This is a genomic window from Paenibacillus sp. A3M_27_13, from assembly GCF_024213315.1.
In the GTDB taxonomy this organism is placed as follows: domain Bacteria; phylum Bacillota; class Bacilli; order Paenibacillales; family Paenibacillaceae; genus Paenibacillus; species Paenibacillus polymyxa_B.
In genome coordinates this window covers 57672-115342 of record NZ_JANAVE010000001.1, presented here as the reverse complement: position 1 = coordinate 115342, position 57671 = coordinate 57672, and the positions used below count along the sequence as shown (strand labels likewise).

Genomic DNA, 57671 nt, shown 5'->3' with positions numbered 1-57671 from the left:
GTATTCACTTTGGCTAGTTACCCAGTTATGTACGTAATCGCGATAGGCCACTACGTTGTTTGGATGGACCAGAAAGGATTGCAGATTTTCTTGGTCAATCAGCGTGACAGCCTTCAGCGCCAGCTTGTTGCGTTCTTCCTCATTCACGGTGGTGTTCAGTTGTGAAATCATACCCGTGAGTTCCGGTACATGCACACGCCCATAATTCAGTGCTCCTTCAGGCATGTAAGCCGCATTCAGAAAATAGCTTGCATCGCCGCGCGGGGCTGTAATGCTACTATAAGTCGCTAAATCCCAATCCTGATGAGCGGCAAGATATTCGTCAATATTATCAACCTGACGGATATCAATCGTAATGCCAAGTTCTTTAGCGTTAGCCTGAATAAGCTGAGAGATGAGTGGAAGCTCCGCTCTCGACTGGTAAGTTAGCAATGTAAGATGAAGCGGCTTGCCGTCGGGGTTCGCAACTTTACCGTTCTGTACTGTATATCCAGCTTGCTTGAAGCCTTCTCGGGCAGCATTCAAATCAAACTGTTTCGTAATATATTCCGGTGAAAAAGGAAAGTCGGACAAGAACGGGCCTTGAGCAGGGGTTCCCTGACCAGACATGATACCACTGGCGATCTCATCCCGGTTGATCAGGTTATCAAATGCTTTACGAACAGCCGTCTTTTTCAGATCGTTATTGTTCATATTGTAAATAAGCTGATGCGTTCGCAAACTAGGAAGTGAGTCAACCTTAACGGTAGAATCAGCTTTCAATAGCTCCAGGCTTTCAATTGGCGGGCGATACACAATATCAGCAGTTTTGGCTTGAAAAGCAAGCTGACGTGCATTGGCGTCTTCGTTAAACATGAATTTAGCATGTTTCAACTTTACTTCACCGTTCCAATATTGTTCATTGCGATCTAAATTCAGTTCACTTCCAGCACGGAAACTGGCAACCTTGAACGGTCCCGTTCCTGATGGGAGTTCACCTGTAGCTGTTGTGTCTATAATAGCCGTATTCGGATGAACCAGCTCGGACACAAATTCCGGGAAAGGCTTGTCTGTCGTAATGGTCAAAATCTGTCCATCCGCATGAATATCACGGATATGTAGCGCATTTTTGACCGATGGATTGAGCTTTAGCGCTCTTTCCAAGGAGGCTTTGACAGCAGGGGCATTGACGACTTTACCGCTGTGGAAGTTCACACCTGGTCGGATGTTGAAGGTCCAGTGCTGTCCGTCCTTGCTGTCCCATTTGTCTGCAAGCCAAGCTTCCAGCTTAAGATCCTTGTTCACTTTGATCAGTGTTTCACTTACTCCAGCACGAACAGCTGTGTAATTTACATCTGCATGAGGATCTATAGAAGGGCTTTGCACATTGAACAATAAGGTGACACTTTTATCTTGTGGTGCAGCAGATGGAGAGGGTGAAGCTGACGGAGATGAAGCGCAGGCTGCCATCATCACCGCAATTACCGCAGGTATAAATAGTTTAAAATACGAACGCTTAAACAACAGGGAGTCCTCCTTAATAGTAATCGTAATTTTTACGCTTTAATACATAAATCATATCGTAACCAAATGAAGGAGCTTTGTAAATATGTAATTGATGAATGTGTATTTAAATTCATATGAAAAAAGGCTGCATAACCAATAGTGAGATGGTTAGCAGCCTTTAAGTGTATTTAGAAATGTTTAATTTGGAATGGCTAAAAATTTATGAATTAATGCATGGGTGCTTTGGCAGTGCCATGTTCAACATGAACTCTACGGATGAAAAACGCAAGGATCAACCCGATCACACTGATGATCATCGCAAAGAAAAATGAATTTTGTGATCCGATTGCCATGGCATTAGCCATTTCATTTACGGATTCAGGCATACTGGATTGGCTCAAATAGCTGTCCATGCCTTTCGAGAGAATGCTTACCGCTACGGCTGTACCGATAGCACCAGCAACTTGTTGGAGCGTGCTCATAATGGCCGTTCCGTCTGGGTATAGATCCATAGGGAGCTGGTTTAGGCCGTTTGTCTGAGCTGGCATCATAATCATGGAAATGCCGATCATCAAGCAACTATGAAGCACAATAATGAGTACGAGAGTTGAAGTTGTTGTAATGCCGGACAGGAAAAACAAAACAGCGGCCACAATCACAAGGCCTGGAATAACAAGCCATTTGGGACCAAATTTATCGAATAGGGAGCCCATAATGGGAGACAAGAGACCGTTGATAATCCCACCAGGCAGAAGTACCAAACCTGCTGCTAGAGCAGACAGAGCCAGCCCTTTTTGCAAAAAGAGTGGAAGAATCAGCATCGTAGAAAGGATCGTCATCATACATAGGAACACCATAATAACGCCGATAACGAACATTGGATATTTAAACACACGCAAATTCAACATTGGCTGCTTCATTTTCAATTGACGTACAGAGAACAGTATCAACGATACCAGACCGACGATCACAGGAAGTAGAACCATCGGGCTAGCCCAACCTTCGCCACCTTCTCCAGATTTACTGAAACCAAACACGACACCGCCGAAGCCAATGGAAGACAGGAGGATAGATAAAAGATCAATTTTGGGCTTGGTCGTTTTTGAAACGTTTTGCATAAATAAAATACCGCAAATCAGCGAGAGAACCAAAAACGGAAGAGAAATCCAGAAGATCCAGTGCCAAGACAGATTTTGCAGTACCAGTCCTGCAATGGTAGGTCCCACCGCAGGTGCAAACATAATTACCAATCCGATGATCCCCATAGCCGCGCCTCTCTTTTCAGCCGGGAAAATGATCAAGATGGTGTTAAACATCAACGGCAATAACAGCGCTGTACCAATGGCCTGAAGAATACGAGCGATCAATAGCACTGAAAAAGTAGGTGAAAGTGCAGCAACGAGGCAACCAGCTATTGAGAACAGCAACGATGTAACAAACAGCTGTCTTGTCGTAAAGGTTTGAATCAGCAATCCCGATACAGGTACTAAAATACCGAGTGTCAGCAGGTAAGCGGTCGTCAGCCATTGGGCTGTTGCAGTTGTAATATGCAAAATCTGCATCAAATCATTCAGTGCAATGTTAAGTGCCGTTTCACTGAACATTCCAATAAAGCCACTAAGGAGCAGGGCAATCATAATAGGTAGCACCTTGAACGTTTTGGGTTCAGAGGGTGAACTCGTTTGACTCTTTGTACTCATGTTGTTTTTGTTCCTCCAATAAATTAATGGGTATTGAATTATAACGATCGGTCTATATATAATAAACATGTTGTTATTTTTTTGTCAAAGTAAATTATAAATAATATATAATGAAGGATGCTGTATATGGCTGCTAAACCTGAATCATACGAGAATATCGTACAAACCGCATCGAAGCTCTTTTTTCATCAGGGGTATCACGCAACTGGACTGAATCAGATTCTTGCGGAGAGTGGATCACCGAAGGGCTCACTTTATTATTATTTTCCGCGTGGTAAAGAAGAATTAGCTTTGGAATGCATAAGAAGAGGGAATGAATTTATTAAGCAAAAATTAAAACAGACACTGGACGAAAACGATAATCCTGTACTAGCCATTCAGAATTTTATTCGTAATACAGCTGAGGAGGCAGACCGTACCGGCTTTAACGACTTCATGCCGATTGGCTTCTGGGCTGCTGCGGAAACTTCCTGTATTAGCGAATCGCTACGTCATGCTTGTGTGAATACATTTGCAGATTGGCAGCGCATTTATATGGAACGTCTTCAGAAATCGGGCTGGACAGAGGAAAAGGCACACAGTCTGGCGGTACTTATCATTTCGATGCTCGAAGGTGCATTAATTTTGGCTGTTACGCAACAGAGCAGTGCTCCTATTTATAATATCGTGGATTACATTCCACAGTTGGTCAAATAATCCTGTCTCTTCGATTTTCAATCGCTCCTAATGAGCTCCAACAAGCAACTTTAAAAAGCCGATGTTCTCGTTTTTGAGAACTTGGCTTTTTAGTGGTTCTGAGACGTAATTTTACTCACATTACCAGCACCAAATGATGAAAAGTATGGTAAAATGGAATGAATTTGATTTTGATTTTGCACGAAAGGAAGGGTGATAGCAAATGGCAAAAGCGAAGGTAGCCAAACGGCCTACTCGGGATGAATTTGTACTGGAGGAAATCGGGAATCAGCTTGTAGAAGCACAACGTGAGCAATCCGAAATCGTATTGACCGTATGGGGACGCCAAGAAACAACCCGCGGACAGATCGTTAAAATGGACCCGAGAACGGGAAAGGTTCATGTGGAGAGTAATGGAGAAACAGAAAAAGTTCCTTTTATGGATATTATGAGTGTAAATTACCCGAGAGATTAGTTGTTGTGATTACATAAATATAGCAGAAAAGGACGAAAAGAATGACAAAGTTAGGGTCTCCCTTACTGCTGTGGGAAAGTAACAATTTACAATTCGCGTATACAAAAACAACCGAGTGGTTTAGAGCCATCGGTTGTTTTTGTATGCTGCTGCATGAGTGGGAAGAGAAAGCCGCGTTATTGTGTTGGCACTTTCCCTTGTACATGCTTATGTAGCTTTTATCGGGCTGGTATGACTGGCACGTGCTTCGGCCTTCTTAAGCACCTTACGATCAAAAATGAAGGGGCCAAACGGCAACAGCGATGCAATCAAGGCTGCAAGACTTTGCAGTAGCGTTATTTTCCGCAGAATCAGCATGACCACAGTAGCTATGACATAAGCCACGAACAGTACCCCATGGATCATACCCACCCAGCTTACCATTTGCGGCATTCCAGCTGCGTATTTAAGCGGCATAGCGATACACACAAGCAGTAGATATGAAATCGCTTCAATATTACCAATGACACCAAACATCTTAAAGGCATTTTTGAACATAATACACCTCCTTCTCCTATTGCTTAAAATTTAATATATCCTATAATGCAATGTTATTAAACGGTAGAAAGTTACGATATATCGAATATTTACAGCTGAATCCCAAGGTTATGTCAGAGCTTTCACATGACTGAAGTATCTCCCATCAAATGCTTCATTTCGCTGATTCCAACGTACCACAGCTTAGCGTGCCCGGAAACGATAATCGTAATTTCGTTTATCTTGTCAAAATATGTATCTATATTCACTGGTTGCATGATCTAATCTATTAAAAGCAAAAATATAAAATATAAAGTCACTCTGATATTAACACGCTATCGAGAGGCCGAGCAAAAAGTGATGAAATTGAAACAAACAATTGGGCTTAGAAAGATGGCTTGGAGTAAGAAAAAACACTAAGCTGGTCAAGTTCGAAGGCTTAGCATATGTTGTTTGCGCGACCCTATCAGTAAAAATGCTAGTGTGAAGTCTAAACATTTTGTATGCAAATTCCGATAACAGTTAAATGAACGTGTGTACATTATAGTGTGAATTTTAAAAGCTGGATGGCAGCAGAAGGGTTTATAAGCTTAACTTATTAGTTTTGACAAATAAAATTTCCATACTGGTATCAAGGAGAGCATAGATCATGAATAAAAAACGTTTGCGTCAATGGATGGCTCCGTTCGCAACGGCTACACTGATTTTAAATACGGGATATGGCATTTTGGCCCCCGATGCAGTGGCTAGCGCGTTGCCGACTGAGAGGCATAACTCAAATCTGACAGGACTGAATACAGCACAGTTACATACCAAATTAGCAACCGCTCAAGGTCGTAATGTGCCGGTTACTTCAGGCACGAAAGTGACTACGTTAACAAAAGGTTATGGTCAGAACACCTATCTCAACCAAATGCTAAAAGTAATGTCGAGCCAAATGGTTACTGCGAATATCGCGCCGGCAGAGGTAAGCAATCTGACAGCGGTTCCTACAGAAACAACAAAAGTAAATTTGTCCTGGACCAATCCGTCGGACCTTAATTTCGACCATGTAAAAGTGGTTGGTGTCACTAACGATGTGTATGTAGATAATATTAGAAGTAACTCTTATATGTTGAGCGGTTTACAGCCGAATACGACCTATACCTTTCGAGTGAAGACGGTGAATAAGAGCGGAGATGAATCACAAGGTACGATAGTACAGGCCAAAACGGCTTCCATTGATGTCCCTGTAGATAAGACACCTCCAGGAGAGGTAAGCGGGCTGACAGCGACGAATGTCGGATATAACGCTTTTACCGTAAATTACATATTGCCTAAGGATGCTGACCTGAGCCAAGCGATCATCTATTTAAATGGTAAGGAAGTGCAGCGAACTACAGGGACGTCCTATACGTTCAGTGGATTGATTGCCTCCACAAATTATACAGTTCTGGTCAAGACTATTGACAAATCCGGCAACATCTCTGGAGGAATCAGTATTCCGGTTACGACCTCAGCGCTCAGCGTTGATACCGTGCCCGAAGTGACAGGAGCTTCAGTGACATCAGTTAATAACTATAGCGTCACTGTTTCCTGGACGAGACCCAGCGGAATTAGTACAGTCAGTCTGTATAAGGACGGGCAACTGGTAACCGATTCATCAGGAACATCCTATACATTCAACAATCTTTCTTCAGGGCAGGCCTATTCGTTCACGATTAGGTCCAAGCGAAGCACAGGTGCATTGTCCTCCGGTGTGAGACTGACTGCCACAACGGACAGTACGTCCTCCAATTCGTCAGAAGTGTCCAATCTTGAAGTAGATAGCAAAAGTGACACCTGGATCAAAATCACCTACGATATGCCGAGTAAAGCCGACAAGGTGAAGATATATGTTGATGGAGATTATGAGGGAACTACAAGCTCTGAGTCCTATAAAATCACGGATTTGCGAGAAGGACGCTGGTATGAGATTAAGGTCGTAACTGTCAATAGTAATGGAAGAGAATCTAGCGGTGTAAAGATATCAGAACGCACGAATTCGGATGGTTACTATTCTTCTTCGTCATCTAGTTCATCGAATTATGAGAAAGCGAGAGATTTGATGCGAATTGCAGAAAACAGTCTGAATGCCTCGGACTGGCGTTCTGCCAGAGATGCAATCAGTGATCTGCCGAGCGGAACCCGTAAAAGCGATTTGCTGGATCGGTTAGAAGCTATTCGCAATAGAGCGATTGGTACCAGTAGTTCATCATCCGGGACGAGTTCTACAACAACAACTTCTGGTACAACGTCCTCATACCCTAACAATGCGGTTTCCTCATATTCAACTTCGTTCACCCTGACACCAGGAGCTAAATCAGCTTATGTCGATGGTCGTGCTACGACGATGGCTCAGGCTCCGCGAATCATAAATGGGGCGACGATGGTCCCGCTGCGCTTTATCAGTGAACGGATAGGTTACGAGGTAAATTATGAAAAGGCGACCAAAAAGATCATTCTGACTCGACCTACAGACGGCAAACAAGTAGTGCTTCAAGTCAAGAATTCGACCCTTGCCGTGTATGAGTTAAACAACTCCCGAAGTTATTCGACGAACATCACAGCTCCGGTTATTGTTAACGGCTACACACTGGTTCCATTACGAGTAATTAGCGAGCTTTCGGGGTATCAGGTGAACTATAATACTGCATCCAAACAAATTACGATTACAAAATAAATACTTCTGTAGAAAGGGTTCTAAAGTTTTCACTTTAGAACCCTTTCTGTGTATTAGGAAGTGTATGTAGAACAATGACAATCTGTTACTCTGTAAACAAGTTATTTTGATTGAAAAGAATATCGAGTTGCTTAAGCTCGCCACTTGTTAGTCGAACACCCAGAGTTTGAAGATTGGACTCGATTTGATCAGACTTGGTTGCACCTGGAATAATTAGATCAACGGCTGAACGCGTTAATAGCCAAGCTAGCGCAATCTGTGCAGGATCTGCACCCTTGTCTTTCGCGAATGCTTTGAAGCGATCCACGCGTTCCAAATTTGCGAGAAATGCTTCTTTTTGAAATAAAGGATTATTCATTCGTGAAGTGTCATTAAAAACATCATCCTTCTTATATTTACCGGCCAACAGACCTGATGCGAGCGGGAAAAAAAGGAATCAGTGAAATTTCGTGCTCTAGACAATAAGGAATAACGTCGGCTTCTGCATGACGAACCAGTAGTGAGTATTCAGCTTGAAGAACATCCAAGTGCTTATCAACATTAAAAGCCTGAAGCTGCTCAAAGCTTAAATTTGAAGCGCCAATGGCTTTGATTTTCCCTGACTTCTTCAGCTCTGCAAGTGTGTCAGCAGCTTCAGCTAGCGGGGTCCGGCTATCGGGAAAATGAAGAAAGAAAATGTCAACATAGTCTGTCTGTAATCTCATAAGGCTGTCATCCACAGCCTTATGTAATGCAGCTGGACTGTTGTCGACTTCCAGATGGCCTTGATTAAATTGGGGTTAGAAGAAGATTTAGTAGAGATTACAAGATGTTCACGGCCACCATAATCCCGGATGGCTTCACCGATTAACTCCTCAGAGTGGCCCATTCCATACAGAAATGCGGTATCAATGAAATTGATCCCTTTTTCAAGGGCAGTCCTAATTAATTGTCGGCTTAGAGTATCATCGACTTTTGGATACATCATTGAATTACCTACCACACCTGCTCCAAAACCAAGTTTAAATGCTTTTAATCCTGTTTTTCCTATTGCTATTGTATTGTTCATGTTTTTAAGCTCCTCTATTGTATGATGTGGAATCCTAGGAAGGACTCTAATGCACATCTTACAACCTGGTGTAAACACTAGGTCAAGCAGAGCGATCAGGAATCGAAAACAGATTAAGTTTGGGTTTCAAGTGGCAAAAAGTTATGGCCAAATTTTTGCCCGGTTTGCAATTTCAATTCAATCATATCCTTAATTTCCTGAAGTTCTTTCAGCTGCTGATCTGTCTTTTTTTGGTAATCGTAAAGCCTATCGTACCATTCAATATTTGATATGTTGCTCTCATCTAATTGAAGCTGGATCATAGGTTTTAACTCCTTCAGCGACATTGGTTGTGTCAGGAGTGTCTTCATTCCGATGCAAAATGATAAAACGCTACTGATATATAAATGTCAGTAGCGTTTTATATCGTTTAAGCATAGAACAAGGAAGAGGCGTATGCCTGATGAAATCGAACTAACCTAGATAGTAGATGATCTTTTTTTAAAAATTTGACGATCATATCGGTAATGACCTGAGTGGAATTTTAATACTTACCTGTCCGCCGCCTGTCTGGGTGGAGTTGGCAATAATCAGCTTTCCGCCATGTAGGTTGACAATGGATTTTGTTATATACAGGCCCATCCCGTAATGCCCGCTTAATCTTCTGGACGAGTCACCCATATAAAACTGCTCGGCGGCCTGTTTGAGACCTTCTGTAGAGAAGCCCGAGCCTTCGTCTAAGATGCTGAACTGAATGCCGTCTTCCACAGATTCTACGATCACCTGGATCTCGCTATACTCAGGTGCCTGATCTACCGCATTAGAAGCAACATTCATAATGGCGCGCTCAAGTAGAACTGGGTCTGCATACAGCGTCTTAGGGAGGTTATATGCAGCGAATGCTACAGATATTTTTTTGACAGCAGCCAAGGCTATTATTTGATCTTTCACTTTCGTTAAATAGAAGTCAGAATCCATCGTTTCCGCCCGCAGGGTGACAAGCGTTTCCGCTTTTGAAATTTCAATAAGAGTCTTAATATACTGCTCCATCTGCCTGGTGCTTTCCGATATATAATCCGTATAGTTCTTTTGCTCTTCGGACTGATCGGTCTCGGACAGCAGCTCTACGTTTCCACGAACGATAGTGAGTGGTGTTTTGACATCGTGTGCCAGGGCGGATATTTGCTCGCGACGTGATCTTTCCAGATTCCACTGTTTGTGAAGCGAAGTCTTTAAAGTTTCTTTCATTTTATCCATGGAATGCAGCACCTGATCGATCTCCATCACGCCACTGAATTCGATTGAGAAGTCCAGATCCTGTGCTTGAATTTGTTTGGTGGCCTGCTGCAACCCACTCATCTTACGTGCCAGCTTTCGTCCGAAGGAGGAAGCCAGCAAGGCACCTCCCCCCAGAAAGGCGATACAGAACACGGCAAAAAAGGACAATTCCGCGTTCGGCAGGTATTGACGCAGGATAGGAAGTTCAAACTGAGCCGAGACAGAATAGCGCATCACAGTAACTTTATCATGATGTGAGACTTTTACATAGTTATAGGGAAATTGATAAGCAGTATCGTTCTGCTGCGTAACACTCCAAGCAGTTTGAGCCTGCTTTTCAGAAAGGTTTCCCTCATTGAGGCGGCCTTCCGAAGTGAATGATGCGTATTTGTACAGTTTCTGCCGAGAATCCGGCTGTAGGGTCTTGCCAGCTTCAATGATTGTCTTGTCCGCCCGCACCTGATTCTCAGCATAGTTCGCGGGGAGAATGGTCCCACAAGACATCAGGACATAGAAGATGAGAACCAGGAACAGAGCGAGCGCAATCGTCCCGATACAGAACATAACTAAATAACCCAGAAAAATGGTTCGTAGTTTGGTTGTCTTGCATGCTTGCTGTACTTTGGTTACTTCCATCGGTACCCGATTCCCCAAACCGTCTCCACTGGCGAAACCTCTACTTTGCCAAGCTTGGCTCGGATATTTTTAATATGCTCCACGATGGTGGCGGAATCGCTGTCCCCATCAAAGCCGAAGACAGCTTCGTAAATCTGCTCTTTAGGGAACACCTGTCCCCAGTTCAGGGCTAGAAACTTACATATCTCATATTCGCTTTTGGTAAACGGGACTACAACATTCTGAACGGTGATTTCCTTGCCGGACAGATTGAAATGAACTTCCCCGATGCAGAATACATTACGCCGTTCACGATTCTCCCGTCTGAGATGGGCGTTGATTCTTGCGCGCAACTCTCCAGCACCAAACGGCTTGACAATATAATCGTCCGCCCCTTCCCCAAGCCCTAACATCACATCGTTCTCCATGGATTTTGCGGTGAGGAACAGGATCGGGCAGTCTATTTTGCTGCGAATTTCCCGACAGAGTGTGAACCCGTCCATGGTAGGCATCATCACGTCAAGCAGGATGAGGTCAAAGGCTCCAAGCTGCATAGTGAGAACCTGTGGGGAGTCGGAGACCACCGTGACAACATGGCCATCTTTCTGCAAAATATTTTGAAGGAGTGCCAAAACGGCGGGTTCATCATCAACGGCCAACAAGTTTGCCATGCTTAATTCACTTCCCTTGCTTTCTTTACTCTAGTCTTTATTCCGACGAATTGTGTCCTTCCCAACGACAAATCCATAATCCTAATAATACCATGATGACTACGGTCCCTACTACGCAATATCTGACTCCCGAATCAAGCCGTATAGCTTCAGGAATAGATACTGCTGAGTTTATACCGTATTGCACCCAGATCGTGATGAACCGGGCAGTCCAAGCAGAGGGGATGAATATCCAATTATGATCACCCAGCCCTGTAAGAAGCAAAGCGGACAATAGACTCTCCATAATGCCTAGACCGATGGAAGCTCCCTTGCCGAACCGCAAACTAATGAAAAAATGCAGAAAATAGAGGAATACACTGGACATAAACAGAATGCAGGCAGCCAACACATAAAACTTCAAGCCATACGGTGACTCTCTCATAAGATATATATAGCCAGCCCCAAAGCCACCGGAGGCAAGCAGCACACTGCCAAATCCCAAGATCAGGAGCAGGCTGAGCTTGCTCAGGAAAGGTAGCAGCTTCACTGGCGAGATCAATAGCTGCTGGAAATTGCCAGCGACTGCCTCCTGCTCAACAGCAATGGAGCAGACAATACCAATCATGGTAGGAAGAACCACGGCCAAGACCTGCAAATAGCCGTCCACCTTTGAAATCGGTGAATACGGAGTAAAGGAATAATAGGCTAGAAAGATTGCTATGCCTAAAAGCGGCACAAACAGCTGCACAAGCAGTAAGGGCTGCCTTCTAAGTTTAAGCACATCGGATTTCAGATAGCGGAAAAAAGAAATCATCTTATTTAGCCTCCCGCTTGCGGAAGGACATCGCCGTCAGTATCGACAGAATTATAAACAGGCAGATTGTGATCACTAGGCCGGGTACAATCACGCCTTTATCCAAAAGCGGATCTCCTGAAGGAACGGCAAGCCCATTAGGTAGCACTTTAATGACGGCGCACATTAATCGGGCTGGAATAGCATAAGGGACCGCCCACCACACAGAGGACGTAGCGAACAAAATGGTGCAGGATACGTTGCCCAGCATATTAATAATTAGAGTGGCAAACATGCCTATTCGGTCCGTCAGGAACAGGCAAAGTGGAACTTGCCACAAAAAGGTGATGAAGAGGATTAGAGTTGCAGCAACGCTTCCTGCTAGTGTCACAGAAGTTGAGAATACGAATCCGCCAAGAGTTATCCCTATAAATAGGACAATAAAGGAAACCATTAAGAGTCTTACGCAAACCCCGATTTTACCGTACCATACCTGAGCCAAATCTACAGCCATGCCGAGGACAGCACGGTATTTCAGCTTCTTGCAATCCTTTTGGATCACTCCTGAGCACATTAAGGTGAGGGCACCTGGCAGCAGCATGAAATACCACCAATTGTAGCTGGCGCTTTGGAGCATACGTCCCCCCATGAGTACGGTACACAGAAGAAGAGTAGCGATGGGGGCAAGCCAGACCAACTTTTTTGTGAAGGTACGCTTTAATTTTAGATGTTCGGCGGCTATATATTGCTGCATCCTACTCATCCCCTTTTCGGTATTCCTGTGCAATCTGCATGAACAACGATTCCAGGCTTTGTCCTGGAGTGACCGCCTCTTGATAAGCTAATACGCCGCCGGCAATGATACCGACATGGTCAACGATTTGTTCGACTTCGGATAAAATATGGCTGGAAAGAATTACGGTAATTCCTTGCTTCGGGAAGGAGCGAATCAACTCGCGTTGCTCCTGAATACCAATGGGGTCTAGTCCGTTGGTTGGCTCATCTAAGATCAATAGCTTGGGATGATTGAGGAGAGCAATGGCAATGCCCAGCCGCTGTTTCATACCCATCGAGAACTGGCCCGAGCGCTTTTTCCCGGTATGGGTCAAATCAACAATGTTCAGCACTTCATCAATCTGCGAATCAGGCAATCCCAGCAACGTTGTACGAACTTTGAGGTTCTCTCTAGCTGTCAAATTTTCATAGAGTGGAGGGGATTCGATCAGTGCGCCGATCTGAGCAAGATCTTTTCGGGACCAGGGTTTTCCTTGAAATAAAATCTCACCGGATGTCGGGCGTAGCATACCGGTTAACATTTTCAAGGTGGTTGATTTTCCAGCCCCATTTGGGCCAAGTAGTCCATAGACGGAATTCTCCTGAATAGACAGTGTGACGTTGTTCACCGCCTGTTGTCGTCCGAAGGTTTTGCAGAGATTTTTAGTCTGTAAAATAATGTTATCCATATCAGTTCATCCTTTTCATTTGTTCTGACAACTACTTTAAAGATCAATTCTAAGAACTTTATAAGGATTTAAAATATTAATTTCAAACTTTATGCATTCATGCACTATTCGCTATAATGGATACAGTGATTTAGGAAAGGGATGTAATCATGAAGAAGGTCATCGTAATCGGATCAGGAATTCTGGGGGCATCGACAGCATACCATCTAGCAAAAATGGGTGCTAATGTCATTATTGTAGATCGTAAAGATAAAGGACAGGCTACTGATGCCGCTGCTGGCATTATCTGTCCCTGGCTATCACAGCGACGCAATCAGGCTTGGTACCAACTAGCCAAAGCGGGAGCGCGTTTTTACCCTGGGTTGATTGAAGAACTCAAAAGCGAGGGAGAAACAGAAACTGGCTATGCTCAAGTGGGGGCTCTCAGTATTCATGATGATTTGGAGAAAATCAAAAAAATGGAGGAGCGGGCACACTTACGACAAGCGGATGCACCGGAAATCGGTGAAATTACCCGGCTAAATGAAAAAGAAACCCATGAACGGTTTCCTTTGTTAGTAGAAGGTTATCATTCTGTTCATATTAGCGGTGCCGCCCGAATAGATGGGCGTGCGCTGCGGGATGCGTTGGTCCGATCAGCACAAAAAAACGGGGCGGTCCTTATACAAGGAAATGCTACGCTTCAATATGAGTCCGACCATGTAACGGGAGTAGTGGTCGGTGCACAAAGCTTCTCGTCTGACAAGGTCATTGTTTGTGCAGGTGCATGGGCAAATCAACTACTGTTGCCTTTGGGCATTCATTTTAAGGTTAGTTATCAAAAAGCACAAATTATGCATTTGCAGGTTTCTAATAGGCAAGACACAGGCACTTGGCCTGTAGTCATACCGCCTTCTGATCAATATCTGCTGGCTTTTGATAAACAGAAGATCGTAATAGGGGCGACTCACGAAAATGAAATCGAAGGTTACGATACGAGAGTAACAGCAGGTGGGATGCAGGAAATTCTGGATAAAGGTTTAGAATTGGCCCCTGATTTAGCAAACAGCACTTTTCAGGAGGTAAGAGTTGGTTTCCGTCCTTTTACACCCGGGTTTCTACCAGTGATCGGAGCTGTTCCAGGCTGGGATGGTCTTATAGCGGCAAATGGGCTTGGAGCATCCGGGTTGACCATGGGCCCCTTTATTGGAAATCAGCTGGCAAAGTTGGCACTTGGAATGAATTTAGATATCGATATCAATGATTATGATATTCGAAAAGCAATAGATGAAAGTTGATTCTTGACCGGAGAAATGAAGTCGCCACAATGGCGGCTTTTTTAGCGATATAAGTTCTTTTTCTCAACTTTAAGTGAACTTATATCGCTAGCTGAAAAGGGCAATTACAGGTTTCCATTTTAAAGATTAGATAACTACCTAACCGTTGAGCAGTTTATAGAGATTGACTCATATTAATGTTCAAAACTCCGCTACGTAAGAACAAGATAAGTGACATACTAAAACAAATCACAGTAAACAGGCTAACGGAAATAAAACCACCAGAGTGTGCATATAGCATTCCCGCTGTGAAAGAGCCAACCGCCGTACCACAATACATAGAAGAATTGGCAAGTGATGAAATTGTTCCTCGTGCTGTAGCAGACAGGGTTTGAAGCAAACTCATCATAAGTGGAAAAATCATTCCAAGGATGAGGAAGATCAGAAAATATGTAATTTCGACATAAGTTACGCTAGGTAAATATGGAAGAAGTAAATAAAGCAGGCCGATGAAGATTATGCCATATTTCAAAGAGTGTCTAGCACCTACTTTATTAACTAGGCTACTACCAAATAAGCTGCTGATCGTATTTCCTAAACCAAGGAACAGAATTACCGTACCAATACTTGCAACATTGAGACTGAATTTATCGGAAAGCCATGTGCCAATAAAAGAGAAAGCAGCAAAATTTCCGAGTTGGAATAGGAGATAGGCAAGAAAAGCGATCTTAGGTGTTGATCCGCGTAGTAATGAACGATATCTACTCCCAATAGAGGAAGCCTTATGCTTCTGTAGAGAAGCAGGTAAGGAGGGCAAGAGAACAGCAGTCAAAATAACGATCAAGAAGGTGCAGCAACCAGTTATAATAAAAGGTGTTTGCCACCCTGTGGTAGCGAGATAGCTGCCGATGGGCACACCCAGCATTTGGGAAACGGCCAATCCTGCGGTAGCAACCCCCATGGCTTTTAATACTTTATGTGGTTGAACCAGCTGAGGAATGGCAGCCCAAACTTGAGGCGACGCGAAAGCGGCGCTAATCCCAGCCAATAAGCGAAAAGCAAACATGGTCCAAAAATCCGTGGCAAAGCCGCAAAGTAAAGTAAAGATACCAAAACCAAGCAAGCCGAACAGTAGTACTTTTTTTCGATTCCATTCATCTGACAATGGTCCTGCAATTAAGGCAAACACAGCATAACCTAAAGCATAGGCCGAAACGATCCAGCCTGATTGCTCGATAGAAATGCCGAAACTTTCACGAAGAATAGGTAAAAGAGGCGATACAATGAACGTATCTGTGCCGATGAAAAACATGATAAAGAAAAACAAGGTGATAATTTTATTCAAAACTAATTCCTCCATTTGTTCTATTGTTCGATAATTTTCGAACAATAGAAATATAACATTGCAATATGTTATAATGCAACTATAATTCTTTATTCAGGTAGGTGAACGGATCTTGAGAACACTGTATCATCCTAGCGTTAATGAAATTACTCTATCTACAGTTTTATATGCCCTGAGTGACCCGATTCGGCTTAATATCATCAAGATTTTGGACGAAAAGGGGGAGCAATCCTGTAGCTCGATAGATATTTCGGCCCCAAAGTCAACCTTGTCCCATCACTTTAAGGCTCTTCGGGAATCAGGAGTCATCCATACAAGAATAGAGGGTACCCAACGCTTTATTTCAATCCGGTACGACGATGTGAATTTACGATTTCCGGGATTGCTAGCGGCTGTACTGATGGGCTTGAAGCAATAAAATAAAGGTCTAGTTAGCATGATGCTGACTAGACCTTTATAGACGGAGGTAACGATAGAAAATCATAAGTTTCCGCTTATTTTGTAGTTAGAGGAAGAACAATTACTCTATACGTCATTCATCATGTCATTGAGATGCGAATTTTTTAACGATTGTGTTGTGGTTTGCATGTTTTTCAAGTAGTCGATTTTATAGATACAGGAATAGATCACATTTAATACATAGTCAAAGGCAATCTGCGATGAAAATGTACCAATCTTGGCATGTTTTACTTCGTCATTAGGCACCTGGATACAGATATTACTGAGTTTGGCCAATTCGCTTTGATTGGTTGCTGTAATTGTGATAAAAGGGATATTTTCATGTGCGAAATGCCGTGCTGCTTTTAAAAAAATCGGCGACTTTCCGTGGTAAGTTAAAAAAACAGCGCAATCCTGTGTCGTAAGATTAGCCGTATGGTAAGCCCACTCAGACAGCTCCGTGGCTATAAACACATACTTGTTTATTTTTACCAATTTATTTTGGAAACTTTTCGCACGGATTTGTGAATCACCTAACGCATATATAAAGATTCTTTTCGCTTGATCCAGCAGTAGGGCTGTTTGCGACAATAAATCATCATCCATGAATGTAAAGTTTTTTTCAATCGTTTCTTTCATTAATTCTGCAATTTCTTTCGCTACTTGAAGTGGGGATTCATCAAAACCGAAAGGATAGTTGGGGTCTACATTGGAAATGTTCTGGGTATTCTGCTGAAATTCCCGAGCAAGTTTGATTATGAACTCCTTGAAACCAGATAGCCCAAGTTTATGTGTTAATCGATTAATCGCGGAATGCGAAGTATATGTTGCCTTTGCAAGCTCCTGAATATTTAAGTGCAGGATACTTTCCTTATGAAGCAAAATATAGGATGCAATGCTTTTTTCGTTTGGTGTAAAGTTTTGCATTTCGGATAATTGCATCAGTATTTTCAACAGGTTCACTCCGGTTCAATTGAAATAACGTTTGATAAAGGATATAAAATAAACATTTTGTTTAAAAACAACCCGCCATGTTGACAAATAATCGGTTGAATGTACCATTTTGGCGGCAAATCCTTTACGATCAACATTCTTCTTCTATAATAAATGAAAAAGAGCCTAAGGGGGAAATAATATGCTTACCATCGGTTATATTGGAAATGGGAAAAGCACGAACCGTTATCATCTTCCTTTTTCATTGAACAGAGCTGATTTGAAAGTGAAGACGATATACGCACGTAATCCAGATAAAGGGGAGTGGAAAAAAATCCCTGACGTGCGGTATACAGATAATATTGAATCTCTAATGAACGATAAGGAGATTCAGTTGATTGTTATCTGTACACCTGTAGAATCCCACTACGACTATGCGAAAATGGCGCTTGACCACGGGAAAAATGTACTTGTTGAGAAACCTTTTACGTTAACCAAAGAAGAAGCCATGTCGATCTTCCAATATGCTAAAGAGAAAAATCTGGTTGTACAATGCTATCAGAATAGACGTTACGACTCGGATTTCCTCACTACCCAGAAGATTATTGAATCAGGAAAACTTGGAGATTTGCTGGAAGTGGAGATGCATTACGATTATTATCGCCCTGAGATCCCGAACTCCACTTCTCATTTTTCCAAGTATAACAGTTACCTATACGGACATGGCGTTCATACCATTGACCAGGTTCTTTCCTATTTTGGGAAGCCGGACACAATTCGTTACGATGTTCGTCAATTGCTGGGTTCTGGGAGAATGAATGATTACTTTGATCTGGATTTTTATTATCCCTCGCTCAAGGTATCCATCAAATCCAGCTTTTTTCGCTTAAAAGAGCGGCCGAGTTTTGTTGTATACGGCAAAAAAGGCGTTTTTATAAAGCAAACGAAGGATCGTCAGGAGGAGCATCTGAAATTATACTATCTGCCTAAGGGACACGCCGATTTCGGCATCGACCTGCCCGAGCATTACGGCATCTTAACATATTTGGATGATAAAGGCGAGTATCATGAAGAAAAAGTCGTTTCTGAAAAGGGAGACTATGCCCGAGTGTATGACGATATTTATCAGTCGATCGTATTTGGTAAAGAAAAAGTGATTAAAGACGAAGAAACGATAATTTGTATGGAAATACTTGAAAAAGGTATAGAGGAGTGCAACTAAAATGAAGTTGGGAATTGTCGGAGCAGGGATGATCGTAGGGGATCTATTGAGCTTTATTCAGGAAATCCCGACCATTTTATTAAAGGGCATTTGTTCTAGACCTAGCCACCAGGAGAAATTACTGGATTTGAAAAATAAATATGGAATATCTCAGATTTATTCGGATTACAGCGAGATGCTGATGAACCGTGATGTGGATACAGTTTATATCGGGTTGCCTAATCATCTTCATTATTCATATGCCAAAGAAGCATTATTGAGTGGTAAACATGTCATTTGTGAGAAGCCGTTTACTTCCAATTTGCAAGAATTTCTAGAGCTAAAAGAAATTGCTCAGCAAAGAAAACTGGTATTGGTGGAAGCCATAACGAATCAATATTTGAAAAATTATTTGTCAATGAAGGAGTATCTACCTAAACTTGGTGAGATCAAAATAGTTGAATGCAACTATTCTCAATACTCATCTCGATATGAAGCTTTCAAAGCGGGAATAATCCAGCCTGCGTTTAATCCGGAAATGTCTGGTGGAGCCTTGATGGATATTAATTTATATAATATTCATTTTGTTGTTGGATTCTTCGGTAGCCCAAAGAAAGTGGAGTATTGGGCGAACATGGAGCGTGGAATTGATACTTCAGGTATGCTGCTGCTTGATTACGGTGATTTCAAGTGTGTCTGCATAGGTTCAAAAGATAGTACGGCCCCCAATGCCGTGAACATTCAAGGCAATAAGGGCTATTTACACATGGCAAGTTCTGCTAATATATGCGACTGCTTTGATTACACTGCGAATAAGGAAACGCCAATTCGTGTGGATCTAAAAGATCATTCGCATCGAATGTATGACGAATTCGTTGAGTTTGATCGTATCATCGAAGAAAAAGATTTTGGAAAAGTCTCGAATATGCTTGAACATAGCGAGAAGGTCATGAATGTCATTGAGAAAGCCAAGCAGTCCGCCAATCTTGTATTTGGCCCTGATAAACCATTTTGAGAGTAGCAGACATATGTCTGCTACTCTTTTTTATCAGATTCACAATTTCCGGTCCAACAGCATGCCTATTTGCTCTGCCATCTCGACAGGAGGGAGAGGTTTATCATTCAAAAACCACCACTCCATAATCCCTACCACAGCGGACGCTGCATAACGGACAACCACTTCTTCGTTTAGTCCCCGATTTCTTGCTTCATTCATGTCGACCTCTTCCCGAAGTTCATCGATCATAAATTCAAGAAACTGAGTGCGGAAGTAAGGGGCGCCTTTGCTCACCAGCATCGTGGAGAAAAATAAATAGTTAGCCTCAAAATATTCAAACCAAACAATTTCGGCCTCTGTAAAGCTCAAATGAGCCGATTCAATACATAATCTTCGAAGTTCATTGATGTGTGCGGCGATCAGCTTATCCAGCAAATCATATTTGTCCACGTAATGAAGATAGATGGTTCCCCGGCTTACATTTGCTTTGTCGGATAGATCCTGAATCGTAATATGGTCGAAACTCTTTTCGGCCATCAACTCCGTTAATGCTTTTTTCAAGGCTTCCTGTGTTTTGAGTATTCTCCTGTCCACTTTCACTGTGTTCAACCCCTAAACTTCTAAATGATAATTGACTGTTTTAACTTATATGTCTATTAATGAACAAATCAAGCGTATTTAACAATTGCAAGCATTCTGTATCAGCTTATAATAATAGACACAAGTTCAATAATGTATCTTTTTCAATTATAGATGCATTTATATGAAGGATCAATGCAAAGAAAGAGGAGATATCACATGTCAGATACTCAAAAACTTACGGCTGCACAGCGAACGATTGGGGACTTCTCACCAAAGATCGTCGAGCTGACCGACAAGGTGCTTTTTGGGGACGTTTGGGAACGCAAAGAGCTGGCCCCACGCGACCGCAGCCTCATTACCGTAGCAAGCTTGATCACCGGAGGGAATTCCGAACAACTGGGCTTTCATTTGGGTAAAGCCAAAGACAACGGCCTGACGGAAGAGGAACTGATCGAAGTCATTACCCATCTTGCCTTTTATGCGGGCTGGCCGAAGGCGATGTCCGCTATTACAGTGGCCAAAGAACTATTCGCAAAAGAAAACTAAGTCTCGAAAGGATGTTCATTCTCTATGTCCAATATTCAAGATAAAGTCGTTATTATTACAGGTGCTTCCAGCGGAATCGGAGAGGCAACGGCCAAAGAACTGGCATCTAAAGGTGCGAAGCTTGTGCTGGCGGCTCGCCGTGAAGACCGTTTACAAAAGCTGCAAGAAGAAGTTGAACAAAGCGGGGGTACAGCCATCTACAAAGTAACCGATGTGACATCGCATGAACAAGTGGAGGAGTTGGCTTCGTATGCACTTCAAGAGTTTGGGAAAATCGACGTACTTATCAATAATGCCGGAGTCATGCCGCAATCGTTTCTCTTTAAGAAGAAAATTAATGAATGGGATATGATGATTGATATTAATATCAAGGGCCTTTTGTACGGGATTGCTGCTGTTCTGCCTGCGATGCGGGAACAGAAATCTGGCCATATCATTAATCTGTCTTCTATTGCCGGACATAATGTCTACCCCGGCGGCACTGTATATTGCGCGACCAAACATGCCGTAAGGGCGATTACGGAAGGTTTACGTCAAGAAGAGGCGCTCAGTGGTACCCAGATTCGTACAACGAATATCTCTCCAGGAGCTGTCAGCACTGAATTGACGGAGGGAATCACGGATGCAGAGTTAAAACAAGCCTACGATGAGTTATATCAAGGAGCGATTAAAGCGGAAAGTATCGCACGTGCGATTGCTTTTGCGATTGAAGAGCCCGGAGACGTTGCGATCAATGAAATGATTATTCGCCCAACCACACAACAGGCGTAAGTCAACAGCAGGAGGAATGACGATGAATTATCGTACAGTAGGAAAAACAGGAATCAAGGTTTCAAATTTATGTTTTGGCACGATGTCCTTCGGCGGAAATGCCGATGAAGAAACATCCAAAAAAATGTTCAACCGCTCCCGCGAAGCTGGCATTAACTTTTTCGATACAGCAAACGTGTACAGCCAGGGTCGCTCCGAAGAAATTCTAGGCGAGTGCATCGAGGACTGTCGGAATGAGATTGTACTGAGCACCAAAGTTTTCTATCCGATGGGACAGGACGTGAATGCTAGGGGGCTTTCCCGTCGTCATGTCATGCTTGAAGTGGAAAACAGTCTGCGACGCCTGAAGACGGACCGCATCGACTTCTACTTCGTGCATATGTTCGACGAAAATACGCCAATGGAGGAGACGCTTCGTGCACTCGACGATCTTCAAGCGCAGGGCAAAATCCTTTACCCAGCGGTGAGCAACTGGTCGGCCTGGCAGATTGCCAAAGCGGTCGGCATCTCTGCCAGGGAGGAGCTGGCACGCTTTGAATTGATCCAGCCGATGTACAACCTGGTCAAACGTCAGGCTGAGGTAGAAATCCTGCCTCTTGCCGCTTCCGAGCAGATTGGGGTCATTTCGTACAGCCCTCTGGGAGCCGGGATTCTTACGGGCAAATACGGAACGAACAAACGACCGGAGCAAGGACGGCTGGTCGAAGAGCAGCGGTATACGGACCGCTATGCGGATGAAATGAATTTTGCCGTCGCCGACCGCTTTACTGCACATGCAGCAGAACGAGGCGTGAAGCCCTCGACGCTTGCGGTAGCCTGGGCGATGTCCAATCCTATGATCACGGCGCCAATTATTGGCGCAAGAAACCTCGCGCAGCTGGGAGACTCACTGGGCGCTGTCGATGTAGAGATGACTCCAGAGTGGCGCGATGAGATTTCCAGACTTTCGGTGACTCCCGCGCCTTCTACAGACCGGGGCGAGACGCTACTGCCGAACTGGGCTTGAAGACCGAAGACCGCCTAAATGATGTTGGGGAAGTCGGTGGTGTCCTCGTTTTATAGGAAATGACGCTGGAAGTTAAACGTATCATACCGAAAAAGAGACGGCCTAAGGTCGTCCTTTTTGCTTCTTCGCCGATCAGTCTAGATACTTAGTCATTCATGACCTGGTCGTATTTTTCCTTCAATCGCTTGATGTCCGCTCTCGGAGGAGCACCGAACATGCGGGAGTATTCGCGGCTGAATTGGGAGGAACTCTCGTAACCGACCCTGAAAGCGACGTCTGCGGCGTCCGCCGATTCAGCCAATAAGATGCGGCGAGCTTCCTGAAGTCTCAGCTGTTTTTGGAACTGAATTGGGCTCATGGCGGTTACCTCTTTAAAATGCCGATGGAACGAAGAAACACTCATGCTGGCGGTGTCTGCAAGATCTTCGATCCGAAAAGACTGGTCCCAATTTCGGACAATATGGTCGATAGCTTCCCGGATCCGATAGGTGCTGCTTCCTTCGACTGCAATCTGAGCCAATTCGACTCCATAGGGCCCCTGCAGCAACCTGTACAGAATCTCCCTCGTGTAAAGCGGGGCGAGAAATGGGATTTCTCCCAGGGTGTCCAGCAGACGGGCAAGCCTGAGCACGGCGTCCTGAATGGACGATTCCATTCGGCCGACGAACAGGGCACGCTTGGCATTATCTTTTGACGTGACCTTAATATCACAATCGTTCAGCACTTCAAGGATCTGGTTCTGTGTAAATTCGAGCTTAAGACTCAGGTAAGGAGAGTCAGTAGACGCTTTTATAATTTGACCGATCACAGGCAGATTCATGGAAGCGATCAGATAATTGGACGGTCCATATTCAAATCTCTCCTGTGCCAGCAAAATTTCTTTCAGACCTTGAACGACAACACAAAAAGAAGGCTTGTAAACCCGATAAGCGGGCTCAGTTATGCTGGAATGCTGATAGAAAAATAGGGAAGGGATCGCCGTTTCCTTGGCGCTATTCTGAAGCGAGTGACGCTCGATTAATTCGGTAAGCTCCTGTTGCTGTCGAATAAGGTTCTCGGACATTCAAATCCTCCTTGCAGGTTTGTCTGGTCCCATTATAAGACTTATCCGCCTGTAGCAACAGTAGCCGTAATAGGATTGGGCAATCATTTAAGACGAATGAGATATCGCTTCGCTTTTTCTGTTCGGCATAATAAGACTAAGCTCACAGAATCAAGCAAGGGGGGGAACAACGGAATAGCTGAAGCGGCTGAAGTGACAGAAGCCTCTAAACTACCGCAAGCATAACGACATTATCAAAGAACAAGTTTAAAAAAGGGAGGAGATGAATTATTTGAATCGTTGGTTTAGGAACTTATTGGTTCAAAGGCTTATCACATTAATAGAGTTTGAAGAGCATGAATGTTTCAAAAAATTATATAATAGTTCTCTTGATAGGATCGTAAGCCAATTAACTAAAGAAAAATAATGAACATTTATCATTACCCACCCTCCTACTGGATAAAGAAAAAATGATATTAAGAAAGGAAGAGGTATGTTGGAAAAGCGTAAATTGGGAAATAGCGGTCTGGAAGTTTCCGCAATCGGACTTGGATGCATGGGAATGAGTTACGGTTATGGGCCGGCTTCGGACCAAAAGGAAATGATCTCGGTCATTCGGAAAGCAGTCGAGCGCGGCGTGACTTTCTTTGATACCGCCGAAGTATACGGACCCTACACGAATGAAGAACTCTTGGGCGAAGCTCTTCTTCCTGTTCGAGATCAAGTCGTGATTGCCACGAAGTTCGGCTTCAATATCCAGGATGGCAAGCAGTCCGGAATGAACAGTCGCCCTGAGCATATCAAGAAAGTTGCCGAAGAATCGCTTAGACGGCTCAAGATTGAAGCCATCGACCTGTACTATCAGCACCGAGTCGATCCAGATGTGCCGATCGAAGAGGTAGCGGGAGCTGTGCAAGATCTGATCCGGGAAGGAAAGGTGAAGCACTGGGGATTGTCTGAAGCAGGAGTGAAGACCATTCGTCGTGCACACGCGGTTCAGCCACTCACTGCAATTCAGAGCGAATATTCCCTGTGGTGGAGACGCCCCGAAGAGGAACTCCTCCCTGCCCTAGAAGAGCTCGGTATTGGCTTCGTTCCGTTCAGTCCTTTGGGCAAGGGCTACCTGACGGGAAGTTTTAACGCAAACACGACATTCAACCATGACGATTTGCGCAGTATTCTTCCACGTTTTACTCCAGAAGCGCTGGAGGCCAATCAGGTGTTGGTCGACCTGCTTAAAGAGATGGCTGAGCAGTTAAAAGCAACGCCAGCCCAAATCGCACTCGCCTGGCTGCTAGCCCAGAAGTCGTGGATCGTTCCGATCCCGGGCACACGGAAATTAAGCCGTCTGGAAGAAAATCTAGGCGCAGTGGACATTAAGCTCACATCCGAAGATGTGCGCAATATTAACAGCGCAGCCTCGCAGATCACTTTGATGGGCGCCAGATATACGGAGGAACTGGAGAGAAGAACGGGTCTTTAATCTAATTCTTCAAGTCATATCCCAATCATGAGGAAATCTCTTTTGTTAAAGTAAATAATTAGATGAGAAATCGTATTTCTCCGCAATATTAAAATTCTGTCCCGCCTTGTGAGGCGGGGTGAGTATAAGTCCAATGTTCATTAACTCGCTGCTGGTAAAATAGCATTAAAATCATCCCAAAAATCGAAATAGCGGCAGTCATGGACGAGGAAATAAAGTCCTAGAACTGCCGCTATTTTATTGAACTTTCGTATCCGTTAGCGCAATAGTTAATAAACATTTATTTGTTCGCGGCACCGACTGCTGGGGCTGGGATATTCCGTTCAATCTGCTGGCAAGCAGGGATCGCGAGACAATGTCCTTTTAGTAGAGAAATGAGCTTATTCATCTTTGAAGCACACTTTTTGGGATTGACAGAGGTATGGCTGCATGAGAAAATGTACGCGCGTACATAAAATGATTTGGAGGTGGGTAATATCGTTTCGCGCAAGGAAGTAGCAGAACTTTCCGGCGTGTCTGAAGCGACGGTATCCCGGGTCTTAAATGCAGTAGGTCCTATCAAAGAGGATACGCGGAGAAGGGTTCTGGACGCAGCTAATCAGCTTGGATATGTTCCTAGTGCGCTGGCCCGTAACTTTGCCCGAAGCAAGAGTGGCCATCTTGGTGTGGTTATGCCTTATGTCCCGAAGGCGCACCTGTTCTCAGCCTATTTTTTCTCTGAGATGCTGAGCGGTATCGGAAACAAGGCCAGAGACAGCGGACTCGATCTGCTTCTATTGTTCCGGAAGCCGGGGGAACGGATTGATTACAGTAGTCTTTTCCGCCAGCAAAGGATCGATACCTGTATCATCCTTGGAGCCAGGGATGACCACGATGAGGTGGAAGCTCTAAAGAGACTTCAGGAAGAAGGGCGTCCATTCTGCGTCATGAATCACCATTTTGAAGGGCAATCGTTCTGTGAAGTGGATGCAGACCATGTAGAAGGCAGCCGAGCGGCTGTAAGTCACCTCATCGAGCAGGGATACAAACGGATTGCCTTTCTCAACGGCCCGGATATCTATTCCAATAGTACTGAGCGAATGAAGGGTTACCGTACCGCGCTTCAGGAGGCCGGTATTGAATATGACCACGATCTGCTTCTGGAAGGTAACTACAGCCGTCGAAGCGGGCTCGAAGCCTCAGCCACAATAGCAGACAAATTGAATGATATTGATGCCGTATTTGCGGCGAACGACCGGATGGCCCTCGGGGTAATGCAGGGTCTCCGTGAGCGCGGACTGCCAGTTGACCGGTTCCCAGCGTTTGTAGGCTATGACGATTCGGATGCGGCTGAGATGGCTGTTCCGCCGCTAAGCAGTGTCCGCGTTCCTTTTTATGAGATGGGAGAGCTTGCAGCCTCGAAGCTTATACCCGATTCTCTGGACCTTATTCCAGCCCTGGAACTGACCGGGTCCGACTCGATAAGAGAACTCCTGTCCACAGAGCTGATTATCAGGGCGTCATCCATTCGTCCATAACACCAATCGTCAAAAACTCGTTGAAACTCAGACCCATAAGGAGGATCACGACATGTCTAATCGTCTTCGTATCGGAATGGTTGGCTACAAATTTATGGGCAAGGCTCACAGCAACGCTTACCGTAGTCTACCCATGTTCTTCCCAGATGCCCCGCTGCAGCCAGAGATGTCCGTTATCTGTGGACGCAACGCGCAGGGGGTTCAGGCGGCTGCCCGCCAGTTCGGCTGGACCGAAAGTGTTACGGATTGGCGTGACCTAGTGAAACGTAACGATATTGATCTCATTGATATTAACGCCCCGAGTAATGCCCATAAGGAAATTGTCGTTGAGGCTGCCCTCCAGGGCAAGCATCTGTTCTGTGAGAAGCCGCTTGCGCTCTCGCTGGCGGATTCCCGTGACATGCTGCAGGTAGCAGAGGAAGCAGGGGTCAGACATATGGTAGGCTTCAACTACCGCTTTTCTCCGGCTGTCCAGCTGGCAAAGCAGCTAGTCGAGAGCGGTCGCCTAGGCAAAATTTATCATTTCCGTGCTTTCTTCCTTCAAGACTGGATCATGGACCCGTCCTTCCCGCTGGTATGGCGGCTGCAAAAAGAAGTGGCCGGTTCTGGCTCTCATGGTGATCTTGGCGCCCATCTGATTGATCTCGCTCGCTTCTTGGTCGGCGAGTTCCATGAAGTGATCGGCATGAGCGAGACATTCATCAAACAGCGCCCGTTGGCTTTGGAGATGAGCGGGTTGAGCTCCAAAAGGAGCGCTGAAGCAAATGCTCCGATGGGAGAAGTGACAGTCGATGATGCCACGCTGTTCCTGGCACGCTTCGCCGGAGGTGCGCTGGGCAGCTTCGAGGCCACACGTTTTGCTGCCGGACATCGGAGCACAAATTCATTCGAGATCAACGGTAGCCTAGGCAGCGTGCGGTTTGACTTTGAACGAATGAACGAACTGGAAGTGTATTTCACACAGGATAAGGAGGACGTTCAGGGCTTTCGCCGCGTACTCGCCACCGATCCGGCACATAAGTACTCTGAAGCCTGGTGGCCTGCAGGACATACAATTGGATTCGAGCATACCTTCACCCACGAGATGCTTGAGATGTTGAGGGCCATCTCCGAAGGACGACAACCTTCGCCGAACTTCCACGACGGTGTCGCTTGTCAGGCTGTGCTTGAAGCGGTAGAACGCTCCATAGAGGAACGCCGCTGGGTATCCATTGAAGAAATGTAGTATAACAATACATTCCGAAAGGTGAGTGGTTACAGATGCGCAAGGCACTGATTGTATGGGGTGGATGGAACGGACATGAGCCGGAGCAGGTGGCTGCCATTTTTGAACGCATTTTGAAGGAAGAGCAGTTCGAGGTGGAGGTGTCTAATACCCTTGAAGCCTACCAGGATGCAGAGAAACTGCTTGACCTGGACTTAATCGTTCCAATGTGGACCATGGGACAGATTGAGCAGGAACTAGTCAATAATGTCTCAGCAGCCGTTCAAAGCGGCGTAGGTCTCACAGGCTGCCATGGCGGCATGTGTGATGCCTTCCGGAACAACGTGGATTGGCAGTTCATGACAGGCGGGCAATGGGTTGCGCATCCCGGCAATGACGGGGTGGAGTACATGGTGAACATGAAGCGCGGCTCCAGCCCACTTCTAGAGCACATTGAGGATTTTCAGGTCAAAAGCGAGCAGTATTACCTCCACGTAGACCCGGCAGTTGAAGTGCTGGCAACCACACGCTTCCCGGTCGTACCAGGTCCCCATTCAGCCAATGGGCCAGTGGATATGCCTGTTGTATGGACGAAGCGCTGGGGGAACGGACGCGTCTTCTACAATTCGCTGGGCCATCACGCAGAAATCATAGATATGCCTCAAGTGACCGAGATGATGCGCAGCGGGTTTCTATGGGCAGCCGCAGGCAAACAGGCGGTGGCCACCCAGGGCAGCTCGCTGGCAGAGGCTTATACAGGCATGACAGACAACCAGCAGCGTTAGCGTGGACCGGATGAATTGGTAGTACCTCTGGCAAAGAGTTTGACCACCTGAACTCACCATGGTCAGAAAGGGACAGAGCACAGAAGGAGAACAGACAACACGGACAGTAATACCGTTAGGCGTGTGCCCTTATGCAATGAAGTCCTGATTGAATTCGTATTGCCAGTCTCTAATAGTATCCGATGAAATAAAAGAATGCCATTATCCATTTTTTCTGAAGAAGAAGGGAGTCCAGGCATGAACAAAATGAAAGTAGGCATTATCGGGTGTGGTAAAATTAGCGGAATTTACATGGAAAATTGCCATCGTTTCGACATTCTGGAGCTGTACGCAGTAGCGGATCTGGACCAAGGTCGGGCAGAGGAGCAGGCAGTAGCGTTTAACGTTCCGAATGTATATTCGGTAGATGAGATTTTGGCTGATCCGGAGATCGAACTCATTATTAATTTGACCATTCCGGGCGTTCACGCTGACGTTTGTCTCAGAGCTCTTGAGGCAGGCAAGCATGTTTATGTGGAGAAGCCACTTGCCGTCACCCGTGAGCAAGGGCAGGCTGTCTTGGATCTTGCTCATCAAAAGGGACTGCTTGTCGGCTGCGCACCGGAGACCTTCTTCGGTTCCGGTATACAGACATCATTGAAGCTGATTGAAGACGGAGTCATTGGGAGTCCGGTAGCCGCTACGGCTTTCATGATGAGCCGTGGACATGAACATTGGCATCCTGATCCTGAATTTTATTATGCAGTCGGCGGCGGTCCAATGTTTGATATGGGCCCCTATTATTTGACGGCTCTGGTGCAATTGCTTGGTCCGATTGCTACCATTTCAGGCATGACAAGCAAGGCGATGGATCAACGAATGATTACGAGCGAGAAAAAGAGAGGCCAGACCATCCCCGTCGATATACCGACCCATGTGGCCGGATTGCTGCGCTTCAAGCAGGGGGCTGTCGGCACGCTAATTACCAGCTTTGACATCTTTGGTGGAAGCACTCTGCCACCGATCGAGGTATACGGCACTCATGGCACGTTACAGGTGCCTGACCCGAACACGTTCGGAGGGCCAGTTCGCTATAGGGTGCTAGGCGGGCAAGAATGGACAGACGTTCCGCTGTTGTCGGGCTACCAGGAGAACACAAGGGGCATCGGTGTTGCCGATATGGCCTACGCTATCCGCAGCGGACGGCCTCACCGCGCCAGTGGTGAATTGGCCTATCATGTGCTAGAGGCGATGTGGGCGTTCCACGATTCCTCCGATCAGCAGACCTTCTATCCAATGCAAAGCACATGTCTGCGTCCGGCGGCTTTACCGGAAAACCTGCCTTCGTACACGTTAGATACGTAAACAAAGGTCGGCCTAGTGCTAGTCAGCAGCATTCAAAAATTACAAGACTGGAGGGCATGTCCCAAAAGTCAGTTTTTGTTTTTTTACATTCCGCTTTGAATGTTCATTTCTATTGAAAAGAAGACTCCAGCTCCGTTTTGACCGCGGCTTTGGAGTCTTCTCAGTTCAATTTTCGGGAAATTTGACAGAGCGAGAAGTTGTGGAAGTCCTTTCATAAAGGATTATAGAGCAAAGACTAAAAGAGGAAAGACAAAGCAAAGTAACCGTCATAGGTACGTCGGATAAGAAAAGCTCACGTGTGCATTCAATCGGTAATGAGAGGGTTCACTTGGTAACCTAGCTTTAAACTGACGAGGAGTCATTAATCGAAAATATGATGAACTGAAACGGATTTTCTTTACGCACAATTGGGACTGCCTTAGTGCCGAACAGTTAGATCGAACGAAGAACATTTTCTCCGCTACATTTTCCGGATCGCCGTCATACAGACAGCCATTCAATTTGCATTCTTCATCGATCATCTCTGGCGTGGTCGGTTTATGCTCCCAAAAGACCTGATCTTAATTTCGGTCATAAAATCATTCTTTACCGATCGTTCTAAATATGTTATATTGTTGGCGTGGGAGGAATACACGGATAAGAAGCCAAGAGTTATGAGGAGTGGTGTGAGATCTTGCCGTGGAGTTCTTCTACGAATATTAGAATGATCATTCTAATTATAGCAGATTGAGAAGGGATGGATTGAACATGGAATATCGTGTATTAGGAAATACAGGCCTTAAAATAAGCAGTTTTGTATTAGGTACAGGTACTTTTGGTTTTTGGGGGAACAATACGGAGAAAGAAGCTGCAGTCATGTTGGATGAGGCTTTGGCTGGAGGCATTAATCTGATCGATACAGCGGATGTCTATTCAAGTGGTCAATCCGAAGAAATTCTGGGTCACATCCTAAAAGGACGCAGACAGGATGTTATTCTGGCCACGAAAGGCGGAATGCCCATGGGCAGTGGGCTTAATCAATCCGGTAACTCGAAATATTGGATTAAGCGTGCAGTAGAGGGTAGCTTGAGAAGGTTGCAAACGGACTATATCGATTTGTATCAACTACATCAGCCGGATCTCCATACTGACATTGAAGAGAGTCTTGACGCACTTACGGACCTGGTTCGTGAAGGGAAGATTCGCTATATTGGTACATCCAATTTTCAGGCATGGCAAGTGACCGAAGCACAATGGACTAGCGAACGCAAAAATACCGCACGCTTTGTATCCGAGCAAGCCCCGTATTCCATATTGAATCGAAGTATCGAATTCGATTTGCTTGCTGCAACCGCAAAATACGGAATGGGTGTAATGGTTTGGAGCCCACTTTCGGGTGGTCTACTAACGGGAAAATACCGCTCGGGAGAAGCTGTTGCCCCAGATTCAAGAGCAGCAAGTTCTCTAGGGAAACTTTCAACTGTTGTAGATCCGAATCGAGAAGAAAATCGCATCAAGTTCGAAGCCGTTGCTAAGCTCCAAACCCTTGCAGGTGAAGCAGGATTAACTTTGCCTCATCTTGCCATGGCATTTACACAAGCTCATTCGTCAATTACTTCTGCTATAGTGGGGGCAAGAACAATTGAGCAACTTCGTGAAACGTTAAAAGGCAGCGACATCCGATTAAGCACTGATATCCTGGATGCGATAGATGCTATCGTTCCGCCAGGAGTAACCCTGGATGCCCTGGAAAAAGGCTGGACGCCTGATTGGTTACAAGCAGACAAACGAAGAATCCTGGGTTAAATATGTAAGACAGACCTCATACCTGTAATGTATTCACTTATTTTAAATCTAGTTTGCCGATCCTTCACTAAATTGTATAATGATTATTCGAGGTGATGACGATGGCAAGATCAAAAGAATTTGAAGTTAATGAAGTATTAGATAAAGCAATACACCTATTTTGGGCACAAGGATATGAGAAAACTTCAATGCAAGATTTGGTTGAGTTTATGGGCATTCACCGAAGAAGTATCTATGATACCTTTGGGGATAAGCATGCCTTATTTATGAAAGCTCTCGAACGATATGAAACGAAGCAGACCAGCAAAATGAGGTTTCTGATTGAAAAACAAAAACCGATCAAAGAATTAATTCGGGAGTTGTTTGAGGCGACAGTAAGAAATGAAGGAGAACCTCTAGGGTGTTTTCTCGTGAATTCAGGCGTGGAACTCGGCGTGTTGGATCCAGAAGTTGCATCCTTAGTTGATGAGAGTTATTCGCGAACTGAGGAACTCTTGACTAACCTTGTTCTGAAGGGTCAACAATCGGGTGAGTTCAAGAATGACTTGGATCCTGTAGTTATTTCTCATTATTTAATGAATGCGTGGTTGGGGCTACGTACGTTGGTTAAGACAACAACGGATCAGCAAAAATTAAAGAATATTATTGATATGACACTGACCGCTTTGGATTAAAAGTGGAATTACAGCATGACAGGCAAAAGGAGTCACCTAAATGGAGGACTGTTTGTTTCCTTGATACAAGTTTTTTCTTGTCCCTCTAACGAAAGAAAGAACTTGTATCTCATGCCTCACACAAGTCAAAGAATACCGCTCCAAAATTAAAATTCTTAGCCACAAAAAAATTCTTTACTGTTCGTTCTAAAATTGATATGCTAATAGCAAGTTAGATCTAACTGTTTTTATTCCAATAAGAATGATCGTTCTAAAATCGTCTTTAAAACTCATTTATACTAATCTGCATGTTATGAAGGAGAGAATATTATGAAGTATACAGTTATCACAGGAGCAAGCTCAGGGATTGGATATGAAACGGCATTGGGCTTTGCTGCACGTGGCAAAAACTTAATCTTGGTAGCTAGAAGATTGGATAAATTAGAAGAACTTAAATCAGCAATTCAGGATATTGATCCTACTGTAAATGTTATTGTTCATACAAGTGATCTGTCTGTTACAGATCAGGCCTACACACTATATAACAATTTAAAGGAATACCAAATTGAGACCTGGATTAACAATGCGGGGCTCGGTGAAGCTTCTTTTGTAGCAGAACAGAATTTAGATAAAGTTGAAACTATGTTACGTGTTAACATCGAATCCTTGACGATCCTTTCTACACTATATGTGCGAGATTATGCTGATGTAGAAGGAACTCAGTTAATTAACGTCTCATCCGCACTCGGATATGCCATTGCTGTTGGGAGTGTTGCTTATTCTGCATCTAAATATTACGTTAGTGCCTTCACAGAAGGGCTTGCAAAAGAACTAGAAATGAAAGGTGCAAAACTAAAAGCTAAGGTTTTAGCACCAGCTATAACAGAAACGGAATTCGTTAAGAAATCATTAGATACTGAAGAATTTGATTACAAAGCAAACATGCCTAAGTACCACACTGCCAAACAAATGGCGGACTTCATGTTGGATCTTTATGATAGCAACGAGGTGGTAGGGATTGTAGACCAGAACTATGATTTCAACCTGAGAGGCCAAATCTATCCAATCATTTCAGAATTTTAAATTCAATTCATATATCCTTGAATACATTAAAAGAGGAGAGTATCCGAATGAAAAAATTGTGGAGTAAAACAAACATTGGAACAATGGAATTACCTCATCGTTTAGCAATGGCACCAATGACACGTAGTAGATCGCAAGAAGATGGTACACCGGGAGAGCTAACTTCCCTTTATTATGCTCAACGAGCGTCAATGGGACTCATTATTACTGAGGGTGTACAGCCTTCTGATGATGGGCAAGGTTACTTATGGTCACCTGGGATCTATACGGATAAACATATCGAAGGATGGAAAAAGGTTACAGATGCAGTGCATAAAGCAGGTGGATATATGTATATCCAATTAATGCATGCTGGTCGCATGTCGCACCCTGATAATACACCACATCATCGCCAACCTGTTGCGCCATCTGCAATCGCGCCCGGTGTAGAAATGTTTACTGCTAAAGGTATGCAGGACATTCCCGTTCCTCGTGAGTTAAGTGAAGAGGACATTCAAACGACCATTGCTGATTTCCGGAAAGCAGCAGCAGCGGCTATTAAAGCAGGTGCGGATGGCGTTGAAATTCATGGAGCCAATGGTTATCTGATTAATCAATTTATCGGAGAAAACTCGAATACACGGACAGATGGATACGGGGGATCTATAGAAAATCGTGCTCGCTTCGCGATTGAAGTAACGAAAGCCATAGTCGAAGAAATTGGAGCAGAAAGAACAGGCTTCCGTATCTCGCCAGGGACACCTCTTGGTGGGATTCAAGATGGTGAACAAGGTCCTGAACTTTATCGTTATCTTGTAAAAGAATTAGCTAAATTGGATTTAGCTTACCTTCATGTCATGCATCTTGGAAACGAAAAACTGCTCCAAGACATTCGCTCAATCTGGACGAATCCTTTGTTAGTCAATCGTGCTGGACGAGCTCTGGAGGATCTTAGCGTGGATATAGATCGTGGCCTTGCTGATCTGGTGCCTGTTGGTGTATGGTCATTAGCCAATCCGGATTTAGTGGAACGACTTCAAAAAGGTGCGCCGTTGAACGAAGCAGATCCGACAACATTCTTTGGTCTGGGAAGCAAAGGTTACACGGATTATCCTACGATGGAAGAATTAGAATCCCAAGAAGGGTAACAATAGTGAATATGGTAAATCATGGCGTGCGACTGAAAGTTGTACGCCATGATTTATCTACTCTACCTTGATTTTATTAGCCAAGAACTGAATATTTATTTTGATCCACCTACACTCGTAACTAGTGATTGCATTCATGGTGTGCTACCCCAAAATTAGCAAAGGAAGAGGATGAATCATGAGAGCAGCACAAATACAGAAATATTCAAAAAAAATCCAAGTGGAATTAAATGATGTTAACATACCACAGATCAATAGCCATGAGGTTCTTGTCAAAGTAAAAGCTGCAGGTGTAAATCCACTGGACATTCTTAATCTGAATGGCAGTGTTCGGATGATTGCTGACTATAAGTTGCCATTAACTTTAGGGAATGAACTATCTGGCATTATTGAAGCCGTTGGTGATGATGTTTTGAATTTTAAGGTTGGTGACCCTGTTTATACGAGGTTGCCGCTTAATAAAATCGGTGCTTTTGCTGAGTATGCGGCCGTAAATGAAGATGCTTTATCCATCATACCTGAAAATCTATCTTTTATTGAAGCTGCTGCGGTACCCCTTACTGCCTTGACTGCTTATCAAGCATTGCACGATGTACTCCATGCCCAGCCGAATAGAAAGCTATTCATTCCTGGAGGAACCGGAGGATTTGGCGCTATGGCAATTCCCATTGCCAAATCAATGGGATTACATGTTATTACAAGTGGAAGTGAAAGAGGCAGATCACGTACACTGTCGATCGGGGCTGATCAATTCATAAATTATAAGGCAGAGAATTATGCTAACATACTGTCCGATATCGATTATGTGATCGACACCTTGGGTGCCAAAGAGATCAAAGCTGAACTGGGCATTTTAAAACCACAAGGGAAATTGGTATCATTGAAAGCCGGACCTAATTATCGCTTTGCGGTTGACAATCATTTTCCGTTGTGGAAAAAAGCATTGTTTGGTCTAGTGGGTGCTCGCTTAGATTCTTTAGCACGTAAGAATCAAAATGAATATCGCTTTTTATTTGTGCAAGCCAATGGAAGTCAATTACAAGAAATCACTAAACTTGTTGAAAAAGAAAATATCAAGCCCTCTATAGATTCAACTTATACGTTTGGGGACATTAACAAGGCGCTGATTAAAGTGTCGATGGGCCACTCTCAAGGCAAAGTGATTGTGACCTTCTAAATAATAAGCAACTTATGTGATGTTGCTTGCGTGTTCTGAGAATAAACAAATTATACTGTAGGCCGAAGTAAGCACATCTAATATTATAGACGCCGTTCCGAGATGACCTAAATAAACGATTATTGCTGGAAACGTAACAACAGGTGAAGCGACACGGGATTTAATATTACTTTGTGAATCCAAAAAAGGGGAGAAGAACAGATACTTAGTCATGTGGATGTTGATTATTTAAAAAATTGGTTCTCATTAACACAATCCCCTGACCAAAGTTTCTGGTAGGGGGATTGCGTTAATGTAAGTTCTAGTTCACATACTTCTCTATCGTGCTTCGGACTGCACCAGGACCTGCCAGCATCTCATGAAACATGGCTTCAATCTTGTCGCCCAGACCAATCTCATATAATCGGACACCGAACAGTTTGTCATCCTCGAGGAGGCAGCGAACCTCGGAGGTCTGATCGCCCAGCTTCGTATTCTGCAAATATCCCTGTAATGTATCTAGTAACGGGTCCGGACTGAGTATGAAGGGTGCTCCTTGATCATCCACTCCCAGCAAATAGCGACACCAGATCGCAATGGTCAAGGGAATAGCAGTCAAGTTCGCAGGATCAAGTCCTGATGTGCTAGCATAAGACTTTATGGTTTCACCAAAACGGATGCTCATCTTTTGAGAGGTATCTGTTGCAATCCGCTGAGGCGTATCCGGAATATAGGGATTGGCGAAGCGTTCCTGCAATACCTCGTCAATAAATGGTTTCGGTTGGATAATAACGGGATCAACTACAACAGGCAAACCTTCCTTGTAGCCAATGGTTTCCACCAGACGACGCAATGTGTGATCCCTCATTTCATCTGCAATAAGCTCATATCCAAGCAGACACCCAGCTAGGGCCAGCGCTGTATGCAGCGGATTGAGACAGGTAGTGACTTTCATCTTCTCCACTTTGTCCACCGTATCCCGATTCGTGAAGATGATGCCAGCTTCCTCCAGTGCAGGTCTCCCGTTCGTAAACTTGTCTTCAATGACCAAATACTCGCTAATCTCAGCATTGACAAAGGGAGCCGTATACGTATGCCTTGAGGTAACGATCATCTCCATGTCGGCTAACCCCAGCCCCCGAAGAGCAGACTGTACTTGCAAGGAAGGGCGGGGAGTAATTTTGTCAATCATGGTCAGGGGGAAGGTTATTTTCTCCTCATTCTGCAGATAGTCTGCAAATCCTTCCTCTACCAGGCCTCTGCGAGTCCACTCCTTGGCGATAGCAATCATACTATCCTTTAACAGATCGCCGTTATGGGAGCAATTATCCATGCTCACAAAGGTCATTGGATGCCGCCCCTTCAGGTAACGCCGATAGGCAAGCGAAGTAGCTATGCTCATCACATGCACTGGCTGTTCAGGACCATTCGTCAAATCCCTCTCCACAACAGCCAGATACTTGCCGTCGGGCCCGGTCAGGGCGTATCCTTTTTCCGTGACAGTAAAGCTGGCCATCTGCAGGGACGGATTCTCAAATATTTCAATCAGACGGAGGTAGTCGTCTGGACGATTTTGCTCTGCTGCGAGTCCCTCAACGATGCTTGCGACCACGCTCTTGTGAAATCTTCCGTCAGCACTCATCAACACCAGTAAGGTTAGATTGTCATAAGGCTTATAGACTTTGTCGATCATTTCAAAATCAAAGGCTTCGGCCGCAATAATACCTGTATCCGCTTTCAATTTATTCAGCAGTTGTTGCTGCGCGTTGGCTATCAACCCTCGAAAAATATTGCCTGCGCCGAAATGCACCCATTGTGGTCTAACTCGGGTGTTATTGGCTACAAGCTCCAGATCATATTTTGGCAGCTCGATGCCTGCTGCTCCCCAGGCCGCCTTTTCTGAAAGGCCTTTCCGGTCAAGTTGGAGCATTTATTTCACTCCTTTGCCTTGAGCGAGACTATCCCAGACACCCAGCAAGTACATAACTCCCAGTGCACGGTCATACAAACCGTAGCCTGGCCGACAATTCTTTTCTTCCCCCCATAGATGTCTGCCGTGATCAGGGCGTACATATCCCTGATAGCCGTTCTCGTAATAAGCTCTAACTACTTCCGGAACATCGACGCTTCCGTCCTTACCGCGGTGTGACACTTCAATAAAGTCGCCATTCTCAAACACCTTGACATTACGAATATGAGCAAAATGAATACGATTATGAAACTCCCGAATCATGGCTGGCAAATCATTCTCAGGATTGCTCCCCAGTGAGCCTGTGCAGAAGGTTAGACCATTATATGGGCTGTTCACTGCATCTAGGATGCGCTGGATGGTCTCACGACTACGGACAATTCTCGGCAATCCGAAGATGGGCCATGCCGGATCATCAGGATGAATGGCCATCTTGATGTCAACCTCCTCGCAGACCGGGATGATGCGCTCAAGAAAATACTTCAGGTTGCCAAACAACTTGTCTTCTGTGACATCCGCGTAAGCAGCAAAAAGTTCATCCAGTCTCGCCAACCGCTCCGGTTCCCAGCCAGGCATGGTGAACTTTCCGGCTCCCTCGAGAATCCGATCCACCATTTGGCGTGGATCATCGGTAATGGCAGCCTTTTCATAAAAGAGGGCGTTGGACCCATCAGGCAGTTCCTTATACAGTTCCGTTCTTGTCCAGTCAAAGACAGGCATAAAGTTATAGCAAATCACCTTGACTCCCACTTTGGCTAATTTTCGAATGGTGTCGATATAAATGTCAATATATTGATCGCGGGATGGCAGGCCGATTTTGATATCATCGTGGACATTTACACTTTCTACGACCGCCGTACTAAAGCCCTTGCTCGTAATCTGATCAGCTACCTCCTGAATTCGCTCCATTTCCCATACTTCACCGGCTACCTTATCATGTAAAGACCAGACAATGCCCATAACTCCCGGAATTTGCCGGATATGATCCAGTGTAATATTGTCGTTGTTTTCACCATACCATCTCCAGGTCATATTCATAACGATACCCTCCCTGATTGTATTTCGTTTGTCTTGTATACAAGATTGAGTTGATCATAAATTATAGGGTTTGTTCTTGTCAATGATAATTTCAGAGGGGTTCGTCAGCTCAAAATGCTTTATAATATAACTAGATTTATAAAGTAAAGGTAGGAATGATATGTTTACAAAAGAAGAAATCATGCAACTGTTGAAAAAAGATATTTTGTCACTGACCTTAAAGCCGGGTACTCTTCTCAGTGAGACGACCTTGTCAGAACGCTTCCAGCTGTCCAGAACTCCGCTACGCGATGTATTGAAGTGGCTTGCGCTTGAGTCCTACATTGATATTTATCCCAAGAAGGGGAACATTGTGTCCTATATTGATCTAGAGTCCGTTGAACAAATTATTTACTTAAGAAGCGCATTGGAAAAGGAGATTATGAAGGAGCTTTCTTCGCAAATTACATTAAGCGATGTACAGAAGTTGAGTGATATTCTAGACAGACAGAGAGCTGTGATTGAAGAAGATCATGCTACGGATCAATTTCTCAGTCTGGATGATCAGTTTCACCAAACCATGTTCCAATTGGTGGGACGGGGGTTTCTTTGGCAGCTCATTCAGCAGTCGAATGTTCACTATATCAGATATCGCAAGCTGCATATGCTGGAAACAGGGAAGCTGATGGGCATCTGGCATGAGCACCAAGCTATGCTTGAATACATGCTGAATAAGGAAACAACCAAAATGGATGATCTGGTTCATCATCATCTCAGAGAGGATATCCATTCGCTCGATTTTCTCCGGAAGTTCGCTGATTATATCAAGAAATAAGGCAGCTAGCTCAAATTAACATGTATGAATTTTAAAGTAGTGGGTAATTCATGGAGGCTGTTCTACAAGTTGAATATGTCGGTGATAGAGCGAGTAATAAACGCGAGACTGCAGCAAATTTATGGGCGGAAACGTGCCGGCCTGTGTCATTCCATTTTTGCTCGTGAGCATTGTTATTTACCGTCAGGCGGTGGTCAAACTGGAGGAATCCTCACAGGAGTTTGCAGCCTTGTATACATGTTTCAGGCCCCGAAGCAAACGGATATTAAGCAGTGGAAAAAGGTGGAGCTACTATATCAACAAGGATACGCTTACCCCTGCGGCTGCGGCGGCCCCGGGTACAGACCCTCCCGGCTGTCGGAGGTACCTGAATTTCTGGAGATACAGCGAACGTTTGAGAATAAGAGAGAGGCGCTGCTGTACCGACTTTTGCAGAGCTAGTTGACGCGGGCTTATAACAAACGTAAGTGAAAGTAAATTTGGCAATTGGAACAAACATATCCTGGATATATTAATACATATCATAGTGTTTCACAGTAAGTGTAAGCCAGGAATAGAGAATGAAATAAATTATCTTCTTTTTAGTTATCATAAAGAAGAGCCTATAGAATCACATGTGAGATGAAGTGAATTATAGAAACTTTCATGCTTTCCCATTTTCCCAAGTGCAAAGATGAACATGCCCGAAAAAAAATATAAGAGGTTCACTATACGCGCTTCGTTCGCTGAACTAACGGGCAGGTTAGCTCAATAAGAACCCGACGCAACTTCAGGGTTTCCTTAGGCTACGTAGGAGCGATAGGGAACTATGCAGTAACTGAGTTCGGCTCGAGCCATGGTTTTTGATGTGACTAATGATAGCGGAAAATCAAAAAAGAACCTGGATAGTTTTATCAGGTTCTTTTATATTGCATATAAAACAGACACGATGATATAATCAGATTACGACTTCGTAAATTTTTAGGGACATAATTATTACATCCTACAATTTAACTTTACCATGCCGCTAAACTCTTGTCAAATGTTTTTTTTCTCAATTTAATAGTTAGGAGAGATATTGAATGAGTTCTTTGGTTCTCGGTTTTCAGGAAATGGAAAAAACGCAGTTTTTGCTGGTTGGCGGAAAAGGGTTAAATTTAGGGGAATTATCAAAAATTGAAGGAATACCTGTACCAGAAGGTTTTTGTGTTACAACAGTGGGGTATCAAAAAGCCATCGAACAAAAAGAAACGTATTATGCATTGTTGGACCGACTAACAAGGCTAAAAGCAGAAGAACGAGCTCAAATTGGTGAAATCAGCAGGCAGATTCGACAAATGATTATGGAAGTAGAAGTTCCTTCCGATGTTGTGGAAGCAGTTACTCACTATCTCTCCCGGTTTGGAGAGGAACATGCTTACGCAGTGCGTTCTAGTGCGACTGCTGAAGATTTACCACATGCCTCTTTTGCTGGTCAACAAGACACCTATTTAAATATCATTGGCAAAGAAGCAATCTTGCAGCATATCAGCAAATGTTGGGCTTCCCTATTTACGGATCGCGCGGTTATCTACCGTATGCAAAATGGATTTGACCACAGTCAAGTTTATTTATCCGTTATCGTTCAAAGGATGGTTTTCCCTCAGGCTTCAGGAATTTTATTTACCGCTGACCCGATTACATCCAACCGGAAACTGCTATCCATCGATGCCAGTTTTGGACTTGGAGAAGCACTGGTCTCTGGCTTGGTCTCTGCCGATTGTTATAAAGTACAGGAAGGGGAAATCGTCGATAAGAGGATAGCAACCAAAAAATTGGCTATCTATGGACGAAGAGAAGGCGGAACAGAGACCCGGCAGATCGATCCCGATCAGCAAAAGACTCAAACCCTTACTGAACAACAAATTTTACAACTGGCACGCATGGGAAGACAGATCGAAGCTTATTTTGGCTATCCACAAGATATCGAATGGTGTTTGGCCCATGATACTTTTTATATTGTCCAGAGTCGTCCAATCACGACTTTATACCCGATCCCTGAAGCAAATGATCAGGAAAATCACGTTTATGTATCTGTCGGTCATCAACAAATGATGACTGACCCGATAAAACCATTGGGATTGTCTTTTTACCTGTTAATAACTCCTGCACCCATGCGTATAGCCGGTGGAAGGTTGTTTGTTGATGTTACACATATGCTGGCTTCACCTGTCAGTAGAGAAACTTTCTTAAATACCCTGGGACAATCTGATCCGCTCATAAAAGACGCATTTATGACCCTAATAGAGCGAGATTTTATAAAATCGTTACCAGATGATAGAACAGAACAGAGTCCCGGTAATAGCAGTAAAGGTAGGTCGTCTGCAGGTTTTCAAGCACAAATCGAAAACGATCCGGCAATCGTTTCTGATTTGATTAAGAACAGTCAAACATCGATAGAAGAATTAAAACAAAACATCCAAACGAAATCAGGAGCAGATTTATTTGATTTTATTCTGGAAGATCTCCAAGAATTAAAGAAGATCTTATTTGACCCACAAAGTTCAAAGGTTTTTATGACTGCTATGGATGCTTCGTCATGGATCAATGAAAAAATGTACGAGTGGTTAGGTGAAAAAAACGCAGCAGATACGCTTTCTCAATCTGTACCAAACAACATTACTTCGGAAATGGGTCTGGCGCTGTTGGATGTCGCAGATGCGATTCGTCCTTATCCGGAGGTAATTGATTATTTACAACATGTAAAAGATGATAATTTTTTGGATGAAATGGTTAAGTTGGATGGTGGACAGGAAACTCAAGACGCTATCTATGCTTATCTCAACAAATACGGAATGCGATGTGCCGGTGAAATCGATATTTCGAGAACTCGTTGGAGTGAAAAACCAATTATACTTGTCCCCATGATTCTCAGTAATATCAAAAACTTTGAGCCTAATGCTGGCAATTGGAAATTTGAGCAGGGGCGACAGGAGGCTTTGAAAAAAGAACAAGAGTTATTAGATCGATTGAAGCAATTACCGGATGGTGAACAAAAAGCCAAAGAAACAAAACGGATGATCGATCTGATCAGGAATTTTATCGGTTATCGTGAATATCCTAAATACGGCATGGTTAATCGCTACTTCGTTTATAAGCAGGCTTTACTAAAAGAAGCCGAACAACTCGTACAAGCTGGCATTATTCACGAAAAAGAAGATATATACGATCTCACTTTTGAAGAACTTCACGAAGTCGTACGCACAAATAAACTGGATTATCAGATCATCAGTAAACGAAAAGACGATTACAAATTATATGAAAAACTAACCCCCCCGCGTGTAATCACGTCTGATGGTGAAATCATTGCGGGTGAGTACAAACGAGAAAATCTCCCAGCTGAAGCGATTGTAGGGCTGCCTGTTTCTACCGGAGTTATAGAGGGACGAGCACGTGTCATCTTAAACATGGAAGATGCTGATTTGGAAGATGGAGATATATTAGTCACCGCCTTTACTGCCCCCAGCTGGACACCATTGTTTGTATCCATAAAAGGCCTAGTCACCGAAGTTGGTGGACTGATGACTCATGGAGCCGTTATCGCACGTGAATATGGCTTACCCGCTATTGTCGGAGTGGAAAATGCTACCAAGCTGATAAAAGATGGGCAACGAATTCGTGTGCATGGAACAGAAGGGTATATCGAAATATTGTAATGGCTGAATACGCTAAGTAATAGCCTCTGTCATAATGGACGGCATTAAATGCAACCTGTCATGGATAAAAGGGCGGTTATCCTGTTCGTCCTTTTATCCATGACACAAAATGATTTATACATAGCTGACCCGATAATCTAAATCTCTTGTCCTTTACGGGAATAGGTACAAGTACTTTTCCTCGACTTGAGACAAGAACTTGTACCGTTAGAACAAAAAATCCGCTAAAATAGCGGCTTTTAATGTCTTGTTCTCGACAGTATCGGGTGTTAAATACCCAAATGTGCCCTCAGAGTCGAACCTGCATATTCGCTTCTGAACAAGCCTCTTTCAACCAACTGCGGCATCAGTTTTTCAAAAAATATTTTCATAGATTCTTCTGAACCGCCTGGAAGAGCTATAAATCCGTCAATAGCCCCAGCCTCAAACCGCTCAATAATATCGTTCAATACGTCCTCAACTGTTCCAACGGAAACCCAATGAGCAGATCCGACGACCTCGGGTCTTGCCAACACATCTTCCACTGTAGGCTGATGATTTATAATATACCGGCGCAAAAGCTCAGCATGTGTCCGGCTACGGACTGGGTGATTCGGATCGGGAAGCATATCGGCAGTTACGCGATGTTCCAAAGCAAAGCTGCTTAAATCAAGGCCAAGCACTGACTTGAGCAGTGCATGTCTGCGCTCCATACTCAAATGCGCATGTGCTCAGTAGCAGCTTCAAATAAGAAATGTTGAAATGCGTATTTCAGGTGGTAGAATACTTAAGGATATAAGCCTATACAACGAAATTAACTCAGATGAACTCTCCTAATTTGAATAGATTTCAAATAGTTGAAATGGCCTGATTCTACTTTCAATTGTTTTCAAGAATAAAAAAAGAATTTTTCAGAAGTTTTCTTTAACTTTTGGCCAAGAAAATTTTATGATATGTTTGATGACAAACATTCGCTGTTTTTGCAGGCAATGGATCGTTACAGAGGTAAGGTCAGCAACACTTTACTCGCAGAAATTAAAGCGTCCAAGACAGCAGTGGAAGCACTGTATAAAATTTTCGAAGTTATGATCAGTGAGGTAGAGGACACGCCATCAGGTTACTTAATCGTAAACTCTGCGGTGGAGCTGGGCGCACTGAAGCTTTTGGAAACATGATGCAGCTACTTCTACAAGTAATAGAATGAGCATTCCTGAAGTGCTATTCAATATGGTGAGCAGAGACTTACCAAAAAAGTAGCTTGGAATCCGTTAAAGGATTTCAAGCTACTTTTTTTGTGCGTGCCATCAATTGGTGAGGGCATTTTCTATCGATTTAATTTTGTGAATCTCTTCGGTTCCAACTTCCAAAGCAGTTTCGTAGTAAGAACATTTGTGCTCAAAGACTTCCATGGTTCTTCGTAGTTCCTCCATTTGTCCTTCCACAATAGCTTTTCGCTCCGTAAACATGTCATATCTTTGCTTCAGTGTGGAGTCCCCTTCAGAACACCATTCAACGAAGTCCTTAATGTCTTTAATAGACACCCCAGTCAGTTTCAGACATTGAATGATCTTAAGAAAGTCAATGTCGGAGTCTTTGAACAAGCGTGTTCCGCTCGTGGTACGTTCTACAAAAGGCATGAGTCCTTCCTTGTCGTAGTAACGCAATGTATATACCGTAAGGTCTAATTTTTTAGCAACTTCACTGATTGAATAGGTCATGTACAATGAATTCCTTTCTACTAGGAGTATACTTCGGGTTAACTCTAGGATTGATCCGAGTGAATTCTACCATGCTATAAATGCATGTCAAAGTGCATCGAAGATAAAAAATAAGATAAACATTTGACCTAGAGTTAACTAGAGGGGGGCGCTTGAATTATCCATTCGTTCCTGGACACGAGATTGCCGCGATTGTAACGGATGTATGAACCCTTCTGGGGTGAAATGTGATAACTGCCTCAAAGGAAATATTCCTATCTACGATGGGGCAGACATTTACGGTGAGCCTACACAAGGTGGATAGTTCTACCCATATATGATCTCTACACACACTGGCCGTAAAGAGTACAATGGTTAATCAAAAACGAAGAAGCCCATAAAGCGAATGATTGCAGATGCATTCAAGGGTATTCGCGCAAAGAAACTTTTTGTCCTTTCGGCGTGATCTTAGCAGCAGTACTTTCCCACGTAGATTACTGAAAAGCATCGAAAACATACACTAGAAATTATAGGTTTATTCAACAGAGCGATATAGAGTTTTAAGTGGTCAATTAAAAAAGCAGTTGACTATGAAGAAATTCTAGTCAACTGCTTTTTTATTTTATATTTAAATTTAGTATTCTATAAACAAAATTATCAATCTCTTGTGAAATTCTCCAACACTCCAGCTGGATACCGGCTACCGGCTGATCCGTGTGGAAGGATCTCTTTGATACGTTGAAGATCAGCTTCTGTAAGATTGACGTTAGCAGCAGCAACGTTTTGCTCAACTCGCTTAGCACTTCGTGTACCCGGGATCGGAACGATATCTTCTCCCTGGGCGAGAATCCAAGCCAGTGCCAATTCGGCTACAGAAATACCTTTGTTAGAAGCCAGTTCATTAAGTTGTTCTGTTGCTCGTAGATTGTAGATATAATTTTCGCCTTGCCAGCGCTCGTCGTAACGGCGCATATCGTCTTCCGCGTACTCTTGGGCTGGTTTAACTGCACCTGTCAGGAACCCTCTGCCTAAAGGAGCGTAAGGCACTAAACCTATGCCTAATTCATTCAAAGTCTCTCGTATATTGTTTTCCTCAATCTCGCGTTCAAATATGGAGTATTCAGTTTGAAGCATAGAAACCGGAGTAACAGCGTGAGCTTGACGAATTGTTTTTGAACCGGTGTTACTTAAACCGAAATATTTAACTTTGCCTTCTTTGATAAGATCTCCAACGACCCCAGCTACTTCCTCGATAGGAACATCAGGATCAGGGATATGCTGATAGAACACATCAATGTAATCAGTCTGCAGATAGCGAAGACTGTTCTCAGCTACCTTACGAATATTTTCTGGCCGGCTGTTAAAACGTGTTCCAATCTGCTCGGCCGTCATATCAAAACCGAATTTGGTAGCTAGTACTACCTTTTCACGAAAATCCTTTACAGCTTTACCCAGCAACTGTTCATTGTGACCATTTCCATATCCATATAATTCTGCTGTATCAAAAAAGTTAACTCCAAGCTCATAAGCTCGACGAATAGTTGCTATTGCTTCATCTTCATTTGAAGGACCGTATGCCATTGTCATCCCCATAGTACCTAAACCAATAGAAGAAACTTTTAAACCTTGTTGACCAAGACTTCGAGTTTGCATTTTTGTTCCTCCTTAAATAATTTTATCACCGAAGTGTTTAAAGCCTAGATTAAAAGGTATCCAATCTTAGCTCGTTCAATATGAATTTTCATCACTGTTATTCATAAGAACAAACACATAATATCATGAAAAATGAATAAAGTAAACAAAAAGTATTTAAAGTGTCTGTGTTGTTTAGTTTGTTTAAAATGATGATTATGAGCTATAATATAATTTATAAGGGGGCATTTAGATGGAACGGCAGATTGAAAGACAACATCAGATGAGGCAAAAACTTACTAATAGATTGTCAGCGCACGTTAGAAAATATGGGTTTCAAAGTTTAAAAATGGACGAAATTTCAAGGATTATGGATGTAAGCAGGGCGACTTTATATAAATATTTCTCTACCAAAGAAGATATTATTACGTTTCTTGTGAGTGCTTCTATCGAATACATCCACGAAATTATTGAAGATTCTGACGCTGATCAAGTATTTGTTCAGCGATTTCAGCAAACATTTGAACAAACAATCATATTAAAAGAGTTCATCACAGACATTTTCCTAAGGGATCTTGAAAGTAGTTATCCTGAGACCTATGAGTCCCTAAAAGAAGCTATGAAGCAACGAGTAGATCAGGAATTGGCTTTCTATGATGAAGGGATTAAAAGTGGGGTTTTTAATAAGATTGAGGGTAGACTTATCGTTATGCAAGATGAGATTCTAAATAATGTTTTAGATGTAAAGTACCTGATGGAGAACCAATTGACCGTGTATCAAGTGCTATTTGACTATTACAATCTAAAAAAAATTCAGTTGTTTAAACCTGATAAAATGAAAATGATAGATGACAACTTGATGATTCCTAGAATTGAGTATATGGCACAAAAGATTTCAAAAAACTTATATTAAACTTAGCAATTTAGAATAATCCAAATTATTTTTAAAGTGAACACACTTTAAGCTTAAGTTGGGCATCATATGACGGATTTTCCATGATACATTAGAAGCATAGAAAAAGGCGTGAATGAAACGCACGGCGGCACATGACCGGGGTGTTCCTCTTCTCGCCTTTTCTTCTATTACATGAATAGGTTGATTAGATCAACAATCATTGATGTGATAATATACCAATAATGAAATGAGTGTGTTATCGATACTCTTTTCATACTTTGATTATAATTGGTGTCATGAGAGTATTTTTAGGTATTAACCCCGCTAGTAAAAATATGAGATTGAAGGATTTCTCATCAGAAAAACTAAGTAACCTGTATATAAGTATAATGAGGTAAGAGGGGGAACATCGATTATAAGATGGGAAAAACCCGATTGTTCTTCATTTTTTATAAACAGAGTGCGTCTAAGACTAGAACGTAAAACAGACGAATACGAGGGACTCCCGTTATAGGAGATCACTCGTATTCGTCTGTTTTAGCGAGCATACTTATTTATTATCATATGTGCAGCCTCGTCCGCTATTTGAAAAGCCTGCTCTCGGGAGATACTGAAATCAAGCAGCAACATTTTGGGCCATAGCACCTGCCCAGCAATTATACTCATAAATTCGTTGGCCGTTTTTGCCGCATCCGGCAGGTTTATATTACCCAATTGAACTTCATCTAATAAATATTGCGTCAATTTCTGATGAACAGCACCTTCACCCAATTCATAATGAAAAAGACTGAGCTCGGGGAACTGCTTGGCCTCTGCAATGACGACCCGAAACAAAGGAGCCATTCCATCACGAGTCAGCACGCATGCGTAATCTCGTCCGAACTTAATTAATCCTTGCAAGGGAGAGCCTAGTACCGGTGGAAAGTCCCATTCGGGATCAAGTTCCCAAAAATGCTTGACGATGGTTTCGAAGATCAATTCCTTGGTCGGGAAATGATTGAACAATGTTCCTGTAGAGAGACCAGCAAGTTTTGCAATTTGAGCTAACGTGGTGCGCGCATACCCTTTTTCAAAAAACAGTTCTTCTGCAGCGGCAATAGCACATGCCCTTTTTTCTTCCTTTATACGTTCATGGTAAGTTGATTTTGTTCCCATATTTCCACTCCAAATTTGGATTTAAGTCCTATCAGAGGGATAGCACCCTTTTCTCTACTATACAACAGTTGATCGTGTTCTAAAAGAAAAAGCTGCCTAAGCACCCTCGGAGGGCTTAAGCAGCAATAGGGCTAACATATTAGAGAATCGTTTGAGCGCCATCCAGAACCAAGTCAACGCCAATGGTGAAGCGTGACTCATCCGAAGCCAGATAGACAACAGCTTTGGCAATCTCTTCGGCAGTACCCATGCGTCCAGCCGGAATCCCGTCACGAATGCGGTTAATAACCATCTCACGAATTTCGTCAGACACGCCTAGCTTGTTCTTATCGTAAAGCGGGGTATCAATCGGTCCAGGACTCACCGTATTGAAGCGAATTCCGTGAGACGATAATAAGTCGGAATTCCAGGCTTTGGTCAGGGTGGAAATGGCACCTTTAGTAGCCGCATAAGCGTTGGAATGTGCATATCCGGCATGAGAACTGCTCGATCCCATTAAAACGACAGAGGATGGGTTCGCCATCACTGGAGTTAATGCCTGCATTAAGAAAAATGGAGCTTTTACGTTGATGGCAAACAAGCGGTCAAAGGCTTCTTCATCGATTTGCTCGAATGGACGCCAGTCAGATACGCCTGCGTTTAAAAAGGCAATATCCAGTTTGCCAAAATGTTGTTCAACACGTTCAGCCAGTTGACGTTGGGCGTTGAGGTCTCGGGAATCTGCCTGAAGCACAAGGACTTGATTTCCGAGTTCCTTTTGTGTTTTTTCTACATTTGCCGGGGTTACTCCGGTGACAATCAATTCAGCGCCTTCAGCCAGAAATTGTTTGGCTGTCTCCAAGCCAATTCCGCTGGTGCCACCCGTAATAAGTGCTCGTTTACCATTAAGTCTAGTCATGTTAAAACCTCCATCGCAAGATACTTACAAGGACAAATATAAGGGGGGAATCAACCAAAGTCAAGTAACTCAGCTTTATATTTTTATTGATGTGTGATAAGATCACTACGTGGACAGGAGACAGTGAACACAAATGAGGAAGAAGTAGCCCGCTGGGGAGATTTCCGACTCGAATCGTGAACGCAAACTTCTTCAAACCTTGTTGGAAGGACAAATCCAAGATGTCGATTCAATGAAGGTCTACTGATGCGTATATAAAAAAATAGAGCAGTTACCTAAGGTAAATATGGACTGTATCAAGAAGATCAATGTCTCTATGGAAGGTGAGTATGAATTGAAAACAATGCTTATTATCGGTGCAGGACCTGGTCTAGGCTTCTCACTAGCCAAGACTTTTGGAAGAAACGGTTTTCGTATCGCACTCGTTTCAAGAACACAGGAGAAATTGGACCAATATGCAGAGCAGCTTGGTAAGATGGGCATTGAAGCTCAGGGTTTTGCTGCCGATATCACTAACAAAATGCAACTTATCAGGGCTTTTCAAGAAATTAAGAATACGTTCGGTACAATCGATGTAATGGAGTTTAATCCGCATAGTGGAAATGTTACTACGACATCTGTTCTGGAAACGACAGATGAGAGCGCACTTCAATTTTTCAACAATGTTGTCATTGGAGCTATAAATACAGCCAGACAAGTCATTCCAGAAAGACAGAACGGGGTGAAGGGGCGCTTCTTTTTACAAGCGATCTTTCCGCAATGAGTCCAAGCCCGATGTTTGGAAATTCAGGTATCGCCATGTCAGGACTCCGGAACTATAACACGAGCGTTTGCTTCCTCTTGGAGTATTTGTGGGCCATTTATCCATTAGTCCTTTAATCAGCAGGGCACAAGTTTTGATCCTGATCAAGTGTCAGATGCTTGGTACAGTCTTTATGATAAAAGAACAGAGGCAGAGGAAACTTTTCCTAAAGGAATCATGCAATTAATCAAAAAATAAATAAAATGATAGGACTAATTTAGTGACTGCCATTAAATTTGCTATGCGGCTTATTTTATCGGTACCCGAGTGAAGGACTAGAACTTGTATCAGTTGCCGAAATAGACAAGAACATAGTCCGATCATTTCTGTATTGCATAATTCCATGCGAAATAGTGATGTGAATGCATCTATTTATTGGTTGTCAAGAATGTTGGAATCAGGTGAAGATCCTTTATTTATCGCTCGTAGGCTCGTTAGGTTTGCAAGTGAGGACGTAGGTCTGGCAGACAATAGGGCGTTGGAAATCACTGTTTCGGTGTTTCAAGCATGTCAATTTATAGGGATGTCAGAGTGTGATGTTCATTTAACACAAGCCGTTATTTATCTGACCCTGGCTCCCAAATCGAATTCTGCTTACTTGGCTTATTAATACTACATAATCTGGATTAAGTATTTATGTTTCTGTAGAAGAATAGAAGGCGAAATGATTTTAATTTAAGTGAATAGAGTATTTTAAACTGAGACTACTATCTAATACTAGATAGTGGTCTTTTTGCTGTGTATAATTAAGATGAAGATATCGCGAAAATCCGTATTCATTATCATGCATAAAGATGCAAAGTGAGTTTTTGCTTTTTCTCACTAAATATGAAAATGTGTATTGATGCCATAAGCTTTTTTGATGACTTTTTCTCACTAATTATGACAACGCACAATTGTTGTGTGGTGTCATAATTAGTGAGAAAATTTACAGATTGAACGAGAATAATAATCATATTTGATGTCCGAAGAAAATAAAGTTTTAGACTGATCCGACAAATGCAACAGCGGCAGATAAGGACGCGAAAATAAATTCCTAGACTGGCCGCTGTTGTGGTCAACATTCAGCTATCGTGTCCTGTTAGCCTAATAACTCTGCAGTTTGTAAGAAAGCGTCCAGCCGCTCCTTTTGAAGAAGATGATGACGGTAATGCATCTCCACCATCGTGAACCATTCGACCGCGTTTAACGCGCCGAAGGCTACGGCCGGATGAGTCGCCTTTCGCTGCAGCCGCTCTGGGTCTATGTTCTGCAGCGACGCCCCAATCTCATGCATGCGGCGCCTTGCTTCCTCCAGCTTGGCGACAAGCTGCTCCTTGCTTTCTGGCTGTGGAGGCGTATATTGCAAGTCGGCCGGTACCTGAATGCGAACCGATGGGAAGCTCCCTTGCTCAAACACGGCATGGCCGGCCTCCGTCTTCCCGCCGCCCTCCTCGTTGCCGCCACCGAGCGCCATGCACTCCTCCGCAAGACGGAGCTGCAAGTTCAGCGTGGAATGGGGCAGATGCAGGTACATTTGACCAAGCGACCATTCGTTCTCGCTTGGCTTGCGACACAGTTCCGCCAGACTATACTTGTCCAGCTCCCGAACATAATGCTTCGAAATCTCGTCGAACCTTACCAAAATATCCTTAATCCCTATGTTCTTATTCAGAAGATCATCTCCTCGAATACTGAATTACTCTCATCATATGAGAGGGCTCAAGAAAAAGCATATTCGTAGTTTATATCTTTAATACTTTATTTACCAGTCTAAGACTATATTTTCTAATTACACCGGCCGCTGTCGCTAGCGCGCTGATCGCAAAGCTGACTTCATTCCGGAAGATTCGGGAGCGCAAATGCAGCTGTGCATGCGGGCCACGCGTCGCCAGTCTATAACTTTGTTATCTCAGTCTAGTTCTTTATTGTTTAGTCTAAAACATTATTATTCACTAACAATTGACAATGAAGAAGTAGTACAACTTCTTATTGATTGTATAAATACGCATTTTTAGAGTTGCGTATATTCTCATAAATTTGAAAAATTAGGGTGGACCGAACAGACAATAAAGTTGTGTTCTAACTTTTAGCAACTTGTGAGTGACTGGAAGCTTGCTAAAACAACCTGTGAAGACGAGTAAGGACGAAGATTGATCAAGGTCAGCAGATTGCAAAGCCTTTTTGGGGTAGCTAAACCAGACCCTTTATCGAAACTTAAAACCAAATAGCGACTTTTCTCTGGAATCCACTGGAGAGAAGTCGCCGTATTTGTTATGGAATGTTTCTTGGTTTTAAAAATGAGATTAATCTATTGTTCTTTATTTATGAATCTTCCTTTCAACCGCTACCGCACTACAACTCAAGGGAAGATATTGTGAGCTGTCTGGAGGAATGGCAGACACCTGTAATTTTGAAACCAGTCTCCGGACAGGGAAGCCTTAATATTTCAATAATCCGCTCTTTCGAACAGATTGAAGACGCGTTGCGTCATAGCATTCAGCAGGATGAATATATATTGGATGGTACGCTGGTGATTGAGGAGTATATAGACGACGGGGAAGAATACAGCGTTGAGGTGCTGACGACTAATGGAAGGCACGAAGTGCTTGCAATCACAACCAAAGAGGTGGTAATGCCTTATTTCATTGAGGCTGGTCACCTGTTACCCGCACCTTTAATAATGATTCTCATTATCAATATATATAGTGTAGCAATTACTACAAAAAATGCAATCGCGAATGCTAGTATTTAGGATTATCAAATCCAGGCTTGCTGTGTGATTATTTATGATGATCTAATTTATGCGTATATGCAGAGGGAGACAAATGCCACGTCATCATTAATAAACTCAGTCGGACTATTTGATTTAATAAGGAGAGAATCGGCAGGCGCCGATTCTTTTAATGGAAAGCATTTTTTTCCCTTTGAGGGATATAGGCCATGCGGCAGGCAATGTCCCAAATGCTCTTTTGACAACCCAAAATCCAAGACTGGCAGGAGGATTAACACATGCCAAACATGCTTAGAAAGTTCTCTTTAGGCCGAGTCGTGGGAACTCCTGAAAGCTTGCAAGCCGTTTCGGAAGATGAAACTTACCAAAAATATTAGTGATAAATGTAGCGATTCACCCTATTTATTGTGCAATAGTCAATAAGTAGTATTCCAACGTTTTGCGAAAAGTTTTTCCGTTTCCATTAGATACAATTGGCGCTGTTCAAGAGTTCGCTTCTCCATACCTGAGTAATTATACCATTTAAGTGAGTTTATACCCATTTTTCGAAAAGTTCCACGAAACATCATTTTGGTGATTGGATTTCCAAATAGCCATCGATAAATATATGTTGGAGTTGCCATAACAGTTAGTAAAGAAGCACCCTTCAAACGAGGAAGCAGACACTTAAATAAACGCCCTGGTTTAGGCTCGCTGTACACGATTCCTTTTGCGAATACCTTATCCAAGAAACCTTTCATCATTGCTGGCATTCCTTCCCACCAGATAGGAAAGATAAAAATAAGGTGATCTGCTTCGAGTAGTCGCTGTTGATAATCTGCAATTAGAGGATCAATTACTTCCTTTGTTCGCCAAGACGCGAGGTCAGAAGCAGACATAACAGGATTGAAGCCGTCTTTATGCAAATCAATCAAATCGATTCGGTGACCACTTGAACGCAAACCTCTTATGGTAGCTGCCAACAAGGCGGCTGAATAACTTCTATTGTGAAGAATATTTTCTGAAGCACCACTTCCATAAGGATGATCAAATATAATAAGAATATTCATATAAAATTCCTTTCTTGTACTTTGTTTTCTTGGAAACAAAATTGTTTTTATGGATACAATAATATATTTTTGTTTCTCTGTTGTCAATAATGTTTCCTTGTATTTTATTTTTTATAATCACTTGGTATACTAGAAATATAAAATCTGAGAATATTTCTTTATTCTCTAATATAAAATCTTAAAAGTAAGAGAGTGAGATTGTAAAAATGAATGATAATGTTGAACAAACGCTTTTAATAACAGATATAATAGGTCACATTGCTGCTGTACAGAAGCGATTTCAGTCAGAAGGCGAAGATGAAGAAAGAAGATGGATGATTAAAAATGCTACTGAATCGGTCGTTATCGAATTTTTAAAGGAAGCATCTGTTCAGATGCTCCATGTCTTGGATGCTATAGGAGAATTAGAGCCAGTCAATGGCATTACAATTTCTAGGCATTTTGGTATTCCTAGAGGTAGCGTATCCAAAATAACTCAGCGGCTGGTGAAACTAGGAGTTATACATGCTGAATCATTATCTTCCAATAAAAAAGAAGTATTATTTCGTTTAACTCCATCTGGTGAGCAAGCTTTCAAATTGCACCAGCAACTTCATGAACATATGGATGATAATTTTAGGATTTTTCTAAGTCGTTATAACCTCGATCAGATACGCTTTCTTTCAGAATTAATGAGAGAAGTATTGGAAACTTCATGGGTTGGATCAGAAATGGTTCCTGTTGAAGCAGAGGATGAACACGAAGATTACAAGTTATCTACTAACAAGATTAGCTCACCTATAGATTTACAACAAAAAAATGAAATCTTAAGTATGTTGCAGAATTTTGATTCGAAGAAGTTGAGCAGAGTAAAAGAATTGATACGTATTGCCTTTCTTGAGGATTGACTAATACCTTGTCTCTATCAAATTTAGGGTTTATGGAGAAACTCTTATAAAAAATGCATGAAGGCACTAAAAATTCTTAGGTCTCCTAAGAATTCTGTACTCTCGACCATAAGTTATTTGGTGATAGCTGGGCTACAGCCCGCTCCCTTCAAATAGCAATTAAATGGAAGCGGGATTGCAACAGCAATAGGAATAGGATATTACACTCTATCCCGTCGCTCAGGCCAGCTGCAGCGATAGCTTTTCTAATGATAACCTTACGGTCATGGAACCCACAATTATAGTCAGTTCTATGATGTCCTTTATCATTGGGGTAAAGTGACAGACTTGACTTGAGCAGAGGTATTTCCGTAAATATCCTTGGCAAGTACGAGAATATGCAGCGTATCGGCTTGGGAGGAACCACCCTGTTTGTATTTAGTAGTTGGAAGCGTTGCTGACCAATTGGTTTTATCTTCTGTAATAACGACACGAATGCCATTGACATAAACTTTAAGCTGCGCGATATCGCTTTGATCTGTGACTGAACCTTCCAAAGCGAGAACATCATCCGTGATTGAAGCATTCAATTTAAGTTCAGGGGTTCCTGTTTCCTTGCGTTTAGAGGGTGGGAGAGCAGTTTGCGGGTTATAGGAAAAGGTTTCATCCTCAAGCGCTGGCGTGCGTGCTGCAATAGGACGGTTTTTGGTAGCCTGCTCATAGGAATAAGCGTAACGAAGCAGGTCATTATCGCTGTATGCGGCACCTGCCATCGTCAGATTAACGGGCATTCCGGTATCCTTCATAGCGCCCATACTCACAGACACACTTGGGATACCGTACTCGCGTAGAATGAAATTCGTATTGGAGAAATAGTTGCCATTCTCCCAAGCCTCCTCATAGGATGTTTCATTCACATCGGAGTCAGCTTTGCCGATATTCGAATTTGCCGGGAATGCAATAAAATCAAGGTTGTTTTGCTTCATCCAATTTTCAAAATCAATCTTTCGCACATTTTCAAGCCCCCGTAGTCCTTCATGAAACTGGGGAATTTGTTCGTAAGGGGTGACGCCTTTCTTTATGGTTTCAATAAATACGTCATAGTGGCCAAGGTCTCTGCCACGTTTGGCATCTACCGAACCGGGCGGATTTGGGAAGACGGTTGCAGGGTCGATATTAGCCCATGACGGAAAATTCGGATCGCCCACACTTTTAAGGAATTCCTCAGCAGCATAAGGATTAAGCAATCCGAATTCCTTTTCAACCCACTTTGCCGGCATCAAACCACGTTCCTCAGGTGTTTTTGCTGTTGCCCGGTCTTTCTCGCTGTTCGCCTGCAAGGGGAAGTCAACTTCCACAACCTCAGCTCCAAGAGCAGTTAAATCTTTTACAGCTTTTTCCCATAATGCCTGTATCGAAGGTCTGAATTTGATCGGAGTTGTGGTTTCATGGTCCTTACCAATATAGATTTTCGGAACGCCAATGCGCTTGCCTTTTAAAGCTTGAATGTCTCGCAGCTCTAAATAGGATTTGGGACGGACACTGTTGACAGAAGGGAGTCGAACGGCTTTCTGTTCTCGCCAGAAATCCCCCTTGGTGATCTTATCTTCTACAACGATCACGTCAAGCAAGCGGAGCATGTCCTCGACAGTCCTCGTATGTGGGACAACGACATCCCGTATAGGGAAGAGGGGCCAATTCCCCCGAATGGAGATTAGGCCCCGCGATGGCGTGTAGGCAATTAAACCATTGTTAGATGCTGGTGATCTTCCAGAGGATACCGTTTCTTCCCCCATACCGAAGGCAGCAAGGTTGGCGGCTGTTGATACGCCAGATCCGTTAGAGGAGCCAGAGTACCAAGCTGCAGCCAAATAATTTGGATTGTACGGACTTTCAGCACGGCCATAAACGCCTCTTTGCATTCCCCCTGCTGCCATTGGTGGCATGTTGGTTTTACCAATGAGCACCCCACCGGATTTGCGTATCTTCTCTACTGTAAAGGCATCGTCTTTTGCCATCAGATTTTTGAAAGCCGGAGATCCAGAAGCAACAGTGAGTCCCTTAACCTTGTAGCTGTCTTTAACCGTGTAGGGGATGCCTTGTAGAGGACCGGTCTTAATACCCTGTGCCCTTAGTTGATCAGCCTGAGCGGCTTCTTTTAGTACGTCGGGGTTCAGAACAGGGATGGAATTCAGCCGAATGCCACTAGAATCATAGGCATATACGCGGTTAAGGTACAGGGCGGTGAGTTCGACACTCGACAGTGCTCCTGACTTCATCGCGTCCTGCATCTGAGCAATCGTAGCCTCTTGCAATTGAAATGTAACTAGGGAGGAGACGGGTTCACTACTGGTTTTACTTGAGGAAGAGGGCGAAGGGGTGGCGGATGCAAGGGAGCATCCCGTGAGAGTTAAAATCATACCAGTCGCGATCCATTTGCAATAATTACCGATTACATTCCTTGCATTCGCTTTTAGCATTCGTGCGCACATAGCATTTTCACTCCTTAAATTAGATAGGATCAGGAATTTGAATAGAGAGGAACGAGAAATTAATAAATGTTTCTAATTATACTACTTATTTTCATACGAAATGTCAATTTTTGTAATACGGATATAAAGGGACCCATTTAAGGTAAAATGGTGCCCGAGATTACACTAGGGAGCTTCCCTAGCAAATCCCGAGCACCAGAGGGCGTTTTCCATGGGTTACACTTGTAAGTCACTGAGGATGAAACACCCATACATTCTCAATATAGTAAACATTTGTCTAAGATAAATACGAGCGATCATAATGAAAATTCAATGAAATCCACGTAGGCATCCCAGGTTCCGTCATCGCTCGTCAAGGTGAGT

General features: G+C 43.4%; 51 protein-coding genes and 3 pseudogenes (2 of these 54 cut by a window edge). 29 read left to right on the top strand and 25 right to left on the bottom strand.

What is annotated here, in order from left to right; translation table 11 throughout:
- Together nikA and NLX82_RS00455 are read right to left on the bottom strand one after the other, a co-directional pair.
- Window positions 1-1503 carry the 5' portion of a nickel ABC transporter substrate-binding protein gene (gene nikA / locus NLX82_RS00460; RefSeq protein ID WP_254347397.1) on the bottom strand. 33 nt of this gene lie to the left of the window's left edge, so the window shows 1503 of its 1536 coding nt (coding positions 1-1503); it begins with the start codon at window positions 1501-1503; the stop codon falls past the left edge of the window.
- A gap of 209 nt (window positions 1504-1712) precedes the next feature.
- Window positions 1713-3185, bottom strand: a complete 1473-nt coding sequence (locus NLX82_RS00455) for a DHA2 family efflux MFS transporter permease subunit (protein ID WP_023988847.1) — start codon at window positions 3183-3185, stop codon at window positions 1713-1715.
- Window positions 3186-3311: 126 nt separating this feature from the next.
- On the opposite strand from NLX82_RS00455, the gene NLX82_RS00450 reads away from it, so the two are divergent.
- Window positions 3312-3881 carry a TetR/AcrR family transcriptional regulator gene (locus tag NLX82_RS00450; protein ID WP_023988846.1) on the top strand — a complete coding sequence of 190 codons (570 nt, stop codon included), beginning with the start codon at window positions 3312-3314 and terminating at the stop codon, window positions 3879-3881.
- Between the two features lie 202 nt (window positions 3882-4083).
- Complete coding sequence (locus NLX82_RS00445) at window positions 4084-4335, top strand: YolD-like family protein (RefSeq protein WP_023988845.1); 252 nt, start codon at window positions 4084-4086, stop codon at window positions 4333-4335.
- 207 nt (window positions 4336-4542) lie between these two features.
- On the opposite strand, the gene NLX82_RS00440 is transcribed toward NLX82_RS00445, so the two are convergent.
- On the bottom strand, window positions 4543-4872 hold the full coding sequence (locus NLX82_RS00440) for a DUF3817 domain-containing protein (protein ID WP_023988844.1): 330 nt from the start codon (window positions 4870-4872) through the stop codon (window positions 4543-4545).
- Window positions 4873-5500: 628 nt separating this feature from the next.
- On the opposite strand from NLX82_RS00440, the gene NLX82_RS00435 reads away from it, so the two are divergent.
- Complete coding sequence (locus tag NLX82_RS00435; protein ID WP_075154247.1) at window positions 5501-7552, top strand: fibronectin type III domain-containing protein; 2052 nt, start codon at window positions 5501-5503, stop codon at window positions 7550-7552.
- A gap of 85 nt (window positions 7553-7637) precedes the next feature.
- Here the strand turns inward: NLX82_RS00435 and NLX82_RS00430 are convergent.
- From NLX82_RS00430 to NLX82_RS00400, 7 genes and pseudogenes are all read right to left on the bottom strand, one after another.
- Window positions 7638-8600, bottom strand: a pseudogene (locus NLX82_RS00430) (aldo/keto reductase).
- A 113-nt stretch (window positions 8601-8713) separates the two neighbouring features.
- Entirely contained in the window at window positions 8714-8902 is a 189-nt protein-coding gene (locus tag NLX82_RS00425; RefSeq protein WP_076159616.1) for a hypothetical protein, read from the bottom strand.
- A gap of 193 nt (window positions 8903-9095) precedes the next feature.
- A complete protein-coding gene (locus NLX82_RS00420; RefSeq protein WP_069080638.1) occupies window positions 9096-10493 on the bottom strand; it encodes a HAMP domain-containing sensor histidine kinase in 1398 nt (465 codons plus the stop codon).
- The gene (locus NLX82_RS00415; RefSeq protein WP_254347396.1) at window positions 10484-11143 is read right to left on the bottom strand and encodes a response regulator transcription factor; all 660 of its coding nucleotides are present in this window, start codon (window positions 11141-11143) and stop codon (window positions 10484-10486) included. The genes NLX82_RS00420 and NLX82_RS00415 overlap by 10 nt, the downstream gene beginning before the upstream one ends.
- Before the next feature lie 37 nt (window positions 11144-11180).
- Entirely contained in the window at window positions 11181-11939 is a 759-nt protein-coding gene (locus NLX82_RS00410) for a lantibiotic immunity ABC transporter MutG family permease subunit (protein WP_068938791.1), read from the bottom strand.
- 1 nt (window position 11940) lies between these two features.
- Window positions 11941-12672, bottom strand: coding sequence for a lantibiotic immunity ABC transporter MutE/EpiE family permease subunit (locus NLX82_RS00405; protein WP_068938793.1), 732 nt, complete (start codon window positions 12670-12672; stop codon window positions 11941-11943).
- A 1-nt stretch (window position 12673) separates the two neighbouring features.
- Complete coding sequence (locus NLX82_RS00400; RefSeq protein ID WP_068938799.1) at window positions 12674-13381, bottom strand: lantibiotic protection ABC transporter ATP-binding protein; 708 nt, start codon at window positions 13379-13381, stop codon at window positions 12674-12676.
- Between the two features lie 149 nt (window positions 13382-13530).
- On the opposite strand from NLX82_RS00400, the gene NLX82_RS00395 reads away from it, so the two are divergent.
- Window positions 13531-14658: an NAD(P)/FAD-dependent oxidoreductase gene (locus NLX82_RS00395; RefSeq protein WP_068938801.1), complete on the top strand. Its 1128-nt coding sequence runs from the start codon at window positions 13531-13533 to the stop codon at window positions 14656-14658.
- A 154-nt stretch (window positions 14659-14812) separates the two neighbouring features.
- Here the strand turns inward: NLX82_RS00395 and NLX82_RS00390 are convergent, their stop codons facing one another.
- Window positions 14813-15982 (bottom strand): MFS transporter, encoded by a 1170-nt coding sequence (locus NLX82_RS00390; RefSeq protein WP_068938802.1) that lies wholly within the window; start codon window positions 15980-15982, stop codon window positions 14813-14815.
- A gap of 112 nt (window positions 15983-16094) precedes the next feature.
- On the opposite strand from NLX82_RS00390, the gene NLX82_RS00385 reads away from it, so the two are divergent.
- Window positions 16095-16400 (top strand): ArsR/SmtB family transcription factor, encoded by a 306-nt coding sequence (locus NLX82_RS00385; protein ID WP_068938804.1) that lies wholly within the window; start codon window positions 16095-16097, stop codon window positions 16398-16400.
- Between the two features lie 107 nt (window positions 16401-16507).
- Here the strand turns inward: NLX82_RS00385 and NLX82_RS00380 are convergent, their stop codons facing one another.
- Window positions 16508-17374 (bottom strand): MurR/RpiR family transcriptional regulator, encoded by an 867-nt coding sequence (locus tag NLX82_RS00380; protein ID WP_023988835.1) that lies wholly within the window; start codon window positions 17372-17374, stop codon window positions 16508-16510.
- A gap of 181 nt (window positions 17375-17555) precedes the next feature.
- Here NLX82_RS00380 and NLX82_RS00375 point away from each other — a divergent pair, with 181 nt between their 5' ends.
- On the top strand, window positions 17556-18575 hold the full coding sequence (locus tag NLX82_RS00375) for a Gfo/Idh/MocA family oxidoreductase (RefSeq protein WP_053325531.1): 1020 nt from the start codon (window positions 17556-17558) through the stop codon (window positions 18573-18575).
- Window position 18576: 1 nt separating this feature from the next.
- Window positions 18577-19569 carry a Gfo/Idh/MocA family protein gene (locus NLX82_RS00370; protein ID WP_023988833.1) on the top strand — a complete coding sequence of 331 codons (993 nt, stop codon included), beginning with the start codon at window positions 18577-18579 and terminating at the stop codon, window positions 19567-19569.
- Between the two features lie 39 nt (window positions 19570-19608).
- Here the strand turns inward: NLX82_RS00370 and NLX82_RS00365 are convergent, their stop codons facing one another.
- Window positions 19609-20151, bottom strand: coding sequence for a TetR/AcrR family transcriptional regulator (locus NLX82_RS00365; RefSeq protein WP_023988832.1), 543 nt, complete (start codon window positions 20149-20151; stop codon window positions 19609-19611).
- A 198-nt stretch (window positions 20152-20349) separates the two neighbouring features.
- On the opposite strand from NLX82_RS00365, the gene NLX82_RS00360 reads away from it, so the two are divergent.
- From NLX82_RS00360 to NLX82_RS00350, 3 genes are read left to right on the top strand one after another with little or no spacing between them, the layout of a single operon-like run.
- Complete coding sequence (locus NLX82_RS00360; protein WP_023988831.1) at window positions 20350-20679, top strand: carboxymuconolactone decarboxylase family protein; 330 nt, start codon at window positions 20350-20352, stop codon at window positions 20677-20679.
- Between the two features lie 24 nt (window positions 20680-20703).
- On the top strand, window positions 20704-21450 hold the full coding sequence (locus NLX82_RS00355; protein WP_076295102.1) for an SDR family oxidoreductase: 747 nt from the start codon (window positions 20704-20706) through the stop codon (window positions 21448-21450).
- Between the two features lie 22 nt (window positions 21451-21472).
- Window positions 21473-22456, top strand: a complete 984-nt coding sequence (locus NLX82_RS00350) for an aldo/keto reductase (RefSeq protein WP_254347395.1) — start codon at window positions 21473-21475, stop codon at window positions 22454-22456.
- Window positions 22457-22601: 145 nt separating this feature from the next.
- Here NLX82_RS00350 and NLX82_RS00345 read toward each other — a convergent pair whose 3' ends face one another.
- A complete protein-coding gene (locus NLX82_RS00345; protein ID WP_254347394.1) occupies window positions 22602-23519 on the bottom strand; it encodes an AraC family transcriptional regulator in 918 nt (305 codons plus the stop codon).
- Between the two features lie 475 nt (window positions 23520-23994).
- On the opposite strand from NLX82_RS00345, the gene NLX82_RS00340 reads away from it, so the two are divergent.
- The 10 genes from NLX82_RS00340 (at window position 23995) to NLX82_RS00295 (ending at window position 35656) form a co-directional block, all read left to right on the top strand.
- Window positions 23995-24981 (top strand): aldo/keto reductase, encoded by a 987-nt coding sequence (locus NLX82_RS00340; protein WP_193217084.1) that lies wholly within the window; start codon window positions 23995-23997, stop codon window positions 24979-24981.
- A 461-nt stretch (window positions 24982-25442) separates the two neighbouring features.
- Window positions 25443-26498, top strand: a complete 1056-nt coding sequence (locus NLX82_RS00335) for a LacI family DNA-binding transcriptional regulator (protein WP_179085483.1) — start codon at window positions 25443-25445, stop codon at window positions 26496-26498.
- A 52-nt stretch (window positions 26499-26550) separates the two neighbouring features.
- Window positions 26551-27723 (top strand): Gfo/Idh/MocA family protein, encoded by a 1173-nt coding sequence (locus NLX82_RS00330; protein WP_028541615.1) that lies wholly within the window; start codon window positions 26551-26553, stop codon window positions 27721-27723.
- A gap of 35 nt (window positions 27724-27758) precedes the next feature.
- Entirely contained in the window at window positions 27759-28487 is a 729-nt protein-coding gene (locus tag NLX82_RS00325) for a ThuA domain-containing protein (RefSeq protein WP_028541614.1), read from the top strand.
- Window positions 28488-28724: 237 nt separating this feature from the next.
- Window positions 28725-29831, top strand: a complete 1107-nt coding sequence (locus NLX82_RS00320) for a Gfo/Idh/MocA family protein (RefSeq protein ID WP_028541613.1) — start codon at window positions 28725-28727, stop codon at window positions 29829-29831.
- Window positions 29832-30578: 747 nt separating this feature from the next.
- Window positions 30579-31616, top strand: a complete 1038-nt coding sequence (locus NLX82_RS00315) for an aldo/keto reductase (protein WP_023988822.1) — start codon at window positions 30579-30581, stop codon at window positions 31614-31616.
- Window positions 31617-31717: 101 nt separating this feature from the next.
- Window positions 31718-32290, top strand: coding sequence for a TetR/AcrR family transcriptional regulator (locus NLX82_RS00310; protein ID WP_023988821.1), 573 nt, complete (start codon window positions 31718-31720; stop codon window positions 32288-32290).
- A 309-nt stretch (window positions 32291-32599) separates the two neighbouring features.
- The gene (locus NLX82_RS00305; protein ID WP_023988820.1) at window positions 32600-33352 is read left to right on the top strand and encodes an SDR family NAD(P)-dependent oxidoreductase; all 753 of its coding nucleotides are present in this window, start codon (window positions 32600-32602) and stop codon (window positions 33350-33352) included.
- Between the two features lie 47 nt (window positions 33353-33399).
- Window positions 33400-34479 (top strand): alkene reductase, encoded by a 1080-nt coding sequence (locus NLX82_RS00300; protein WP_028541612.1) that lies wholly within the window; start codon window positions 33400-33402, stop codon window positions 34477-34479.
- Window positions 34480-34657: 178 nt separating this feature from the next.
- Window positions 34658-35656, top strand: coding sequence for an NADP-dependent oxidoreductase (locus tag NLX82_RS00295; protein ID WP_028541611.1), 999 nt, complete (start codon window positions 34658-34660; stop codon window positions 35654-35656).
- A 301-nt stretch (window positions 35657-35957) separates the two neighbouring features.
- On the opposite strand, the gene NLX82_RS00290 is transcribed toward NLX82_RS00295, so the two are convergent.
- Window positions 35958-37565, bottom strand: coding sequence for a mannitol dehydrogenase family protein (locus NLX82_RS00290; protein WP_254347393.1), 1608 nt, complete (start codon window positions 37563-37565; stop codon window positions 35958-35960).
- Window positions 37566-38642 (bottom strand): mannonate dehydratase, encoded by a 1077-nt coding sequence (uxuA, locus tag NLX82_RS00285; protein WP_028541609.1) that lies wholly within the window; start codon window positions 38640-38642, stop codon window positions 37566-37568.
- A 160-nt stretch (window positions 38643-38802) separates the two neighbouring features.
- On the opposite strand from uxuA, the gene NLX82_RS00280 reads away from it, so the two are divergent.
- The 3 genes from NLX82_RS00280 to ppsA all read left to right on the top strand — a co-directional run bounded on the left by NLX82_RS00280 (window position 38803) and on the right by ppsA (window position 43130).
- Window positions 38803-39456, top strand: a complete 654-nt coding sequence (locus NLX82_RS00280; protein ID WP_028541608.1) for a GntR family transcriptional regulator — start codon at window positions 38803-38805, stop codon at window positions 39454-39456.
- Window positions 39457-39525: 69 nt separating this feature from the next.
- Window positions 39526-39897: a hypothetical protein gene (locus NLX82_RS00275; protein WP_254347392.1), complete on the top strand. Its 372-nt coding sequence runs from the start codon at window positions 39526-39528 to the stop codon at window positions 39895-39897.
- 620 nt (window positions 39898-40517) lie between these two features.
- Entirely contained in the window at window positions 40518-43130 is a 2613-nt protein-coding gene (gene ppsA / locus NLX82_RS00270) for a phosphoenolpyruvate synthase (protein WP_254347391.1), read from the top strand.
- Window positions 43131-43399: 269 nt separating this feature from the next.
- Here the strand turns inward: ppsA and NLX82_RS00265 are convergent.
- Window positions 43400-43840, bottom strand: a pseudogene (locus tag NLX82_RS00265) (LLM class flavin-dependent oxidoreductase); the annotation flags it as partial.
- A 222-nt stretch (window positions 43841-44062) separates the two neighbouring features.
- Here NLX82_RS00265 and NLX82_RS00260 point away from each other — a divergent pair.
- The gene (locus tag NLX82_RS00260; RefSeq protein ID WP_025723218.1) at window positions 44063-44284 is read left to right on the top strand and encodes a hypothetical protein; all 222 of its coding nucleotides are present in this window, start codon (window positions 44063-44065) and stop codon (window positions 44282-44284) included.
- A gap of 129 nt (window positions 44285-44413) precedes the next feature.
- Here the strand turns inward: NLX82_RS00260 and NLX82_RS00255 are convergent, their stop codons facing one another.
- A complete protein-coding gene (locus tag NLX82_RS00255; RefSeq protein ID WP_068938818.1) occupies window positions 44414-44827 on the bottom strand; it encodes a MerR family transcriptional regulator in 414 nt (137 codons plus the stop codon).
- A gap of 636 nt (window positions 44828-45463) precedes the next feature.
- Window positions 45464-46459, bottom strand: coding sequence for an aldo/keto reductase (locus NLX82_RS00245; RefSeq protein WP_071558693.1), 996 nt, complete (start codon window positions 46457-46459; stop codon window positions 45464-45466).
- 232 nt (window positions 46460-46691) lie between these two features.
- Here NLX82_RS00245 and NLX82_RS00240 point away from each other — a divergent pair, with 232 nt between their 5' ends.
- Window positions 46692-47351, top strand: coding sequence for a TetR/AcrR family transcriptional regulator (locus tag NLX82_RS00240; RefSeq protein WP_025723220.1), 660 nt, complete (start codon window positions 46692-46694; stop codon window positions 47349-47351).
- A 519-nt stretch (window positions 47352-47870) separates the two neighbouring features.
- Here NLX82_RS00240 and NLX82_RS00235 read toward each other — a convergent pair.
- Both NLX82_RS00235 and NLX82_RS00230 read right to left on the bottom strand, forming a co-directional pair.
- On the bottom strand, window positions 47871-48488 hold the full coding sequence (locus NLX82_RS00235) for a TetR/AcrR family transcriptional regulator (protein ID WP_028541605.1): 618 nt from the start codon (window positions 48486-48488) through the stop codon (window positions 47871-47873).
- Between the two features lie 139 nt (window positions 48489-48627).
- Window positions 48628-49386: an SDR family oxidoreductase gene (locus NLX82_RS00230; protein ID WP_028541604.1), complete on the bottom strand. Its 759-nt coding sequence runs from the start codon at window positions 49384-49386 to the stop codon at window positions 48628-48630.
- Between the two features lie 343 nt (window positions 49387-49729).
- On the opposite strand from NLX82_RS00230, the gene NLX82_RS00225 reads away from it, so the two are divergent.
- Entirely contained in the window at window positions 49730-50149 is a 420-nt protein-coding gene (locus NLX82_RS00225; protein ID WP_231517195.1) for an SDR family NAD(P)-dependent oxidoreductase, read from the top strand.
- 334 nt (window positions 50150-50483) lie between these two features.
- Window positions 50484-50795 (top strand): annotated as a pseudogene (locus NLX82_RS00220) (AAA family ATPase); the annotation flags it as partial.
- A 474-nt stretch (window positions 50796-51269) separates the two neighbouring features.
- Here the strand turns inward: NLX82_RS00220 and NLX82_RS00215 are convergent.
- Window positions 51270-51842: a DinB family protein gene (locus NLX82_RS00215; RefSeq protein ID WP_028541603.1), complete on the bottom strand. Its 573-nt coding sequence runs from the start codon at window positions 51840-51842 to the stop codon at window positions 51270-51272.
- Between the two features lie 606 nt (window positions 51843-52448).
- Between NLX82_RS00215 and NLX82_RS00210 the strand changes: the two genes are divergently transcribed.
- Window positions 52449-52922 (top strand): ATP-grasp domain-containing protein, encoded by a 474-nt coding sequence (locus NLX82_RS00210; RefSeq protein ID WP_025723224.1) that lies wholly within the window; start codon window positions 52449-52451, stop codon window positions 52920-52922.
- Window positions 52923-53317: 395 nt separating this feature from the next.
- Here NLX82_RS00210 and NLX82_RS00205 read toward each other — a convergent pair whose 3' ends face one another.
- Complete coding sequence (locus tag NLX82_RS00205) at window positions 53318-54037, bottom strand: NAD(P)H-dependent oxidoreductase (RefSeq protein ID WP_245248425.1); 720 nt, start codon at window positions 54035-54037, stop codon at window positions 53318-53320.
- 119 nt (window positions 54038-54156) lie between these two features.
- On the opposite strand from NLX82_RS00205, the gene NLX82_RS00200 reads away from it, so the two are divergent.
- On the top strand, window positions 54157-54837 hold the full coding sequence (locus NLX82_RS00200; RefSeq protein WP_025723225.1) for a winged helix DNA-binding protein: 681 nt from the start codon (window positions 54157-54159) through the stop codon (window positions 54835-54837).
- 305 nt (window positions 54838-55142) lie between these two features.
- On the opposite strand, the gene NLX82_RS00195 is transcribed toward NLX82_RS00200, so the two are convergent.
- Both NLX82_RS00195 and NLX82_RS00190 read right to left on the bottom strand, forming a co-directional pair.
- Window positions 55143-57308, bottom strand: coding sequence for an amidase (locus NLX82_RS00195; protein WP_069079937.1), 2166 nt, complete (start codon window positions 57306-57308; stop codon window positions 55143-55145).
- 296 nt (window positions 57309-57604) lie between these two features.
- A protein-coding gene (locus tag NLX82_RS00190; protein ID WP_254347390.1) for a carbohydrate-binding protein crosses the window boundary here: on the bottom strand, window positions 57605-57671 show its end. It continues 1841 nt past the right edge of the window; 67 of the gene's 1908 nt are visible here — the last part of the coding sequence; the start codon falls outside the window, past its right edge — the gene reads right to left on this strand; it ends in the stop codon at window positions 57605-57607.

Excerpts from the sequence above, each read along its gene's own strand:
- NLX82_RS00260 (WP_025723218.1), top strand. The coding sequence starts at position 44,063 with ATGTTTGATGACAAACATTCGCTGTTTTTGCAGGCAATGGATCGTTAC.
- NLX82_RS00230 (WP_028541604.1), bottom strand. The coding sequence starts at position 49,386 with ATGACTAGACTTAATGGTAAACGAGCACTTATTACGGGTGGCACCAGC.
- NLX82_RS00355 (WP_076295102.1), top strand. The coding sequence starts at position 20,704 with ATGTCCAATATTCAAGATAAAGTCGTTATTATTACAGGTGCTTCCAGC.
- NLX82_RS00450 (WP_023988846.1), top strand. The coding sequence starts at position 3,312 with ATGGCTGCTAAACCTGAATCATACGAGAATATCGTACAAACCGCATCG.
- NLX82_RS00295 (WP_028541611.1), top strand. The coding sequence starts at position 34,658 with ATGAGAGCAGCACAAATACAGAAATATTCAAAAAAAATCCAAGTGGAA.
- NLX82_RS00210 (WP_025723224.1), top strand. The coding sequence starts at position 52,449 with ATGTTTCTTGGTTTTAAAAATGAGATTAATCTATTGTTCTTTATTTAT.
- NLX82_RS00345 (WP_254347394.1), bottom strand. The coding sequence starts at position 23,519 with ATGTCCGAGAACCTTATTCGACAGCAACAGGAGCTTACCGAATTAATC.
- NLX82_RS00300 (WP_028541612.1), top strand. The coding sequence starts at position 33,400 with ATGAAAAAATTGTGGAGTAAAACAAACATTGGAACAATGGAATTACCT.
- NLX82_RS00415 (WP_254347396.1), bottom strand. The coding sequence starts at position 11,143 with ATGGCAAACTTGTTGGCCGTTGATGATGAACCCGCCGTTTTGGCACTC.
- NLX82_RS00255 (WP_068938818.1), bottom strand. The coding sequence starts at position 44,827 with ATGACCTATTCAATCAGTGAAGTTGCTAAAAAATTAGACCTTACGGTA.
- NLX82_RS00330 (WP_028541615.1), top strand. The coding sequence starts at position 26,551 with ATGTCTAATCGTCTTCGTATCGGAATGGTTGGCTACAAATTTATGGGC.
- NLX82_RS00445 (WP_023988845.1), top strand. The coding sequence starts at position 4,084 with ATGGCAAAAGCGAAGGTAGCCAAACGGCCTACTCGGGATGAATTTGTA.
- NLX82_RS00370 (WP_023988833.1), top strand. The coding sequence starts at position 18,577 with ATGAAGTTGGGAATTGTCGGAGCAGGGATGATCGTAGGGGATCTATTG.
- NLX82_RS00440 (WP_023988844.1), bottom strand. The coding sequence starts at position 4,872 with ATGTTCAAAAATGCCTTTAAGATGTTTGGTGTCATTGGTAATATTGAA.
- NLX82_RS00240 (WP_025723220.1), top strand. The coding sequence starts at position 46,692 with ATGGAACGGCAGATTGAAAGACAACATCAGATGAGGCAAAAACTTACT.
- ppsA (WP_254347391.1), top strand. The coding sequence starts at position 40,518 with ATGAGTTCTTTGGTTCTCGGTTTTCAGGAAATGGAAAAAACGCAGTTT.
- NLX82_RS00235 (WP_028541605.1), bottom strand. The coding sequence starts at position 48,488 with ATGGGAACAAAATCAACTTACCATGAACGTATAAAGGAAGAAAAAAGG.
- NLX82_RS00280 (WP_028541608.1), top strand. The coding sequence starts at position 38,803 with ATGTTTACAAAAGAAGAAATCATGCAACTGTTGAAAAAAGATATTTTG.
- NLX82_RS00360 (WP_023988831.1), top strand. The coding sequence starts at position 20,350 with ATGTCAGATACTCAAAAACTTACGGCTGCACAGCGAACGATTGGGGAC.
- NLX82_RS00290 (WP_254347393.1), bottom strand. The coding sequence starts at position 37,565 with ATGCTCCAACTTGACCGGAAAGGCCTTTCAGAAAAGGCGGCCTGGGGA.
- NLX82_RS00375 (WP_053325531.1), top strand. The coding sequence starts at position 17,556 with ATGCTTACCATCGGTTATATTGGAAATGGGAAAAGCACGAACCGTTAT.
- NLX82_RS00455 (WP_023988847.1), bottom strand. The coding sequence starts at position 3,185 with ATGAGTACAAAGAGTCAAACGAGTTCACCCTCTGAACCCAAAACGTTC.
- NLX82_RS00305 (WP_023988820.1), top strand. The coding sequence starts at position 32,600 with ATGAAGTATACAGTTATCACAGGAGCAAGCTCAGGGATTGGATATGAA.
- NLX82_RS00320 (WP_028541613.1), top strand. The coding sequence starts at position 28,725 with ATGAACAAAATGAAAGTAGGCATTATCGGGTGTGGTAAAATTAGCGGA.
- NLX82_RS00200 (WP_025723225.1), top strand. The coding sequence starts at position 54,157 with ATGAATGATAATGTTGAACAAACGCTTTTAATAACAGATATAATAGGT.
- NLX82_RS00425 (WP_076159616.1), bottom strand. The coding sequence starts at position 8,902 with ATGATCCAGCTTCAATTAGATGAGAGCAACATATCAAATATTGAATGG.
- NLX82_RS00310 (WP_023988821.1), top strand. The coding sequence starts at position 31,718 with ATGGCAAGATCAAAAGAATTTGAAGTTAATGAAGTATTAGATAAAGCA.
- uxuA (WP_028541609.1), bottom strand. The coding sequence starts at position 38,642 with ATGAATATGACCTGGAGATGGTATGGTGAAAACAACGACAATATTACA.
- NLX82_RS00225 (WP_231517195.1), top strand. The coding sequence starts at position 49,730 with ATGCTTATTATCGGTGCAGGACCTGGTCTAGGCTTCTCACTAGCCAAG.
- NLX82_RS00350 (WP_254347395.1), top strand. The coding sequence starts at position 21,473 with ATGAATTATCGTACAGTAGGAAAAACAGGAATCAAGGTTTCAAATTTA.
- NLX82_RS00325 (WP_028541614.1), top strand. The coding sequence starts at position 27,759 with ATGCGCAAGGCACTGATTGTATGGGGTGGATGGAACGGACATGAGCCG.
- NLX82_RS00315 (WP_023988822.1), top strand. The coding sequence starts at position 30,579 with ATGGAATATCGTGTATTAGGAAATACAGGCCTTAAAATAAGCAGTTTT.
- NLX82_RS00400 (WP_068938799.1), bottom strand. The coding sequence starts at position 13,381 with ATGGATAACATTATTTTACAGACTAAAAATCTCTGCAAAACCTTCGGA.
- NLX82_RS00395 (WP_068938801.1), top strand. The coding sequence starts at position 13,531 with ATGAAGAAGGTCATCGTAATCGGATCAGGAATTCTGGGGGCATCGACA.
- NLX82_RS00195 (WP_069079937.1), bottom strand. The coding sequence starts at position 57,308 with ATGTGCGCACGAATGCTAAAAGCGAATGCAAGGAATGTAATCGGTAAT.
- NLX82_RS00435 (WP_075154247.1), top strand. The coding sequence starts at position 5,501 with ATGAATAAAAAACGTTTGCGTCAATGGATGGCTCCGTTCGCAACGGCT.
- NLX82_RS00405 (WP_068938793.1), bottom strand. The coding sequence starts at position 12,672 with ATGCAGCAATATATAGCCGCCGAACATCTAAAATTAAAGCGTACCTTC.
- NLX82_RS00420 (WP_069080638.1), bottom strand. The coding sequence starts at position 10,493 with ATGGAAGTAACCAAAGTACAGCAAGCATGCAAGACAACCAAACTACGA.
- NLX82_RS00410 (WP_068938791.1), bottom strand. The coding sequence starts at position 11,939 with ATGATTTCTTTTTTCCGCTATCTGAAATCCGATGTGCTTAAACTTAGA.
- NLX82_RS00245 (WP_071558693.1), bottom strand. The coding sequence starts at position 46,459 with ATGCAAACTCGAAGTCTTGGTCAACAAGGTTTAAAAGTTTCTTCTATT.